General features: G+C 64.5%; 49 protein-coding genes and 1 tRNA gene (2 of these 50 running past the window's edge). 30 read left to right on the top strand and 20 right to left on the bottom strand.

Features of this window, described 5'->3' with window-relative positions; genetic code table 11:
* On the bottom strand, nt 1–793 hold the 5' portion of the coding sequence (miaA, locus tag AC0MRV_RS06995) for a tRNA (adenosine(37)-N6)-dimethylallyltransferase MiaA (RefSeq protein ID WP_472763725.1). The gene continues 131 nt to the left of window position 1, outside the view; only the first 793 of its 924 coding nucleotides appear in the window; the start codon lies at nt 791–793; the stop codon falls past the left edge of the window.
* A 111-nt stretch (nt 794–904) separates the two neighbouring features.
* On the opposite strand from miaA, the gene AC0MRV_RS06990 reads away from it, so the two are divergent.
* The 3 genes from AC0MRV_RS06990 (at nt 905) to AC0MRV_RS06980 (ending at nt 3,876) form a co-directional block, all read left to right on the top strand.
* Nucleotides 905–2,041 (top strand): glycosyltransferase family 4 protein, encoded by a 1,137-nt coding sequence (locus tag AC0MRV_RS06990; protein ID WP_472763724.1) that lies wholly within the window; start codon nt 905–907, stop codon nt 2,039–2,041.
* A 3-nt stretch (nt 2,042–2,044) separates the two neighbouring features.
* Nucleotides 2,045–2,953 carry a diacylglycerol/lipid kinase family protein gene (locus AC0MRV_RS06985; protein ID WP_472763723.1) on the top strand — a complete coding sequence of 303 codons (909 nt, stop codon included), beginning with the start codon at nt 2,045–2,047 and terminating at the stop codon, nt 2,951–2,953.
* A 98-nt stretch (nt 2,954–3,051) separates the two neighbouring features.
* Nucleotides 3,052–3,876 carry a UDP-2,3-diacylglucosamine diphosphatase gene (locus AC0MRV_RS06980; RefSeq protein WP_472763722.1) on the top strand — a complete coding sequence of 275 codons (825 nt, stop codon included), beginning with the start codon at nt 3,052–3,054 and terminating at the stop codon, nt 3,874–3,876.
* On the opposite strand, the gene AC0MRV_RS06975 is transcribed toward AC0MRV_RS06980, so the two are convergent.
* The 3 genes from AC0MRV_RS06975 to AC0MRV_RS06965 all read right to left on the bottom strand — a co-directional run bounded on the left by AC0MRV_RS06975 (nt 3,873) and on the right by AC0MRV_RS06965 (nt 6,473).
* A complete protein-coding gene (locus AC0MRV_RS06975) occupies nt 3,873–4,775 on the bottom strand; it encodes a GGDEF domain-containing response regulator (RefSeq protein ID WP_472763721.1) in 903 nt (300 codons plus the stop codon). The two genes, AC0MRV_RS06980 and AC0MRV_RS06975, sit on opposite strands and share 4 nt — an antisense overlap.
* A gap of 73 nt (nt 4,776–4,848) precedes the next feature.
* The gene (gene trpA, locus AC0MRV_RS06970; RefSeq protein ID WP_472763720.1) at nt 4,849–5,655 is read right to left on the bottom strand and encodes a tryptophan synthase subunit alpha; all 807 of its coding nucleotides are present in this window, start codon (nt 5,653–5,655) and stop codon (nt 4,849–4,851) included.
* Nucleotides 5,656–5,717: 62 nt separating this feature from the next.
* On the bottom strand, nt 5,718–6,473 hold the full coding sequence (locus AC0MRV_RS06965; protein WP_472763719.1) for an endonuclease/exonuclease/phosphatase family protein: 756 nt from the start codon (nt 6,471–6,473) through the stop codon (nt 5,718–5,720).
* A 116-nt stretch (nt 6,474–6,589) separates the two neighbouring features.
* Between AC0MRV_RS06965 and AC0MRV_RS06960 the strand changes: the two genes are divergently transcribed.
* From AC0MRV_RS06960 to AC0MRV_RS06945, 4 genes are read left to right on the top strand one after another with little or no spacing between them, the layout of a single operon-like run.
* A complete protein-coding gene (locus tag AC0MRV_RS06960; RefSeq protein ID WP_472763718.1) occupies nt 6,590–6,940 on the top strand; it encodes an ArsR/SmtB family transcription factor in 351 nt (116 codons plus the stop codon).
* A 20-nt stretch (nt 6,941–6,960) separates the two neighbouring features.
* Nucleotides 6,961–7,425, top strand: a complete 465-nt coding sequence (locus AC0MRV_RS06955) for a DUF6428 family protein (protein ID WP_472763717.1) — start codon at nt 6,961–6,963, stop codon at nt 7,423–7,425.
* Nucleotides 7,426–7,463: 38 nt separating this feature from the next.
* Nucleotides 7,464–8,519 (top strand): ACR3 family arsenite efflux transporter, encoded by a 1,056-nt coding sequence (arsB, locus tag AC0MRV_RS06950; RefSeq protein WP_472763716.1) that lies wholly within the window; start codon nt 7,464–7,466, stop codon nt 8,517–8,519.
* Between the two features lie 26 nt (nt 8,520–8,545).
* Entirely contained in the window at nt 8,546–8,983 is a 438-nt protein-coding gene (locus tag AC0MRV_RS06945; RefSeq protein ID WP_472763715.1) for an arsenate reductase ArsC, read from the top strand.
* 561 nt (nt 8,984–9,544) lie between these two features.
* On the opposite strand, the gene AC0MRV_RS06940 is transcribed toward AC0MRV_RS06945, so the two are convergent.
* The 12 genes from AC0MRV_RS06940 to AC0MRV_RS06885 form a co-directional block, all read right to left on the bottom strand.
* Nucleotides 9,545–9,621: transfer RNA gene (locus AC0MRV_RS06940), tRNA-His, on the bottom strand.
* Between the two features lie 92 nt (nt 9,622–9,713).
* A complete protein-coding gene (gene phoU, locus AC0MRV_RS06935; protein ID WP_472763714.1) occupies nt 9,714–10,391 on the bottom strand; it encodes a phosphate signaling complex protein PhoU in 678 nt (225 codons plus the stop codon).
* 34 nt (nt 10,392–10,425) lie between these two features.
* Nucleotides 10,426–11,283 carry a phosphate ABC transporter ATP-binding protein PstB gene (pstB, locus tag AC0MRV_RS06930; protein WP_472763713.1) on the bottom strand — a complete coding sequence of 286 codons (858 nt, stop codon included), beginning with the start codon at nt 11,281–11,283 and terminating at the stop codon, nt 10,426–10,428.
* 19 nt (nt 11,284–11,302) lie between these two features.
* Nucleotides 11,303–12,370 carry a phosphate ABC transporter permease PstA gene (gene pstA / locus AC0MRV_RS06925; RefSeq protein WP_472763712.1) on the bottom strand — a complete coding sequence of 356 codons (1,068 nt, stop codon included), beginning with the start codon at nt 12,368–12,370 and terminating at the stop codon, nt 11,303–11,305.
* A gap of 9 nt (nt 12,371–12,379) precedes the next feature.
* A complete protein-coding gene (pstC, locus tag AC0MRV_RS06920; RefSeq protein WP_472763711.1) occupies nt 12,380–13,981 on the bottom strand; it encodes a phosphate ABC transporter permease subunit PstC in 1,602 nt (533 codons plus the stop codon).
* A gap of 112 nt (nt 13,982–14,093) precedes the next feature.
* A complete protein-coding gene (locus AC0MRV_RS06915; RefSeq protein ID WP_472763710.1) occupies nt 14,094–14,903 on the bottom strand; it encodes a phosphate ABC transporter substrate-binding protein in 810 nt (269 codons plus the stop codon).
* Between the two features lie 33 nt (nt 14,904–14,936).
* Entirely contained in the window at nt 14,937–16,187 is a 1,251-nt protein-coding gene (locus AC0MRV_RS06910; RefSeq protein WP_472763709.1) for a porin, read from the bottom strand.
* Nucleotides 16,188–16,451: 264 nt separating this feature from the next.
* On the bottom strand, nt 16,452–17,276 hold the full coding sequence (locus tag AC0MRV_RS06905) for a phosphate ABC transporter substrate-binding protein (protein WP_472763708.1): 825 nt from the start codon (nt 17,274–17,276) through the stop codon (nt 16,452–16,454).
* Nucleotides 17,277–17,447: 171 nt separating this feature from the next.
* A complete protein-coding gene (locus tag AC0MRV_RS06900) occupies nt 17,448–19,283 on the bottom strand; it encodes a hypothetical protein (RefSeq protein WP_472763707.1) in 1,836 nt (611 codons plus the stop codon).
* 49 nt (nt 19,284–19,332) lie between these two features.
* On the bottom strand, nt 19,333–22,230 hold the full coding sequence (locus AC0MRV_RS06895) for a TonB-dependent receptor (RefSeq protein WP_472763706.1): 2,898 nt from the start codon (nt 22,228–22,230) through the stop codon (nt 19,333–19,335).
* 132 nt (nt 22,231–22,362) lie between these two features.
* Nucleotides 22,363–25,059 carry a DEAD/DEAH box helicase gene (locus AC0MRV_RS06890; protein WP_472763705.1) on the bottom strand — a complete coding sequence of 899 codons (2,697 nt, stop codon included), beginning with the start codon at nt 25,057–25,059 and terminating at the stop codon, nt 22,363–22,365.
* A 78-nt stretch (nt 25,060–25,137) separates the two neighbouring features.
* Nucleotides 25,138–26,469, bottom strand: coding sequence for a 3-deoxy-D-manno-octulosonic acid transferase (locus tag AC0MRV_RS06885; protein ID WP_472763704.1), 1,332 nt, complete (start codon nt 26,467–26,469; stop codon nt 25,138–25,140).
* 53 nt (nt 26,470–26,522) lie between these two features.
* Between AC0MRV_RS06885 and AC0MRV_RS06880 the strand changes: the two genes are divergently transcribed.
* Complete coding sequence (locus AC0MRV_RS06880) at nt 26,523–29,360, top strand: M16 family metallopeptidase (RefSeq protein WP_472763703.1); 2,838 nt, start codon at nt 26,523–26,525, stop codon at nt 29,358–29,360.
* A 55-nt stretch (nt 29,361–29,415) separates the two neighbouring features.
* Here the strand turns inward: AC0MRV_RS06880 and AC0MRV_RS06875 are convergent, their stop codons facing one another.
* A complete protein-coding gene (locus AC0MRV_RS06875) occupies nt 29,416–30,453 on the bottom strand; it encodes an exosortase/archaeosortase family protein (protein ID WP_472763702.1) in 1,038 nt (345 codons plus the stop codon).
* A gap of 113 nt (nt 30,454–30,566) precedes the next feature.
* Entirely contained in the window at nt 30,567–31,886 is a 1,320-nt protein-coding gene (gene fabF, locus AC0MRV_RS06870) for a beta-ketoacyl-ACP synthase II (protein WP_472763701.1), read from the bottom strand.
* Nucleotides 31,887–32,022: 136 nt separating this feature from the next.
* Here fabF and AC0MRV_RS06865 point away from each other — a divergent pair, with 136 nt between their 5' ends.
* From AC0MRV_RS06865 to tsaE, 22 genes are all read left to right on the top strand, one after another.
* Entirely contained in the window at nt 32,023–32,763 is a 741-nt protein-coding gene (locus AC0MRV_RS06865; protein WP_472763700.1) for a polyphosphate polymerase domain-containing protein, read from the top strand.
* 43 nt (nt 32,764–32,806) lie between these two features.
* Nucleotides 32,807–33,532 carry a DUF4956 domain-containing protein gene (locus AC0MRV_RS06860; protein ID WP_472763699.1) on the top strand — a complete coding sequence of 242 codons (726 nt, stop codon included), beginning with the start codon at nt 32,807–32,809 and terminating at the stop codon, nt 33,530–33,532.
* A complete protein-coding gene (locus tag AC0MRV_RS06855; RefSeq protein WP_472763698.1) occupies nt 33,529–34,773 on the top strand; it encodes a porin in 1,245 nt (414 codons plus the stop codon). The genes AC0MRV_RS06860 and AC0MRV_RS06855 overlap by 4 nt, the downstream gene beginning before the upstream one ends.
* 88 nt (nt 34,774–34,861) lie before the next feature.
* On the top strand, nt 34,862–35,368 hold the full coding sequence (locus AC0MRV_RS06850) for an HIT family protein (protein WP_472763697.1): 507 nt from the start codon (nt 34,862–34,864) through the stop codon (nt 35,366–35,368).
* Between the two features lie 50 nt (nt 35,369–35,418).
* A complete protein-coding gene (locus AC0MRV_RS06845; protein ID WP_472763696.1) occupies nt 35,419–36,399 on the top strand; it encodes a PhoH family protein in 981 nt (326 codons plus the stop codon).
* A gap of 37 nt (nt 36,400–36,436) precedes the next feature.
* Entirely contained in the window at nt 36,437–38,854 is a 2,418-nt protein-coding gene (locus AC0MRV_RS06840; RefSeq protein WP_472763695.1) for an HD family phosphohydrolase, read from the top strand.
* Between the two features lie 121 nt (nt 38,855–38,975).
* A complete protein-coding gene (gene ybeY, locus AC0MRV_RS06835) occupies nt 38,976–39,446 on the top strand; it encodes an rRNA maturation RNase YbeY (RefSeq protein WP_472763694.1) in 471 nt (156 codons plus the stop codon).
* A 53-nt stretch (nt 39,447–39,499) separates the two neighbouring features.
* Entirely contained in the window at nt 39,500–40,429 is a 930-nt protein-coding gene (locus AC0MRV_RS06830; RefSeq protein WP_472763693.1) for an immunoglobulin domain-containing protein, read from the top strand.
* A 101-nt stretch (nt 40,430–40,530) separates the two neighbouring features.
* Nucleotides 40,531–41,451, top strand: coding sequence for a hypothetical protein (locus tag AC0MRV_RS06825; RefSeq protein WP_472763692.1), 921 nt, complete (start codon nt 40,531–40,533; stop codon nt 41,449–41,451).
* A 96-nt stretch (nt 41,452–41,547) separates the two neighbouring features.
* Nucleotides 41,548–42,270, top strand: a complete 723-nt coding sequence (locus tag AC0MRV_RS06820; RefSeq protein WP_472763691.1) for a DUF502 domain-containing protein — start codon at nt 41,548–41,550, stop codon at nt 42,268–42,270.
* A gap of 5 nt (nt 42,271–42,275) precedes the next feature.
* Nucleotides 42,276–42,890 (top strand): hypothetical protein, encoded by a 615-nt coding sequence (locus tag AC0MRV_RS06815; protein WP_472763690.1) that lies wholly within the window; start codon nt 42,276–42,278, stop codon nt 42,888–42,890.
* Nucleotides 42,891–42,948: 58 nt separating this feature from the next.
* Entirely contained in the window at nt 42,949–45,342 is a 2,394-nt protein-coding gene (locus AC0MRV_RS06810; protein WP_472763689.1) for a helicase C-terminal domain-containing protein, read from the top strand.
* Between the two features lie 140 nt (nt 45,343–45,482).
* Entirely contained in the window at nt 45,483–48,131 is a 2,649-nt protein-coding gene (locus AC0MRV_RS06805; RefSeq protein WP_472763688.1) for a choice-of-anchor C family protein, read from the top strand.
* A 151-nt stretch (nt 48,132–48,282) separates the two neighbouring features.
* A complete protein-coding gene (locus AC0MRV_RS06800; RefSeq protein ID WP_472763687.1) occupies nt 48,283–49,446 on the top strand; it encodes an acyltransferase family protein in 1,164 nt (387 codons plus the stop codon).
* A gap of 49 nt (nt 49,447–49,495) precedes the next feature.
* A complete protein-coding gene (pyrR, locus tag AC0MRV_RS06795) occupies nt 49,496–50,026 on the top strand; it encodes a bifunctional pyr operon transcriptional regulator/uracil phosphoribosyltransferase PyrR (protein WP_472763686.1) in 531 nt (176 codons plus the stop codon).
* 28 nt (nt 50,027–50,054) lie between these two features.
* The gene (locus AC0MRV_RS06790) at nt 50,055–51,002 is read left to right on the top strand and encodes an aspartate carbamoyltransferase catalytic subunit (RefSeq protein WP_472763685.1); all 948 of its coding nucleotides are present in this window, start codon (nt 50,055–50,057) and stop codon (nt 51,000–51,002) included.
* Between the two features lie 178 nt (nt 51,003–51,180).
* Nucleotides 51,181–52,476, top strand: coding sequence for a dihydroorotase (locus tag AC0MRV_RS06785; protein ID WP_472763684.1), 1,296 nt, complete (start codon nt 51,181–51,183; stop codon nt 52,474–52,476).
* 76 nt (nt 52,477–52,552) lie between these two features.
* Entirely contained in the window at nt 52,553–53,506 is a 954-nt protein-coding gene (locus tag AC0MRV_RS06780; RefSeq protein WP_472763683.1) for a DUF2167 domain-containing protein, read from the top strand.
* An 18-nt stretch (nt 53,507–53,524) separates the two neighbouring features.
* A complete protein-coding gene (locus AC0MRV_RS06775; protein ID WP_472763682.1) occupies nt 53,525–54,658 on the top strand; it encodes a hypothetical protein in 1,134 nt (377 codons plus the stop codon).
* Between the two features lie 70 nt (nt 54,659–54,728).
* A complete protein-coding gene (locus AC0MRV_RS06770) occupies nt 54,729–55,592 on the top strand; it encodes a lysostaphin resistance A-like protein (RefSeq protein ID WP_472763681.1) in 864 nt (287 codons plus the stop codon).
* Between the two features lie 2 nt (nt 55,593–55,594).
* On the top strand, nt 55,595–56,554 hold the full coding sequence (locus tag AC0MRV_RS06765; RefSeq protein WP_472763680.1) for a thiamine-phosphate kinase: 960 nt from the start codon (nt 55,595–55,597) through the stop codon (nt 56,552–56,554).
* Nucleotides 56,532–56,969, top strand: coding sequence for a tRNA (adenosine(37)-N6)-threonylcarbamoyltransferase complex ATPase subunit type 1 TsaE (gene tsaE, locus AC0MRV_RS06760; protein WP_472763679.1), 438 nt, complete (start codon nt 56,532–56,534; stop codon nt 56,967–56,969). Before AC0MRV_RS06765 ends, tsaE begins: the two co-directional genes overlap by 23 nt.
* A gap of 53 nt (nt 56,970–57,022) precedes the next feature.
* Here tsaE and AC0MRV_RS06755 read toward each other — a convergent pair whose 3' ends face one another.
* A complete protein-coding gene (locus AC0MRV_RS06755) occupies nt 57,023–57,448 on the bottom strand; it encodes a YiiD C-terminal domain-containing protein (protein WP_472763678.1) in 426 nt (141 codons plus the stop codon).
* Between the two features lie 57 nt (nt 57,449–57,505).
* Nucleotides 57,506–57,671: the 3' end of a hypothetical protein gene (locus tag AC0MRV_RS06750; protein WP_472763677.1), read on the bottom strand. Its footprint extends 1,970 nt past the window's final position; 166 of the gene's 2,136 nt are visible here — the last part of the coding sequence; the start codon falls outside the window, past its right edge — the gene reads right to left on this strand; the stop codon is at nt 57,506–57,508.

Here is a 57,671-nt window from a genome sequence, read left to right as displayed (position 1 = left end):
AGTCATGCGCCGACAGATCACCGCGCAACATCGCCAGAGTTTCCCGATACCCGATGGAACCAGCCGCGCTGGGATTCTCTTCGATTCCGGCCTCCCGCAGGCGGGCAACCTCCTCCACCAGGCCGTCGGCCAACATCAGTTTGATCCGCAGCGCGATGCGCTCGTTGAGCGCCTCCGGCTCCCGCTCCAATCGCGTGCAACGCACGTCAAAATCCGCAAACGGCCCGGGTAGCGCGGCGAAGTCCGCCTGCACCTGCGCCAGGGTGCGCCCGCTCGTCCGGCAGCGTTCCAACGCCCGCAACACCCGACGCGGGTTGGCCGTATCCAAATTTCCGAGACCGTCGGGATTGAGTTCATGCAGCTCCGCCACCAGCGGCGCCAAACCCTCGCGCGCGTAGCGTCGCTCGATCTCTCCCCGCAGCTCCGGCGCCACCTCGATGGTATCGGTCACTGGACCAAAAAACGCCTTCAGGTAAAAGCCGCTGCCCCCGGTCACCAACACCGCCCGGCCCCGCGCGACGATCGCGTCGACCGCCGCGCGCGCGAGTTCGACGTAGCGCGCGATGTTCATCGGCTCGCGCGGTTCACAGATATCCACCAGGTGGTGCGGCACCCGTTCCAGTTCCTCCTGCGTCGGTTTCGCCGTGCCCAGATCCATGCCCCGATAGAACAGCAGCGAGTCGCAGGACACGATCTCCGCGCCGCGGGTTTCCGCCCACCGCAGCGCCAGCTCGGTCTTGCCGACGGCCGTGGGGCCGGTGAGCACATGGAGGCAATTGGGAGCGGCGTTCATCGCGCAGCAGTAGGGCGTGCCCAAACAATTGTTACAAGGGCGTGATATCGCGCGCTGTCGCTTCTTTTGACCTCGCCCTGCCCTGCGGCACCGGTTGCAACCAGCCCAGTTTTGCACCTCGCGCTCGTCACCGAAACTTTTCCCCCGGAGATCAACGGTGTCGCCATGACCCTCGGTCATGTCGCCGAAGGACTCACCGAACGTGGTCACGATGTCATCGTGCACCGACCGCGCCAACGCGATGAAGCAGCCGCCGCTCCCTCGCCGCACATCTATCCCGAAGTGCGTCATCCCAGCCTGCCGATTCCCGGCTACGCCTTCCTGCGTTTCGGCCTGCCCGTGCGCGGCCGCCTGCTGAAGGCTTGGCGGCTGAAGCGTCCCGACCTCGTGCACATCGCGACCGAGGGACCCTTGGGCTACGCCGCCCTGCTGGCCGCCAACAAGCTCCGCATTCCGGTCAGCTCCAGCTTCCACACCAACTTTCACCAATACAGCGCCCACTACGGTTTCGCGTGGTCGGCGCGACCGGTGCTCGGCTACTTGCGGCACTTTCACAACCGCACCCGCATCACCCTTTCGCCGTCACCCGATCTCAACGCCGAACTCACGCGTGACGGCTTCCGCGATGTTCGACTGCTCTCGCGCGGCGTGAACACCCGCGTGTTTTCACCGACCCATCGCTCAACTGAATTGCGGGCCACCTGGGGCGCGGCACCGGACGATCTGGTCGTGATCCATGTCAGCCGGCTTGCCGCCGAAAAGAACTACGACCTGCTCTTCACCTGCTACGAAGCGATCCGGCAACGCGATCCGCGCGCCAAGTTCATCATCGTCAGCGACGGCCCCGAGCGCGCCAAGCTCACGCGCCGCTATCCGTGGGCCCACTTCACCGGCTTCCTCCCGCGCGATGAGATGGCCGACCACTACGCCTCCGCCGACCTGTTTCTTTACCCCAGTCTCACCGAGACATTTGGCAACGTCGTGCTCGAAGCCATGGCCTCCGGCCTGCCCGTGGTGGCGTTTGATTACGCCGCCGCGGCGCGCTACATCGCCGATCAGCAGAACGGGCGCCTCGCGCGACTCGGCGACACGGATCATTTTCAACAAATCGCCCGTTCCATCGCCGTCGATCCGTCTGGCCGGGCTCGCCAAGGGATCGCCGCCCGCGCCACCGCGGAGACGATCCCGTGGGACGCGGTGATTGACGGACTCGAGAGGGACCTGCTGAGTGTGATCGCCTCCGCATAGGCCATGACGTCTCGGCTCGATCCCCGGCAAACCCGGACCCGCTTCATTTTCAACCCCCATTCGGGTCACAACCGCCGTGACCCCTACCTCCTGCAGCGCACCCGCGACTTCATCGCCGAGCACCAACTGAATGCACAGATCGCGCTCACCGAGCGCCCGCGCCACGCCACCGACCTCGCGCGTGCCGCCATCGCCGAGGGTTGCGAACTCGTGGTCGCGATCGGCGGCGACGGCACCCTCAACGAAGTCGCCGCCGCCCTGGTCGATTCGCCGGCCGCCCTGGGGCTCATCCCCTGCGGTTCGGGCAACGGCCTCGGCCGCCACCTCGGCATCCCCGATCCCGGTCGCGGCGCCTACCGCACCCTGCTGGACGGCCGTATTCGCACGATCGATACCGGCCGCGCCAACGGCCACGCCTTTTTCAACGCCATGGGCATCGGCTTCGATGCCGAGATCAGTTCCCGCTTCAACCACCTCACCCGTCGCGGCCTTCCTGCCTACGTGCGCACCGGCCTGAGCGCCTGGTTTGGCTACGAACCGCAGCCCTACACCATCGAGAACGGCACCGGTCGACTGGAAACCAGCGCCTTCATCGTGGCCGTGGCCAACTCCGACCAATACGGCAACGACTGCTTCATCGCGCCCGGCGCCCAGGTCGACGACGGCCAGCTCAACCTCACCGTGCTCAAGCACGTCTCGACGCTCAACGCGCTGCCGCTCGCCTGGCGCCTCTTCCGCGGGAAACTCGACGGCAGCCCGCAGGCCGCGCGCATGGCCGGCGCCCATTTCACCATCACCCGTCCGGCCGCCGGCCCCATTCACACCGACGGCGAAGTTCACGAAACCGGCGCGGTCATCGACGTGGAGGTCCGTCCGTCGAGCCTGCGCGTTTTGGTTCCCGCCGACAGGTAACGTTACCGTGACGAAAGCGCCGTGCCCCTAGGCAAGCCCCCCTCAAACCTGCTACGCTGCGCTCACCCATGACACCAAAACCGCTACGGGTGAGGACCGTGATCATCTCAGATGTGCACTTGGGCACACACGACTGCAAGGTGCGCGAGGTGAATCACTTCCTGAAACACACGCGCTGTGAGAAGCTCATCCTCAATGGTGACATCATCGATGGCTGGCGCCTGAAGAAAACCGGCCACTGGCCCAAGAGCCACACCCGCTTCATCCGGCTGGTGCTCAAAAAACTGGAGAAGAAGAACACCGAAGTCATCTACCTGCGCGGCAACCACGACGACGTGCTCGCCAAGTTCCTGCCCCTTGATTTTGAGAACCTGCAGATCGTGGAGGACTACGTGCACGAAACGCCCAAGGGGAACTACTTCGTGCTGCACGGCGATGTCTTCGACACGGTGACCAAGAACTTTGTGTTCCTCGCCTACCTGGGCGACTGGGGCTACCGGCTGCTCATGCGCATCAACCGCCTCTACAACCACTGGCGGGCTTGGCGCGGCAAGGAGTATTACTCCCTCTCCAAGGCGGTGAAGGCACGCGTAAAACAGGCCGTCAACCACGTGTCCAATTTCGAGGAACACATCGTCGAGCTCGCCCGCAGTCGCGACTGCATCGGCGTCATGTGCGGGCACATTCACACCGCCGCCGACAAGGTCTACGACGGGGTCCACTACCTCAACAGCGGCGACTGGGTGGAGTCCCTCACCGCCATCGTTGAACACGACGACGGCCGTTTCGAGATCATCGACTTCGCCGACTTCGTGCAAACCTACCCCATGCCGGAACAGGACGACCCGGACCGCGCCGACGCCAACGATCTGATCGAATCGGTGGAGCCCCGCGCCACACCGTCGACCTCCAGCGCGGCCTAACCCGCCACGACCACGCGATCGCGCCCGTCTGATTTCGCGCGATAGAGTGCCTTGTCGGCCGCCGCGATCACCGCTTTGGCGGTCGTCGCATGATCCGGCACCGTCGCGACGCCCGCGCTGGTCGTTACGGCGATTGCCTTTCCCTCTTCGTCGATTTCGTAGGGCTGCTTGCGCACCGCGCTGACCAACCGCTGGGCCGTGTCGGCGGCCTCTTCGGCGGTGAGCTCGATCAAAAGCACGGCGAGTTCCTCGCCCCCAAATCGCGCCAAGCGGTCGACTTTGCGCATCAAGCCGCTCAGGCGCCGGGCCGTCTCGCGCAGCACCGCGTCGCCCGCCGGGTGACCATGTTGGTCGTTGATCGACTTGAAGTGATCGAGGTCGAGCAGCACGAGGGAGAAACTGCGGCCAAAACGCTTCGCCCGCTCCGTCTCCTCGGCGAGCATACGGTTGAACTCACGACGGTTGAGCAGACCGGTGAGCGCATCGTGGGTGGCAAGACGTTTCAGCTCGGCCAGGGTCTCGCTGAGTTTCAGTGCATAGCGCAGAGAACGCTCCAACATCGAGGCCGAGATCTCGCCCTTCACCAGGTAATCGAGCGCGCCCGCGTTCATCGCTTCGATATCGATGTCCGATGAGGACTCGGCGGTCAGAAAAATGATCGGCACGTCGCAGCCATGGTCCTTGGCCTCGCGGATGAGTTCCAAGCCGTCGCGCGGCCCAAGCTGGAAATCCAGCAGGCACGCCGTGTGTTCGCCGCTGAGCAAACGCTCCAGTCCCTCCTCGTAGGTGGCCGCCCACTCAAAGTCGTAGGCCTCGCCCCGGAACGCCTTCAGCTGTTGCTGAACGATGCGTGCCTGCAGGCGATCGTCGTCGATGAGTAATAACTTGCGCGGCTCCATTCGAGAGGGTCCAAAAGGCCCGGTCGACCGGTTCGCTTCAAGCGTTATTCCGGAATTCAAACGCTCCGACTGGTCAACCGCGCCCCACCCCGGCCACCAGATCCGTCACCTTGGCCGCCATGGCCGGACCAATCTCAGCGCGCGCATCCACCCGGTCACGAATCACGTTCACCAAGGCACTGCCCACCACGACGCCATCGGCGTGCGCCGCGACTTCGGCGACGTGCTCGCGCTTTGAAATACCAAAACCCACCACGACCGGCAGCTCCGTGTGGCGTTTGATCGCGGCGACCGCATCCGGCACGTTGGCGGCCACCGTATCGCGCTCGCCCGTCACCCCTTCGCGCGACACGTAGTAAATGAATCCGCTCGTCGCCGCTGTGATGGTCGGCAGGCGCGCTTCCGGCGTCGTCGGCGCCACGATGAACACCGTCTTCATCTGGAGTTTAGCACAGGCGGCCGACAATTCGTCCGCTTCCTCCGGCGGCAGGTCGAGGGTGAGCAAACCATCGAGGCCAGCCTCCTTGGCCCGTTGCACGTAAGCTTCAACGCCGTTGGAGAAGACGAGGTTGTAATAGGTGTAGAACACGATCGGGGTCTCGGGAAACTCCTCCCGCAGCTTGGCCACGAGCGCGAACACCCGCTCCGCCGTCATGCCGCCTTCCAACGCCCGCTGGGCCGCGAGTTGGTTGGTGAGACCGTCGGCCAGTGGATCGGAGAACGGCACCCCCAGCTCGAGCACATCGACGCCGTTGCGCAACAGGGCGCGGCAAGCTTCGAGCGAGCTCTCAAAATCCGGATCCCCCGCACAGAGGTAGGCCACAAAGGCGGCGCGGTTTTGGGCCTGGGCACGGGCGAAAGCTTGGGCGATGCGATCCATGAGCCCTCCATCGCGGCAAATTCCCCTCCCGGGGGCAAAGCCTATTTCCGGTTGGGACCGGATCAGCTCAGCTCAAATTCGACCAATACGGGACGGTGATCGGAGAGCATCGAGCGCACGACGTGGCAATGGGGCTCGCGCGCCCGTGGCGGCACAAAGACAAAATCCAACAAACGCGCCGGCAAAGGCGATGGAAAGGTGCGACCGCGCCGCGGGTGCAGGGTGTAACGCCCCAGGTCCTGGAGGTGGCGATTGAGCGCCGCCGTCACATCGGAGGCGGTGCCCGGCGTGTTGAAGTCGCCGCAGACGATGGGCAGGGCCGGCCATTCGCCGCCGTGTGCCCGGCGCTTCTCCCGCAGAAAGTCCAAGAGCTGTTCCAATTGCCGAAAACGATGGTTCCGCGACCGATAGTGGAGGTGCAGGTTTACGATGGGCAGGCGCATGCCGTGCAGATCGACCTCGGCGAAAATGAAGCCCTTTTCGCCGATCTGTCGTTGGCCGAAACTCACCGTCTCCGACGCGATGATCGGGTAGCGCGAAAGCAGACCGTTGCCGTAAGCGAGATTGATCAAACCCTCGCGTTTGTTGTGCACGCCGAAAACCGAATACGGCAGCCCGGTGTGCTGACTGAGGTAATCGAGCTGATCGAAGTTGCCCGCCCAGCGCGAGCGCTGGTCGATCTCCTGCAGGGCCACAATATCGGCGTCCAAGCGAGCCAGCAAATCACCGATCTTGCGCAGATTGCGGCGTAGCTTTTCCGCCGACGTGATCCCCTGGATCGGGTTCAGACCCCGCCCATGGGCAATATTGAAAGTCACAATCCGCACCCGGTGCACGCCCTATCACTGTCCAGCTCCCCCACCGGATCAAGTTTCCAAGGCAGCACAATATATTCCGCTTGCGTTATATTCCATCATGGGAATGTTGCGGCGCCATGCAGCTCGTCGAAATCTACCAATGCCTCTGTGACCAGACCCGTCTGCGCATCCTGAACTTGTTGCTGCAGGGCCCGCTTTGCGTGTGCCACATTCAGGAGATTCTTGACGAGAAGCAGGTGAAAATCTCCAAGCACCTCGCCTACCTCAAAGAGCGTGGCCTGGTCACCGCCGAGCGCCGCGGCACCTGGATGGTTCACGCCATCCCGGCCGAGCGCAGTCCCGAGCTCGAACGAAACCTCGCCTGCCTGCAGGACTGCGCTCGTGAGAACCCCCTCTTCACCGCCGATCTCAAACGTCGTCGCAAGTTGGCCTGCGATGTCGACGCGATCACGTCCTGCTGCTCCTGAACCCTTCAACCATCATCTTTATGTCCTCCTCATCCCTCGAAACCACCTCCGCCGCCGTCACCATCCACGAGCTCAAGGCCGCCCTCGGCGCCGCCCCCGAGCTTCCTCTCACCGTCATCTGGACCGACGGTGAAGCCATCGAACCACACTTCCATGTGACCGAAGTGGGTCGCGTGCAGAAAGACTTTGTCGATTGCGGCGGCACCGTCCGTCGCGAGGTGACCTGCTTGCTCCAGACCTGGGTCGGGCCCGATGAGGATCACCGCATCACCGCAGACAAACTGCTCAAAGCCTTCGCCCACGCCGCGCCCATTCTCGGCGACGAAAACCTGCCGGTGGAACTCGAATACGAGGCCTGCAATGTGGTGCAGCTCAAGCTGGCTGAGATCCGCCAGGAAGCCGACCGCTTCGTCATCCAGCTCGGCCACAAACACACCGATTGCCTCGCCAAGGACGTGTGCCTGCCCGGCTCCGGTTGCTGCTGAGCGTTGTTCATCCGCCCCCTGTCTCCCTCACCCCCGCCATGTCCGACGCCGTCGCCAAGAACATGAGTTTCCTCGACCGCTATCTCACGGTCTGGATCTTCGCCGCCATGGCTGTGGGCGTGTTGCTCGGCCATTTTTTCATCACCGACGCCGAGGCGTTTTTCGCCCCGCTCACCCTCGGCACGACCAACGTGCCCATCGCGATCGGCCTCATCCTCATGATGTATCCGCCGCTGGCCAAGGTGCGTTACAGTCGCCTCCCGCAGGTGTTCGGCAACCCGCGGGTGCTCAGCCTCTCGCTCGTGCTCAACTGGTTTATCGGCCCGCTGCTCATGTGGGGTCTCGCCGTGGTCTTCCTGCGCGACCACCCCGGCTACATGGTGGGACTCATCCTCGTCGGCATCGCGCGCTGCATCGCCATGGTCCTGGTCTGGAATGACCTCGCCGACGGCAGCCGCGAATACGCCGCCGCCCTGGTCGCGCTCAACAGCGTCGCGCAAATCCTGACCTACGGCCTCTACGCGTGGTTCTTCCTCACGGTGCTCCCGCCCCTGGTCGGCTTGGAGAGCACGATCGTCGAGGTTTCGATGGGGCAGATTTTTCAGAGCGTCATGATCTACCTCGGCATTCCCTTCGCGGCCGGCGCGCTCAGTCGAGTGGTGCTGGTGCCGCTCAAGGGTGAGGCGTGGTATGAAAAGACCTTTCTACCGCGCATCTCCCCACTCACGCTCGGCGCCCTGCTCTTCACCATCGTGGTGATGTTCACCTTCAAGGGGGACACCATCGTGCAGCTGCCGCTCGACGTGCTGCGCATCGCGGTGCCGCTGCTGGTGTATTTTGCCACGATGTTCCTCGTGAGCTTCGTCCTCGCCGGACGGGTCGGCGCGACCTACGAGCAGGCCACCTCGGTCGCGTTCACTTCGGCGGGCAACAACTTCGAACTCGCCATCGCCGTCGCCATCGCGGTCTTCGGCGTCGACTCCGCGATCGCCTTGGCCGCCGTGGTCGGACCGCTCGTCGAAGTCCCCGCCCTCATTGCCCTTGTCCACGTGGCCTTCTGGTTCCGCCGCCGCTGGGCGGCGCGTGCCGCCTGAAACATTGCTTTGCCCACTTACGCTTCATGAAACCCAACATTCTGATTCTCTGCACCGGCAACTCCTGCCGTAGTCACATGGCCGAAGGCCTCTTGCGCGCCGCCGCCGGCGACCTCGTCGAGGTGCACAGTGCCGGCTCGAATCCGGCGGGCTACGTCCACCCCAAAGCCATTGCGGCGCTGGCTGAACTCGGCCTCGACATCTCGAGCCACAGCTCGAAGCACATGAATGAGTTCCTCGACCGCGACATCCACACCGTGATCACCGTCTGCGGCAACGCCGACCAAGCCTGCCCGACCTACCCGGGTCAGGTGGATCGGTATCACTGGGGCTTCGACGACCCGGCCCACGCCACCGGCACCGAGGAAGAAATCATGGCGGAATTCCGCCGCGTGCGGGACGAAATCAAACTGGTCTTCGAAGCCTACGCCGCCGGCTTGAAGGCGGGACGCACGCTCGCCTGAACCTACGGATCGATCGGGCGTAAAGCCCGCCCGACAATCCAGTTGCCGCGGAATCGTCGCTGCGCGACGCCCCTTCCGGGCAGCTTCGCCGCCCTCCACAAACCCGCTTCGCGGGTTCAAATCCCTCGGGTATCCTCCTGCCCCGACCTAGCCGAATTCGTGAATCGTCAATCCGGCTTCCAAAAAATGGGGCGACCAACGGGATTGGCGGCGCCTGCGGCTTGTTCCGCTGGCGCGGAATCGTCGCTGCGCGACGCCCCTTCCGGCCAGCTTCGCCGCCCTCCACAAACCCGCTTCGCGGGTTCAAATCCCTCGGGTATCCTCCTGCCCCGACCTGGCCGAATTCGTGAATCGTCAATCCGGCTTCCAAAAAATGGGGCGACCAACGGGATTGGCGGCGCCTGCGGCTTGTTCCGCTGGCGCGGAATCGTCGCTGCGCGACGCCCCTTCCGGGCAGCTTCGCCGCCCTCCACAAACCCGCTTCGCGGGTTCAAATCCCTCGGGTATCCTCCTGCCCCGACCTAGCCGAATTCGTGAATCGTCAATCCGGCTTCCAAAAAATGGGGCGACCAACGGGATTCGAACCCGCGACCCCTAGAATCACAATCTAGTGCTCTAACCAACTGAGCTATGGTCGCCGTAAAGGGGCCGGAAAACTCGACGCGCTTTGGGCCTCTGTCAATGCAGAGTTTTATCTCAAAATCGCGAGTTTCCCAAGGGGCCGGGCACCTCAGACTTCCGGGGTGTTCTTCGTCGCCTCGGTGTGGCGCACGTCCCGGCCCTTGGCCAGGTAGATCATCTCCTCGGCAATGTTGGAGGCGTGGTCGGCAATCCGTTCGATCGACTTGGAGATGAACATCAGGTCCAAGGCCCGGCTGGTGACCGTCGGGTCTTCGATCATGTAGCTGGTGAGCTCCCGATAGAGCTGCTTGTTGATCGCATCCACATCGGCATCGCGCTTGCAGACCCCCAAGGCCTTGGCCTCGTCCTCCTGCAGGAAACAGTCGAGCGCATCACGCAACATCTCCACCGCGATGCGACCCATGCGCGGCAGGTCGACGTAAGGCTTGATCGGCGGGTGCGCGGCGAGTTTGGCGACGCGGCGAGCAATGTTGGTGGCTTCATCCCCCACTCGCTCGAGGTCATGGCTGGCCTTCATGCCGACAATCACGAGGCGCAATTCGGTCGCGACCGGCGAGCGCAGGCTCATGTAGCGCACCGCCTCCTCGTCGATTTTGATCTCGAGTTGATCGAGCTCGTCGTCGGCGGCGGTGACCTGATCGGCCAGCGAGATATTGCCTTCCACAACGGCCTCGACCGCCTGACGCACTTGGCGCACAGCGATCTCGCCCATCAGGACGAGTTGGGAGCGGAAGGTCTCGAGCTCGGAATCAAAAAAGCGTTTCATAGGTGGAAGCGGGCGGAATCGGCCACGGGTTCAATCAACCAAAGCGACCAGAGACATAGGCTTCGGTCTGTGGGTTGCCCGGATTCATGAAAATTGTCTGCGTTTCCGCATATTCGATCAACTTGCCGAGGTAGAAAAACGCGGTGCGATCGGAGCAGCGCGCGGCCTGCTGCATGTTGTGGGTCACGATCACGATGGTGAATTTGGACTTCAGCTCGTGAATCAGTTCCTCGACCTTCGCGGTGGCGATCGGGTCGAGCGCCGAGCAGGGCTCGTCCATCAGGATAATCTCGGGCTCCACCGCGATGGCGCGGGCAATGCAAAGGCGCTGTTGCTGGCCGCCGGAAAGGCCGAGGCCGCTGGTGTGCAGGCGATCCTTCACCTCATCCCAGAGAGCGGCACCACGCAGGGAGCGCTCCACCACCTCATCGAGGTGGGCCTTGTTGTTCACGCCCTGGAGGCGCAGGCCATAGGTGATGTTCTCGTAGATCGATTTCGGAAACGGGTTGGATTTCTGGAAGACCATCCCCACGCGCTTGCGCAGCTCGATCACGTCGACGTCGGAGCGGTAGATGTCGATATCGTGGATCTTGATCTCCCCTTTCGCGACCCGGGCGCCGTCGATGAGATCGTTCATGCGGTTGAGGCAGCGCAGGAGGGTGGACTTGCCGCAGCCCGACGGGCCGATGAAAGCGGTGACCTTCTTCTCCGGCACTTTCAGCGAGATGTCGAAGAGGGCCTGCGACTCACCGTAGTAGAAATCAACGTTGTTGATATCGATGATCGTGCGATCGGCGGCTGCCGGCGGCTTCGTGGTCGCCTGAGCGGCGGCGGCCGGGGCGGAAGTCGGAGTGGACGACGGTGAATCCATGGTGGTGACGAGAGTGGGCATGACGTTGGCAGCACGTCCCTTACCAGCGGTAGCGGGAACGCAGTCGGTTGCGAAGAATAATCGAGGTCGTGGCGATGAGGGCGACGATGGCGAGGAAGACGAAGGCCGTGCCGTATTGCACCCGCTCGGAATACTCGTTTTGCGGGATCTTCGAGCTCACCACGTAGATGTGATACGGCAGCGCCATCACACCCTGGAAAAGGAAGTCCATCACCCGCTCCACCTCCCAGGGCAGCTTGTCACGGATGACGTAGGCGGCGGTGAACATGATGGGCGCCGTCTCGCCGGCCACACGGGCGATACCCAGAATCGAAGAGGTCAGGATGCCCGGCGTCGCATACGGCAGGACCGCCTTGCGAATGGTCTGCCACTTGGTCGCGCCGAGGGCGAGCGAGCCTTCCCGAAAGCCTTTGGGCACCGCCTTGAGCGACTCTTCGGAGGCCGTGATCACCACCGGCAGCACCATGAAGGCGAGCGTGAACCAACCGGCCATGAGGGAGACGTTCCAACCGAAGAAGATCACAAACATGCCGAACCCGAAGAGGCCAAACACGATCGAAGGCACGCCCGCCAGGTTCAGGATGGCGAGTCGAATGGCCCGCACCACCGGTCCCTGCTTGGCATACTCGTTCAGATAAATGGCACTGGCCACACCAAGCACCAGCGCGATGGTCATCGACCCGACAACGAGCAGGATCGTGCCGACGATGTTGGGGAAAATTCCGCCGGCCGAATACACGTAGGTTTTCGGATTCAGATCGGGCGCAGTCTCACCATTGGCCGCCGCCTGAGCTTCGAGGTTACCGCGAAACTCCCGATATTCGTCGTCGGCCAACTCATATTTCTGGCCCTGATACTCGAACACGTAGAGGGACTTCGGCGCCTCGGTGAGGAACGGCACGTTGATGAACGGAAACGACGTCTGGAAGACCGTCTTCGACCCCTTGATGATGATGTCGCCGAAGACGACCAGACCCGCCGCGAGGATCACGTAGGTGGCGAGGCGGAAGATCCAGTTGATCCCGGTCTCGGCCCGGCGGCGCGGGCTGGGACGGGCGGAAAAGAGGTGTTGATTTTCGTCGCTCATGCCAGGTCCTCAGCCGATGGAAATGCGGTAACGTTGCACGATCTTTTGCGCGATGTAGTTGATGAGCAGCGCGATAAAAAAGAGTAGCATGCCCACGACGAACAGCGCGCGGTAGTGAATGCCGCCCTGCACCACTTCGCCCATCTCCTGCGCGATGATGCCGGTCATGGTGTGCACCGGTTGGGTGAACGCGGCGAAGCCGGTCGAAAAGTCCGGTATGGCGATGCGGTTACCGGCGCACAGCAGCACGACCATGGTTTCGCCGATGACGCGGCCAAAACCCAGCAGCACCGCCGAAATGATACCGGAGAGCGCCGCCGGCAGGATGATGCGGATGATCGTCTGGAGACGTGTCGCGCCGAGGGCGAAAGAGGCCTCCTTGAAGGCGCGCGGCACGTTTTGCAGCGCGTCCTCGGCCAAGGTGAAAATCGTGGGCACGGCGATGAGCGCGAGCAGCACGCCGGCGGTCAGCGCGTTGAGGCGTTCGGCCACCGGGAAGCCCGGCACCCAGCTCAACCATTCCCAACCCGACATGACCCGCAGGGCTTCACCCAGCACCGCAATGCCGAAGAAGCCGAGCACGACCGAAGGAATCGCGGAGATGAACTCGATGCAGGGTTTGATGAAACGGGACTCCCGTTCGTGGGCCAATTGGTTGACGTAGATGGCCGCACCGACCCCGAGCGGCACCGCCAGCGCGAGCGCCACCATCGAGACCATGAGCGAACCGGTGAAAAGCGGCAGCACGCCATACCAATCCTGCCAGAAACTCGCGGTCAGCCAGCGGCTGCCCGTGAGGAAACTGGATACGGCTTTGGAGAACGGCACCGGTTCCGCGTAGTCCCAGGCCGCCATTTTCTCTTCAATGCGCGGGAAGTTCGCCATGTAGTCCCGCACGAGTTGCTTGAAGCGCTCCAAACGCGCCTCGAGTTCGGGCGTGGCCAGCTCGGGGTTCGGTTGGTCGAGCACCCGTTGCAGACTCGCGGCAAAGTCGGCGTTCAATTCCTGGTAAACCGGGAAAAAATCCAACAAGGGCTGCACCTCGGCGCCGTAGTCGATCTCGTCGGTCGTGACGGCGGCGGCTTCCTCCTTCAGCCCCTCGGCCAACAACTGACGGCGTTCCTCAAGACGGTCTTCGTTGATGAGTGCGCGCGTCTTGATCGCAGTGGCGAGGTCGCCGAGATCCATGACCGCTCCCCGCAGCGGTTCGACGGTATCGCCAAAGTCATAGGAATAGTCGTCCAGCGCCATGAGGCGACGGTTGGCCTCGGCCAACTCCAGCCCCTCCTCCTGCGTGTAGTGCTGGAAGGATTTGATGCGCAGATCGAAAAGGTAGCGCGTGAGCGCGGTATGGTCCTCCTCCTGCTGCCGCATGAAATCAACATACTCGAGCCCGGCCTTGCGGTAGAGTTCGAGGTTGGCCCGGTTCTGCGCAAAGAACCCGGCACCCTCCCTGAACAGGAAGATCGTGATGAGCCCCAGCACGACCACGGCCACGAAGGCGTTGCCGCCAAAAAACGCCTGGATGCACTCGTCGAGCGTAAGCCCGAGGAAACGCGTGCGCGTCTTGGTGATCGCAAAGGCTGGGCGGGAGGAGGAAGGGCTATCCATGCGGCGGCGTTGAAGCAATGGTCCGGGTGGGACAAAGCAGCAGAGGGGCCCGCCTGACGAGCGTCAAGGGGCCCCCGTGTGACAATCCTGCAAAGGGTCGCGTCAGCTGGGTTTATTTGACCGGCACGAAACCGATTTGACCCACCACGGCCTGACCCTCGTCGCTGAGCGTGAAGTCGATGAAGTCGGCGGCAATGCCTTCGGCCTCACCGTTGGTGTAATAGAAGGTCGGGCGGGCGTAGGGATAGTCCTTCGACTGCACGGCGGCCTTGCTGGGCTTGCTGCCTTCGATCGAGACGACCGCGGTGCCCGGGGTGTCGGCGTAGGCCAGGCCCACGTAACCGATCCCGTTCGGGTTGCCGGCGACCTCGGAAGCAATCTGTTCGTTGCCCGCCATCTTCTGGGACGAGGGCGCATAGTCGCGGCGCTTCATGGCGAGGTCCTTGAAGTCGGAGTAGGTGCCGGAGGCGGTGTTGCGGGTGTAGATCGAGATCGGGCCGGCGGGACCACCCACGGCGGACCAGTCGGTGATGTCGCCGGTGAAGATACGTTCCACCTGGCGCTTGCTCAGTTCCTTCACCGGGTTGTTGGCGTTCACGAGAATGGCGATGCCATCATAGGCCACGATGGTCGGCTTGAGGGTCACGCCCTTGGCGCGGCCGGCGGACATCTCGGTCGGCTTGGCGCGACGGGAGGACATGCCGATCTGCGCGGTGTTGTCGATGACCGCGGCGATGCCGGTCGAAGAACCCTCGGCCGCGATCTCAAAGGAGACACCGGGGTGCTTGGCGCGGTAGGATTCCGCGAGCATCGGCACGAGTTTCGCGCCCAGGGTATCGGAGCCCTTGATGACGAGTTTCTGGGCCGTGGCCGGAGCGACGAGCGCGGCGCTGAGGGCGAGCAGGGAGAGAAGCTTTTTCATGTGCTTGTAAGGAATTTGAGGAAAGGAAGGGCCTTAGAAGTTAACCTGCATCTGCGAACGGATGCCGTTGGCCGATTCGTCAACGCCGCCGCGTTCCGCCGTGCCGTGCACGTAGCCGAACTGCAGTTTCAGGTCCGAACCGACAATGTAGTAATTAAAGCCGAAGTAGTATTCGGTGAGGTTGTCGCCGGTGAGCGAAGCCGGTGCGGAGCGCACGCCGTCGGAAACCTTGATGCCACGACCATCGGAGTCGGTGTAGCTGTAGCGGGCGGCAAATTGAAACTGTTCGGTGATATCGTAGGTGCCCTGCACCCACACGCCCCACGGCGAGGCGTCGCGGCCGGCCCCGATGCCATCATCGACGCTGGCTTGGAGGTATTCACCCTGGAACGCCCACGGACCGTTACCGATGTTGGCGTAGAGATTGAAGAGCGAGATGTCGCTGCCTTCGGTCGGGTTCTTGCCGCCCTGATCGGGCAGCAGACCGGCGGCGGCACCGAGACGGTAGGAGGTCTCACCGGCGAGACCGGAGTAACCGGCGTCGGCCCAATAGGCGAAGACGTTGTTGCTGTCGTTGCCGGCGGTGGAGGCACCACCGGGACCTTCGGTGCGCTCCGGGTTGGTGAGCGCGGCACCCCAGTAAAAACCGGTGGACTTCTGTTTGCGGGCGTTGGGGTTGGCCTCGAAGAAGACGCCGGTGCGATAGGAACCGGCGCCGAGGCGGCGGCCATTGTTGCCCTCCACAAAATAACGGGTGGCGCCGGAACGCTCGATGGCGTCGAGGCTGCCGGAAGAGGTCCACTCCTCCATGCCGAAGTTCACCTTGCGCACGCCGATATCGACGGCGAAGGGCAACTGGTCGCCGAGGTAGCCGGCGTATTCGATGTAAGCCTTGTCGAAGTTTTCACCGGCGAAGTCGTAAACCAGGTTGGCGGACCAACCGGCGCCGAGCTTGGCAGCGGCGCCAAAGTAGAGGCGGCGGAGAAAGATGTGGCTCGTGTCCGCCACATTGGCATCGGAGCTGAGACCGGCATACTGGACTTGCAGGCGACCGCTGATCGAAAGCGAGTGGGTGGACTTGCCACCGGAAATCGAGCTGATGACCGCGGCGTGGGATTCCGCGGTCAGTTCGGCGCGAATGTCTTCGGCTTCCTGATCGGTAAGAACGCCCTTGCGAACAAGGACATTGAGCAGCGCACCGCTGTCTTGGGCGGCGGCAAAGGAGGCGATACCGCCGAGGAGGGCGCCGAGGAGCGCCACGCGTCTGAACAAGGAGTTAGTCATGGATGGTGTAGAGAAGCGCCGCACCGGCTCGGTGGCGACGGGGGCGGACTCTGCCCGACCTTTGTTACAGTTCCGTGACGGCCATGTTACGGTGCGGGAACTTTGCTCATTCTGTCACCGTTTTGCCGGCTTTCTGTAACATTGCCGCGAGTCTGTCACAAGAACCGCCGCTTTTGGCCTGCTGAGCGCCATCCGAATGTCACAAAAAGGCCGCCTCATGGTCGAGGCGGCCCAGGAAAAGAAATGGCGGTGTGCGACGCCGAATCAGTGCTGCAAGGGCACGAACCCAACCTGCTCGGCGATGCGTTGGCCGTCCTCGCTGAGAGTGAAGGCGATGAACTCAGCCACGATGCCCTCGGGCTCGCCGTTGGTGTAGTAGAAGGTCGGACGCGCGTAGGGATAGTCACCGGAGTTGACGGAAGCCGCCTCCGGCAGGTGGCCATCGATGGTGGCGATCTTGACGCCCGGAGCATGCGAATAGGCGAGGCCCACGTAACCGATGCCGTTGGGGTTGCCCGCGACTTCCGAGGCGATCTGTTCGTTGCCCGCCATCTTCTGCGAGGACGGCGCGTAGTCGCGCTTGCGCATGGCGAGGGCCTTGAAGTCCGAGTAGGTGCCGGAAGAGGTGTTGCGGGTGTAGACCGAGATCTCGCCCGGGTTGGAGCCAACGGCCGCCCAGTCGGTCACTGCACCGGTGAAGATCTGCTCCACCTGGCGCTTGCGCAGGTCGGTGATCGGGCTGTCGGCGTTCACAATCACGGCCAAGCCGTCAAAGGCGACCGTGTGCTCCGTCATTGCGACCCCCTTGGCCGAAGCAGCCGAAATCTCGGTCGGCTTGGCCGAGCGACTGGACATGCCGATGTCGGCCGTGCCGTCGATCACGGCGGCGATGCCGGTGGAGGAACCTTCGGCGGCGATCTCAAAGGAGACGCCGGGGTGGCGGGCTTTAAATTCCTCCGCGAGAATCGGGACCAGTTTCGCGCCGAGCGTATCGGAGCCCTTGATCACGATCTTTTGCGCCGAGGCCGAGCTGACGGCGGCCACGACGGCGAGGGTGCAGCCCAAAAGGAAACGGAGAGGAGTTTTCATCGCGACGAGCGTGAGCGGTGCCGTGGAAAACGCTCCAGCGTTTTCGGTGACAGCCGGGTAACGTTTGCGTGACGCCGTCACCTCGCCGTCACGCCCCTCCCCGTTCGCGCCCCAAAAAAAGCGGGCCACCGAAGTGGCCCGCTCGTTTCGCAAGAGACTCGAAAGAAGGTCTTAGTCGACCTCGTAAACCTCGACGATGGCGAGACCGGTCGCGCCGTCGACGCCGCTCACTTCGATCGAGTAGACGCCCGGAGCGAGGGTCGCGATCATGGAGCAGTCGCCGGTCTCGGTCAGCGGGAAGGCACCGACCGAGGAGCTCACGCCCACGGTCTGCGTGCGAACCACGCGGGAGACGTCGAGGGGCTCGGTGCTGCCCGCCTTGAAGAGGCGGACCTGGGTGGCAGTGATGGTGCCGGTGAGGCCGATGCCCGGGGTGGCGAGGGTCGGACCCGCGACGCGGATGAGGACCGTCTGCACCTGGGAACCGTTGATCACGAAACCAGCGTTGAGGGTCTGCAGGCCCGTGCCCACGAAACCGCGGGTGGAGATGTTGACCGGCTTGGAGGTGGAGTTCGGAACGATCGAGGTGGTGACGGCCGGATCGTCGGCGCGCGCAGTGCCTTCACCGCTGCCGGCATCTTCCAGGGGACCGGCGGCGGAAACGTAACCGGCGAGGGAGATGTTGGTCCAACCCTGGATCCAGAGGTCGTTGCCGAAGGCGCCAACGTAGTCGGTCACTTCCGCGCCAGCGGCGCTGGCGTCAAACACCGTGGTGTTCCAGATCGGGGAAGTCGCCTTGTCGGCGGAACGCGGGTCGAGAGCCTGGGAGAGCGCGGTGCGGGACACGCCGATCAGCATCGGGTCAGCGATCATGTTGTTGAGCGTGGCATCGGTGAAGTAGGAGACGGCGTCCAAGTCACCGGAGCTGCCGGAGGTGCCCCAGGCGGCGGTGGTGTTGGAGGCGGCGTCGTGGCTCCACCAGACGTTGCTCTTGAGCTCGGGCATGACATCGCCGATGTCCTTCTCGATCTCGATGCCGGCCTTGAAGTCGATGAACACGGAGTTCACGAGGTGCACGGTGGCGTTGTCACGCGGGTTGATCGGAGCGGCGGCGCTGGAGTCGCCGAGACCGATGGCGGTGAGGTTGGAAACCCACACGTTACCCTTGGGGGTGTCGGCAACCGAAGAGGTCTCGCCGTCCCACTCAATGGCCTTGTCGCCGAAGGGCTCTTCACCGGTGTTCACCTGAATGGTGAAGAGGTATTGCAGCGTGCCGCGGAAGCCGGTGTCGAAGTCGAAGGAGTCGTCACCGCAGAAAGCCGCCACAAGGTGGTCGGGGGATACGGTGCCGCCGAAAAACTCGTAACCGTCGTCGTAGTTGGCGAAGACCTCGATGTAGGAGAGCGTCGTGCCGGAACCGACACCACCGCAGGTGAGACCATTGATCTCATTGCCGGCGCCGAGGTCGGCACCACCGTGACGGATGGAGACGTAGGTCATCACGCCCGAGCTGTCCTCATCGTTGCTGCCGCCGAAGGTGATGAGCGGAATCTGGTCCGAAGTGACGGAAACGCCTTCGATCTGATCTTCGACCGGGCTGCTGGCCGTCGTGCCGTCGGCACGGGAGTTGATCTTGGCGTTGCCGAGGAGGATCACGCCACCCCACAGACCCTTGCGATTCGGTCCGAGGGAACCATCGAGCGGATCGAGCTCGGAGGTGAAGACGATGGGGGCCTCGGCAGTGCCTTCGGCCATGATCTTGGAGTTCTTGGTGATGATGAGAGCCGCGGCGCCAGCGCCGGAGCTGACTTCGCCCTTGATGACGGTGCCGGGGTCAATCGTCAGCGTCGCGCCGTTCGTCACGAAGACGTAGCCGCTGAGTTTATATTCGTTGTTCGCCGTCCAATGGGTGTCGGCGGTGATCGAGCCGCTCACGTTCACGGTCGCGGCGTGCAGTGAGGCCGCGGCGGCCATGAGCGCCACGGAGATCAGGGATTTCAGTTTCATTCTTTTTCTTGGGTTGTTGTGTATGGACACAGGGATCGGTTTGCCCGGCTCACTCGAAGAGGTAGCTGAGCGAAAGGGAGAAGCTGCGACCGGCGTGGTAGCGGCTGTAGACGAGGTCACGGTCGGGAAGCCCGATCAGTTTCTCCTTGGCGGAATCGAGGAGATTTTTGGCGCTGAACTTCAGCTTCCAGCGGGTGCCGAAACGCTGGCTCAACACAAAGTTGAGGTCGGGCGACGGCTGCTCATAAACGTCCGGCATCGGGCCGAAGACGACGAGGTCGAGGCGCTCGCCGACGACGTTGTAGGACAGGGTCGCGGAGGTGCCCCACTCTTCACGCGAGTAGTTGACGTCGGCGTTGAACACATAGGGCGACTGGCCCAGCAGCTCGCGCTTGTTCGAGGCGTTGGGATCGTAGCCGCGCAGGATGGACATCTCCGCCTCGGGAATCGTCACCTCGGACTCGATGAAGGTGAGGTTGCCCCCGACCGACCAGCGGCTGAACGCCTCGCCGAGGAAGCTGAGGTCGCGGCGGAATTCGAACTCGATGCCGTAGACCGTGCCCTGCTCCACGTTTTGCGGCTGAATCGAACCCACCGCCGGCTGGTAGAGCACCTCGATCGGGTTGCTCATGTCCTTGTAGAACGCGCTGACCGCGACGGTCTCGCCCTTGCCGGGGAACCACTCCCAGCGCAGGTCAAAGTTGTCGATGACCGTTAGTTGGAGGTCGGCGTTGCCGAGGTAAACGTCGCCGGTGAACACATCGGCGTAGCGAATATCGGAGAGCTCCTTGTAGGTCGGGCGAGCGATGGTGCGGCCGTAGGCGGCGCGCCAGTTCATGCGCTTGTTCTGCGCCCAGACGAAATTGATCGCCGGGAGCACGTTGGAATCATCGATGATGCCGGTCTTCGGCGTCAGGCCCGGCACCTCCACCGGTGTTGTCACGATCTCGGTGCTTTCGTAACGGGCGCCGAAGATGCTGCGCAGTTGATCGGTGATCTGGTAGTCGAGCATCGCATACACCGCGCTGATGTCCTGCTCGCCGGTGTATTTGTTGGGCTCCTGTTGGCGGGAGATCGTGTTGCCGAAGGTCACGCCATCAGCATCGCGATCGATGATGCCGACTTCGCCCGGGAAGGCTTCCACGGCGTCCCGGGTGCGGGCGGAACGGAAATACTGGAAACGTTGCTCGTCGTAGGTGCGCTCGTTGGTCGAGGCCATGCCACCGAACTTCACGCGGGATTCGCGACCACCGATGCGGACCGGCACCGTGATATCCAGGCCGCCCTCGGTGGCTTCCTCGGTCAACTCCCGGAAGTAGCGATCGGGCTGCACGCCGGTGGCGTTCACCGGGTTGCCGTCGAGGTCGTAAAGCGCGTTGAGCGTGCGATAGTCGGGCTGGTCCTGCGTGCTCTCCGACTGGGAGAGGCGCCACTCCACCTGAGTCTCGCCGAGGCCCATGAAGAGGCTCTTGCCGGCCAACTGCGCCGACGCGACGGAACGCTCGGTGCGGAGCAGATCGTAGATCTCGTAGATGGCGCCGCCGTAATTGAAGACCTCTTCACCGACGCCGCGCTTCACGGTGTCGTCGACGCTTTCGTTGTAAACCAGGTCGAGACTGAACTCATGGTCGATCGACGGACGCACCGCCAATTTGACGAGGCCGCCCTGCGAGTCGGAAATGGTGCTGGAGGACACGCCAAATTGGGGCGTGCCAGCCGGGGCCTGGGTCGGGTCGAAGGACAGCAGATCCGCGTCGGAGGTGAGCAGGTAACGCAGCACGACCGTATCCGGGGTGCCGGTAAAACGGCCGATCACGCCATCGTCGTAGTGGCTGTAGGAGCGGCTGCGGTTGAAGCTGCCGGTGATGCCAAAAAGACCGGAGTCGCCGAATTCAAAACTGTTGCCGGCGGCGACACTCAGGCTGGAGTTCAGCTCGCCGCGACGCTCATACGGGTAAAAGGGCGTCGTGAACAACTTGGTCGCGGCATCAAGCTGCTCGGCCGGCTCGAAGTTGCCGAACACGTCGGCCTGGATCTCGGCGGAAACGCGATTCGGGAAGGTCTCCGGCAGGCCGTCCGGCACGCGGCCCATGTTACCCGGCGAGGCCAGGATCTTTTCGTCGTAGGCGTTGCTGTTGCCGCCGGTTGCGATCGAGGCCGTGAGGAAGAAGTGATCCGGGAAGGACTTGGTCTTCAGGTTGACGCTGCCACCGGAGAAAGCGCCGGGCTGGTCCGGCGTGAACGACTTGGTGGTGACGACGCTCTCAATGATGTCGGTCGGGAACTGGTCCATCTGCACCGCGCGCTTGTCGGGGTCGGCACTCGGCACCGACACGCCGTTCATGAGGGTGTTGGAGTAGCGGTCGCCCAGGCCGCGGATGAGCACGTATTTGCCATCCACGACCGAGGCGCCGGTGACTTTGCTCAGAGCCTCGGCGGCGTCGCCGGCCCCGAGACGGGAAAATTGATCGCTGCCAATCGCATCGCTGATGGAGGACGCCTTCTGGCGCGCCACCAGCAGGCCGATGTCGGAGGACTGCACCACGTCGGCCGAGACCGTGAAGGCCTCCATCTTGACCACATCGCCACCGATCGGGCCGAGCGGGATGTCGAGCGACATGGTTTGCCCCGGCGTGACGACGACATTGGTGATGTTCGCGGGTTGATAACCGTCTTTGATCACCGAGAGCGTGTAGGAACCCGCCGAGAGGCCGCTGAGGGAATACGCGCCCGCCAAATCCGTGGTGGCGGATGCCCCCGTTTCCACGACGGTGACCTCGGTCCAGGAGACCCCGAAACCGGAGCCTTCGTCGATCACCCGACCGGACACCGCACCGGTCGCGCCCGACTGGGCATGCGCAACCGCAACCAAAACCAGCGCCCCGGTCAGGGCGAAAAACTTACGAACAATGGATCGAGCGCTCGAACGGCGCGGGATGCGTGACATGCGACCGACACCGCCACGACGCGAGCCCTCAGATCAAACCGAATGACGGGTCGCCACCAACATGTTACCCGGCCGACAAGCCTACGTAACATACGTGACAGTCAGGTCACGCCGACACCCGATTGTCGCCAATCAGTTACCATTCTCGGCACTGTCGCCATCCTCCTCCGCCGCCGCTTGCGTCAGCGTCACGAGGTCCTGGAGGGAGGTGAAGTGTTGGCTCAGGTCGAAGTCGCCACCGAGTCCGCCGACGATGCGGTCGAACAGTTCCTTCTTCGAGGCCTTCAGGTCCTGAATCCGCTCCTCGATGGTGCCGGCGGTGACCATCCGATAGACAAAAACCGTATTGGTCTGACCGATACGATGCACCCGGTCGACCGCCTGCGCCTCGACCGCCGGATTCCACCAGGGGTCGAGCAGGAACACGTAATCGGCCGCGTGCAGGGTGATGCCGGTGCCGGCCGCCTTCAGGGAAACGAGCATCGCCGCCGGGTCCGCACAGCTCTGGAAATCCTGCACCGGCTTCTGCCGATCCAGGGTCATGCCGGTGAGTTCAAACTGCGTCAGCGACGGGTAGTGCTGCGCCAGCGCTTCCTTCACGCGGTCGAGCAGCATCACAAACTGCGAAAAGATCACGACCTTGTGGCCACTCTCAATGATCTCGGCCAGTTTCTCGATGAGCAGGCCAATCTTACCCGAGTCCTCCAACGGAGACTTGCGCCAAGGCAACATGTCGGGATCGCAGCACACTTGGCGCAGGCGCGTGAGCAGCGCCAGGAAGCCGAAAGACTTTTCGCGCATCGCAGCACCCACGTCGTCGCCGAGGCGTTGCAGGCCCTCGGAGCAGATGCGGGCGTATTCGGCACGCTGCACGTCGCTCATCGGGCAATGCAGGTCCATCTCGACCTTCGGCGGCAACTCGGTCGCCACCTCGCTCTTGGTGCGTCGTAGAATAAACGGCGCGAGCTGGGCACGCAGACGGCCGATGGTGCCCTGACGGTCCGTGTTGAGCTGCGATTCAAAACTGGACCGCGAGCCCAGCAGCCCGGGCAGGAGGAAGCGGAAGATCGACCACAGATCGAGCTGGCGATTCTCCAACGGCGTGCCGGTGAGCACCACGCGATGCTGCGCGCGCACGGCAAAGGTCGTCTGCGTGACCTTGGCGTCGGGGTTCTTGATGAACTGCCCCTCATCGAGCACCGCGTAGCCGAACTCGACCTGCGGCAGCAACTCGCGGTGCTTGCGCAACTGCGTGTAACTGGCCAACCAGATCACCGGGTCGGTGCGGGCGACGAAGTCGTTACCCGTCTTCAAAATATCGGTCCGCAGATTCGGGAAAAACCGTTCGATCTCCTCGCGCCACACGGGCACGACGGAAGCCGGGCACACGATGAGGTGCGGTTTGCCGACCAGCGGCCGCGCCGCCAGCAGCGAGATCACCTGCAGGGTCTTACCCAGACCCATCTCGTCGGCCAAGAGACCGTGACAGCCGACGTCGGCGAGGTGATGCAGCCACTCGACGCCGCGCCGTTGGTAGGGGCGCAACAATTCCGGCAACTCGGCCTCGACCGGCTGCGGTTTGACCACGCTCTCCCGCCATGCTTCGAGCTCCGGCGAGATGGTGAGCTTGAAGCGGGAATCGTTGAACAGGGAAAACACCAGATAGGGCGACAGCGCCTCGGACTGGTGAGTGTCCGCCACGTTCTTGCGCCAGGATTCGATCGCCTCGAGTTGCTCGGTCGGCAGCTCGACGATGCCCACGCTGGGCAGGATCACCGGCGACGTGCCACGGCGCAGCAGGGAACGCACTTCCTGGTCGGTGAGCAGTTGCTCGCCCGCCTTGAAGATCCAACGCAGGTCGAGCGCGGGCGCGCCGTCCTCCGTCACGAGATCGCCACCCTCCCCGTTTGCACCGGACTTCTTCCGGTCCGCCACTGCCTCGATCTGGATGGTCTTCGTCCCTTTGATCAGGTTGGCCGCGTTGTTATCGAGCTCGATATTGAACAGGCGGCGCCACGACGAAAGCGTGCCTTTGAGGAAATTCGGGATCTCGAGCACGTTGGCCAGCAGGTAGACGCCGCTCTCATTGTCGTATTGAAAGTGCGCCTTGCGGGCGTAAGCCGCGAGGCCGATGAGCTTGGCGCGTTCACCCGACGTGACGTGGACATGCCCGTCCGCATGCGCCGCCGCACCTAGCGCCGGAGCGCGCTCCTTGTCGGGCGTCTGCCAGAATGCACGGAAACTGAGCCCACCGACCTTGGTCTTGAACACCAACACCAGGGTGCGCGACGCCTGCCGGGCGCCGGTGGCGCTGCCCGTGCGGTGCGAGGAGGTCTGCGTCGTCGCAGCCAAGGGAGAACGGGTATGCGGCCGAGCCGGGGTCGCGGCCACGCCGGTCCCGTTGCCATTCGCATGGCCATTGCGGTGCCCGTTGCTCAGGCCATTGGCGTGGCCATTCGATTCGTGTTCCGGTTCCGGATCTTCGCCCGGCAACGGGGATATCTCGTCGGCCACCAGCTCTTCGATCTCATGCAGACCGGCGACGGCGAGCGCGCGGGCGTTGTCGAGATCGGTGGAGGACGATCGCACTGAGAGTTTGCCCTCAGCCCATTCGATCACGGCGTATTCGTCTTTCTTATCAACCCGCCGGTGCACGATCGCGTCGTGATCGGTGAGTTCCAACTCCCGCACGTCCCCTTCGCGGTAGAGGCGATGACCGGCTTCAAGCTGGTTGGTGGAAAAGTGTGGTTCCCACTCGTCGGCGAGCTTCTCGAACCAGAATTCCAGGGACTGAGGGGTGTAGACGCGCTTGGGGCCGTGCGATTGCATCCAAAGAAAAAAGAAGACCGTAGGGGTCCGTCCCCCTCGGGCAACGCTAATCGGGCCACTCGCGCAACACCCTGGAGTTTAGAGACCTAGCTCTGATTTCAGCGCTTCGATCGTGCGATCCAGGGCGCCGCGATTGGCCTGATGCCATGCCCGACCGGCCTCCCCCATGCGGTTTCGGGCTGGTTCATCACCCAACAATTCGAGCACGGCGGCATCGAGTTCGAGCCCGTCCTCCACCCGGCGCGCGGCCCCGGCTTGCACCAGATCCTGCGCGATTGCCCGAAAGCTGCCCATACCAGGCCCAAAGAGGATCGCCCGTCCCAATCCGGCCGCCTCCACCGGCGTTTGGCCTTCCGTGTGCGGCGGCAGACTTTTGCCCACCACCACGAGGTCCGCCACCTGCGTGAGCCGTTGCAATTCACCCGTCGTGTCGGCGACCACCAAATCCATTGGCCCCGGCGCCGTTCCGCGCGAACGCAGGTGCCAGGGCACCCCCACGCTCGCGGCCACCTCCTCCAGCTCTGTCCGGCGCTCGGCATGCCGCGGCACCAGCAAGAGCCGCAGCGTCGCAAAGCCCTCGATCTGGCGGGCCAGGCGCCATGCTTGGATCAGCATCACTTCTTCACCGGGCCATGTCGAAGAGCCCAAAAGCACCAGGTCATCGGGCCCGAAACCCAACTCGCCGCGCAGCGCCTCGCGCGCCGTCGCATCGATCGGGGTGATCGCGTTGTCGACCTTGAGATTGCCCACCACGCTCACCGTTGGCGCCGGGAAACCCAATTCGACGAACCGGTGACCATCCTCGGGCGAGACCGCCAGCAGCCGGGTCACCCCACCCATCAGGGCCGGCACCAGCGCCTTCACCCGCCGCATCCGCGAAAAACTGCGATCGCTCATGCGGGCATTGATCGACAGAACCGGCACTCCGCGGCGCGCTGCCTGATGGATGTGCTCCGGCCAACGCTCCCCCTCCGTCAGCACGACGAGGTCCGCCGCCACTCCCCGCCACGCCCGGGCCGAGCAGGCCCAGAAATCCAGCGGGAAGTAACCCACCCCCACCGTCAGTTCGGCATAACGTTCCCGCGCCAAGCGATAACCCGTGCTCGTGGTGGTCGTGAGATAAACCTCCACCGCCTCGTCTTCGGCCAAGCGCCGCAACAGCGGACCGATCGCCAACAACTCGCCCACACTGACGGCCTGAATCCAGATCCGCTGCCGCCCGACTCCTTTCGGTGGCAAGCCCGCCGGCAAGGCCCCGAAACGTTGCCCGAACCCATCGCCATAACCGCCACGCCGCCGCATGCGCCACAGGTAATACGGCGCCAGCACACACATCAGCGGCAGAAAAACCAAGCGATAGAACCAAAGCGCCATCAACAGATCGGTGGAGGAATCGAAAAACGACCGCACTCACAAAACATTATTTGGCCTTTGTGGTCTCAGCCGCATCCTCTAGCCCCAACATGTCGTTCGTCCCCCCGCGTATGCACCGCTTCATCCTCCCCCTCCTCGCTCTCGTCCTGCCCCTGTTCGCCCCACTCGCTCGCGCCGCCGATTTTGTGCACGAGACCAGCGACCTGCCGGCCGACGAATCCGTTCGCTACGGCAAACTCTCCAACGGCGTGCGCTACGCCCTCATGGTCAACACCGAGCCCCGCGAACGCACCGCCCTGCGCCTGCTCGTCAAGACCGGCTCACTGCAGGAAACCGAAGAACAGCGCGGACTCGCCCACTTCCTCGAACACATGGCCTTCAACGGCAGTGAAAACTACGAGCCGGGCACGCTCATCGAATTCTTCCAACGCATGGGCATGAGCTTCGGCGCCGACACCAACGCCTTCACCAGCTTCGACCGCACGGTCTACATGATCGACCTGCCCGACTCCTCCGAGCAGCACCTCGTCGAGGGCATGCAAGTCTTCCGCGACTACGCCGGGGGTCTGCTCAACCTGCAGGAGGAAATCGACAAGGAGCGCGGCATCATCCTCTCCGAAAAACGCACCCGCGACTCCGTCGAGTGGCGCTCCTTCGTCGCCGAACTCGACTTCTTTTACGGCGACACCCGCCTCGCGCATCGCCTGCCCATCGGCACCGAGGAAGTGCTCAGCACCGCCAACCGCGACCAGTTCGTCGACTACTATGACACCTGGTATCGGCCCGAGCGCATGACCATCGTCGCGGTCGGCGACTTCGACATCGATCTGGTCGAGCGCACCATCCGCGACAGTTTCCGCGACCTCACCGCCCGCGCCCCGGCACGCCTCGACCCGCCGACCGATGAGACCGCCTTGGCCTCCGGCGTCCGCGTGCTTCACCACCACGAGCCCGAGGCCGGCACCGCCACCGTCGCGATCCAGACTTCGCAACCCTACACCGAGGAAGCAGACACCGCCGCCAACCGTCTGAAGGACCTGCCGCGCGACCTCGCCTTCGCCATGCTCAACCGTCGCCTGTCCGAGCTCGCCAAGCAGGAAGGCGCTCCCTTCTCGCGCGGCTCCGCCCACGCCGGTTCGTTCTACAAGGTTGCCGACACCACCGCCATCGAGCTCACCACCCAACCCGACCAGTGGCAGGCCGCGCTCACCGTCGCCGAAAACGAACTGCGCCGCGCCCTCCAACACGGCTTCCAAGGCCCCGAGCTACGCGAGGTCATCGCCGGTATGCGCAATGGTCTCGATCAGGCCGTGCGTCGCGCCCCCACCCGCCGTTCCTCCGGTCTCGCCATGGGCATCCTCTCCTCGATCGCCGACGAGAACGTATTCACCACCCCGCAGACCAACTACGACCTCTTCATGCCCGCACTCGACGAGGTCACTGTCGAGGCCTGCAACGCCGCCTTCCGCGCCGCTTGGGACGTCGACCACCGTTACGTCACCGTCATCGGCAACACCGGAGCCGACCAGCCCGCCGACCCCGAGGCGGCCATCGGCGAGCTCTACGCCGCCGCCCACGCCCAACCCGTCGAAGCGCCGCCCGAAATCGAGGAGGCCGCCTTCGCCTACACCGAATTCGGCCCGCCCGGCGAAGTCTACTCTCGCGAATACGTGGAGGATCTCGATCTCACCCTCGTCGAGTTCGCCAATCGCGTGCGCCTCAACATCAAAAAAACCGACTTCTCCGCCCAAAGCATCAGCATGAGCGTCCGCGTCGGCACCGGCCAACTCTCCGAGCCGATCGACCAACCCGGCCTCTCCGTCTACGCCTCCAACACCCTCACCCTCGGCGGCCTCGGCGCCCACTCCTCCGATGACCTCCGCCGCATCCTCGCCGGCAAAAACGTCGGTGTCGGCTTCAGCGTCGACAGCGATGCCTTCGTGCTGAGCGGCGGCACCACGCCCGATGACCTCGAGCTCCAGCTCCAGCTCGCCACCGCCTACCTCGTCGATCCCGGCTTCCGGCCCGAGGCCGACCGCCAGATGCGCAAAGCCATCACCCAATACTACGCCCGTCTGGCGCATATCCCGCAGGGTCCCCTGCAAACCGAGGTGCCCCGCCTGCTCGCCAACGGCGACCCGCGTTTCGGTCTGCCGCCACAGGACGTGCTCGATCAACGCACCCTCACCGAGGCTCGCGCCTGGCTCACCCCGGAGTTCCAATCCGGCCCGATTGAGATTGGCCTGGTCGGTGATCTCGACGTCGACGCCACCATCGCCGCCGTGGCCAAAACCTTCGGCGCCCTCCGCGTTCGCGGGGCCAAGGAACACCACGCCGACCGCCGCAAGGTATCCTTTCCCGCCGAAACCTTCACCCGCAACTACACCGTCCCGACCGAAATCCCGAAGGGCATCGTGTCGCTCACCTGGCCGACCACCGACGGCATGGATGTCCAGGTCGCCCGCCGCCTCAACGTGCTCGCCAGCATCCTCGATGATCGCCTGCGCCTCAAAGTGCGTGAGGAGCTCGGCGGTTCCTACAGCCCCAACGCCGGCAGCAGCACCAGCGACACCTACCCGGGTTACGGTTCCATCAATGCCTCGATCGTGGTGGACCCCGCCGAAGCCAAAAAATTGGCCGATGTGACCCGTGAGCTCGCCGATGACCTCGCCCGCGATGGCACCAACGTCGACGAACTCGAGCGCGCCGTGCGGCCGATCCTGACGAACCTCCGCGAAAGCGCCCGCACCAATGGCTACTGGCTCAGTGCCGTGCTCGCCAGTTGTCAGGAGTTCCCGCAACGCCTCGACTGGGCCCGCAGCCGTTACAGCGACAACGAGTCCATCACCGTGGAGGAAATCAACGCCCTCGCCGCCGACTACCTCGAGGACGACAAGGCCTTCGAAGTCATCGTCCTGCCGGAATAAGCCGCTTCACAACTTGGCGGTCACCAACTGTAGCCGGGGTCGTTGACCCCGGTTTTCAGTTTCCGGCGTCCACCTCGTCCTCGTCTTCGTCCTCCCCCACCGACCAGTGGAACTGGAAGAGCGGCAACAGGCACAAGAGCCCCACCACCGTCAGTCCCAGCACCGAATACCCGGCCACATCGTGCACCGTGCCTTCGATGGCACGGTGCCCGTAGCGGTAGGCCCAGCCGGTGAGAAAAAGCGAGCGCACCAGGTTGGTCAGAAACGCGAAACCCATCGCCGCCACCACCAGCGCGATCTTCTTCCACAACTTGTCGAGGAAGACGGCGGACAAAAACGATCCGGCAAACAGGCACGCCGTCAGCGATCGGATGCCCGAGCAGGCCTGCTCCACACCCACCCGGTTGGGTTCGCCGTCGGCCAGCGGCGGCAGCACCAGCACATTGCCCTCCTGCCGCAACGGCAGTCCCAGCAGGTCAAAAACGAAGAAGACAACCGTCGTGACTTTGCGCAGCAGGAACAGACTGAGCTGATTCTCGATCACCGACACCATCGGCGCCGACACCAGCCAAACCAGTGCGGGAAACAGAAACAACAGCGCCAGCCGCACCCGCGCATCCTCCCAGAATCCGGCCGGCCGCACTGACGCCGGCTCCGGCGCGTTGGTCCACAGCAAGGTCAGCACGATCGCGCCGCAACCCAACGAGAGCGCCAGCGAGCCCGGGTGCGACGGCCCCGCCCCCGCCCGATAAAACGCTCCGAGCAAAAACATGAGCGCGCCGCCGAGCATGCCGCCGACCACCAGTGTATTCATGATCCACTTACGCCACCCCGTTGCCCGCGGACTGGCTTCCGCTCCGCAGACCCTGACCGCCGCGCTGATCTTCACCCAGCGATCGTAAACCACAAACGCCACGAACGCCGGCACCAGCCAGCCGAAGCCATAGTCCTCGCGATTCGCCCACCAGTGCGAGTGATCCCACGCCACGAAAGCCATGAACCCCGCCGCCAGCAGCAGCGCCAGCAGGAAGGGCAGCGAAAGCAACTCAACCGCCTGTTTCCAATACGTCTTCACAAGAGCGAAAGCGCGCACGTTGGTGGCCCGCCCCAGAACCGGCCAGACCAAAACACCCAGGCGCCGCCCCATTGGCATGCGACCAACTGTCACGTATTGCGGGACAGTTGGTCGCGACGCGATCGCTGGAATCAGACCCCGAGGAAGACCAGGGAGGCGTTGGTGCCGCCGAAGCCGAAGCTGTTGGCGAGCGCGCCGCGCACCGCCTTTTGCACCGCCGTGTTCGGCGTCACGTTGAGGCCTGTCGCCTCCACCGCCGGGTCCAGGTTCTCGATGTTGATCGACGGAGAGATGGTGCCGGTTTCAATCGCCTTGATCGCGGTGAAAGCACCCATTGCGCCAGCCGCGCCGAGCAGGTGACCGGTCATGGACTTCACCGCGCTCACATGCAACTGCGGCACCTGCGCCGCGAAGACGCTGGCAATCGCCGCCGCCTCCTCTCCGTCGCCGCCCGGGGTGGAGGTCGCGTGCGCCGCGACAAAATCAATCGCCTCCGGTCCGACACCGGCCGAAGCCAACGCGGCGCGCATCGAGCGCTGCGAACCTTCGCCACCTGGCGCTAGCGAGGACAGGTGATAGGCATCGGCCGAAGCACCGTAACCCGCCACTTCGGCGTAGATGCGGGCGCCGCGCGCCTTGGCGTGCTCGTATTCCTCGAGCACAAAAACCACCGCGCCTTCCGACAGCACGAAACCGTCCCGATCGGCGTCATACGGCCGCGAGGCGCGCGTCGGATCGTCGTTGCGGGTGGACAGCGCCCGCATCTGCGCAAAAGCGCCCACCGCCAGCGGCGTGACCGTCGACTCCGCGCCTCCGGCGACCATCACATCGGCGTCGCCGCGGCTGATCGCGGCCGCCGCTTCGCCCACGGAGTGACCCGAGGTCGCACAGGCCGAGGCCACCGCCATGTTCGGGCCCTTGGCGTTGAGCAGGAGGCTCACCTGCCCGGCCAGCAGATTCGGCGCGATCTGAATGATGAAGAACGGAGAAATTTTGCGAAAACCGCCGGCCTTCCAGGTCTCCTGCGTGGCTTCGATTTCCGGCAGACCGCCCAAACCCACACCGAGGTTCACGCCAAAACGTTCCGCGTTGAGGGTCGCGCGGTGCGCGTCGAGCCCGGAGTCGGCGTAGGCCTCCACGGCGGCCGCCGCGCCGAGATGCGTGAAGCGACCGAACTTTTTGGCGTCCTTGGGGGTGAACACCGTCTCAAGCGCCGGTCGATCGTCGCCGTAGGGCTTCAACGGAGACGGCAGCGGCGCCGTCGTTTCGAAACCGTTCACCTCACCGGCGATCCGCGCCGCGCAAGCGTCCGCATCGAAGCGGGTGATCGGGCCGATACCCGACTTTCCGGCGGCCAAACCCGTCCATGTATCCGCGGCGGTGAGACCGAGCGGCGTGACCGCGCCCAGGCCGGTGATGACAACACGACGATGAGATTGAGCTACTTTCATAACTGGCAAAAAGACACCCGTGGGCGATGGCAGCGAATTTGTCACCTTTCGATTTGGCGGGTTTTTGACGGCAAATTGTCACAGAGAACTTGAACCGCCGCCCTATTCTCACAAGTTCCCAACTCGATCTACCCAAATGGACGCCTCGCAGAGCCGCGCAGAATACAAGTTTCTCCTGCCCCGCGACTTAGCTCACCAAGTGCGGAGCGCCATCGCCGTGCAAATTCCCGCCGACCGCAACCAGGTTGACGGCTATCATGTGCAGTCCGACTACTTCGACTCCGCAGATCGGGAAACCTACTGGCAGAAACGCTTCGGCCACCCCAATCGCCGTCGTATCCGCACCCGCATCTACCACGTCGGCACACTGGGCGAGACGCCGCACGGCTTCGTCGAGATCAAACACAAGCTCGTCGACACCACCGTCAAGCGCCGCATCCCGGTGCCGGTCGAATTCCTCTTGGAGCGCGATCCGACCACGCCGCTGCAATTGCCGGAATTCATCGCCCCGCAGCTCACCACCCGCGCGGAAGAGTTGGCGTGGCTGGAACTGCAAACGCTCCTGGCGCAAGGCTTCCGCCACCCGGTCACGCGGATGAGTTTCCATCGTCTGGCCTACGATGCCGGCTCGAACGGTCGCCTCCGTGTGACCTTTGACCACGACCTGACCTTCGCGCCCCTCGATTCGCCCGTTTCCGCGGGCTCGCCGGAACCGCTCTTCGCCAACGGCGAGTGGATCATGGAGGTCAAAACCATCGGCGCGGTGCCCTACTGGTTTCGCCAGCTGGTCGCTCGCCACCACCTGGTGCCGTGCGGCGTGAGCAAATACGTGCGCGCGCTCGACCACACGCTGGTTGCGCCCCTCGCCCTCGCCTGACCCGACGAACGTTTCCCGCCCTCCGATCCATCCGAGTTTCGCCATGGATACATCCACGCCCATCGCAGATCCCGATTCGTTGCTCCAGTTCATGCAACGCATCTTCGACCTGTCCCTGCCGGGCGCCGGCGAGGTGATCGGCGCCATGCTGCTAAGCCTAGCGCTCAACCTCTGCATCGCCCGCGTCTACCGCTCCACCTACCGGGGCACGCGCTACTCCCAGGACTTCGTGCAGGCCCTCGTCATCATCGGCATGGTCACGACCATCCTCATCATGGTGATCAGCGGCAACGGCGCCATCGCCTTTGGCATGTTCGCGGCCTTCTCGGTGATCCGCTTTCGCCGCGAACTGCCCCAGGCGCGCGACGTCGGGTTCGTCTTCTTTGCCATGGCGATCGGCATGGTGGTCGGCGCCCGCTTCTACGGCGCGGCCGTGCTCATCACCGCCGTCGTCGGCGCGGCCATTTGGGTGCTCACGCGCATCGATGCCTTTGCCCCGCAACGGGCCTCCCATCTCCTTAACGTGAGGGTGAACAGCGACACCGACTTCGCGGCCGACCTGAATCCGGTCCTCGAACGCTTCACCTTCAAGAACCAGCTCATCCGCGTCGCCAGTGTGCAGGCCGGCATGATGACCGAGCTGCGCTACGGCATTCAACTTCGTCAAGAAACCGAACTGCCCACGTTCCTCGAGGCGCTGCAGCAGGCCTGTGGCAACAACCGGGTCGTCATCGTGCCGACCGGTCACGAACTCGACTCCACGACATGACCCCGCGGCTCGCACTGTCATTGCTCAGTGCCTGCCTCCTCCCCGAACTGAGCGAACTCCGCGCTCAGGCGGCGGATCCAGCGGGCGAGTCCCCCGAGACCACCAAGACCTACTGGCAGGACCTCACCGACGGCACCATCGATCTCTACGAAAACGACGACAGCCCGTGGTTGCGGCGGATGCGTCTCACCGGCCGCGCTCACTACCAAGCGGCCCGGGTGGAAGGCTCCGATGCGCGCGGACGCGACTTCACCCGCGAGTTCGACGAATACCGGCGTCTGCGCCTCGGCGCCGAGATCGAGTTCAACGACTTCCTCTCCGCCGAGATCGACACCCACCTCGTCGAAGACAACCGCTTTCGAGGCACCTCCAATCACACCGGTTTTGGCTACCAGGAGCTCGCTGATGCCTGGCTCGCGATCGATCTCGAAGACGCCTTCGACTGGGAGTGGGTGGACGACCTCGACCTGAAACTCGGCCGGCAAAAAATCGGCGTCGGTTACGAGCGCCACCAATCCTCGACCGAGATTCTCACGATCGAACGCAGCGCCCTGGCCGACAAGCTCGGCGGCGACAGCGACCGGCCGACCGGCGTCTTGTTCACCGCCGAAAAGGGCGAAGCCCAAGTCTCCCTCGGCGTCTTCAGCACCTCGCCCGCCACCGGTCTGGCGCGCTTCGAGGGCGACGGTTTCCTCTACGCGAGTTTCGAAGTCGACCTCGGCAAACGCTGGGAACTGGTCGCCGACGCCATCCGCGCCACCAACGACGGTCCCGGCGACAGTCGCCTCGGTTACGCCTGGGCCGGTTCGCTCAGCCTCACCTACGAGCGCGGACGCGGCGGCGTGATGCTCAACCTCGTGCACGGCAACAACGGCGACGCGACCGACGGCAATCCCCGCGCACGCCGCCAGGGCGAGTTCTCCGGCTTCGTGGTCATGCCGTGGTTCTGGCTGAAAGCAGACGTGTTGCAGTTCGTCGTGCAGGCACAGTTTCAACGCGCCTCTGCCAGCGAAGGCCTGCGCATCGGCTCGCGCTACCTGCGGACGATCGACGATGTGCCCGGATTCGATGTCGAAAACGGCTACGGCGATCGCCACCAATCGCTCTACCTCGGACTCAACTGGCACCCGTGGGGCGGCCGCACCCGCCTCATGGGCGGGTTCCTCGCCGAGTCTCTGCAAACCGTCCGCCAACCTGTCGAGGCGACTTCCCAATATATCGCGGTTCGCACCGAGTTCTGACATTCGCTTGCGAAAAAACCGGTGGGCGGGCCCTTGACCGGGGCTTTGACATCCTTTGCGGCGCCACCTTTTTTGGCGTTTCGCAACTATGGACCAGCTTCACGCTTATTGGCGCATGGAATACATCGAAGCGCCGCGCTTTCCCAAGAGCGACCGGCCCTTCAGCGACATGCCCGCGCTCGGCGACGATCGCGCGGCGCTCATCGTGCATCGCGGCAAGTTGTCCTACTTGATGCTGAACCGCTTTCCCTACAACCCGGGTCACCTCCTCGCCATTCCCTACCGCGAGGTCGAGGACATCGAGGAACTCACCGCCGAGGAGTCAGCCGATCTCATGGCCCTCATCACCCTTGGCAAAACGATCGTCCGCCACGCCCTCAAACCCGACGGCTTCAACGTCGGTTTCAACCTCGGTTCCGCCGCCGGCGGCAGCATCCCGCACCTCCACGGCCACGTCGTGCCGCGTTGGAACGGCGACACCAATTTTATGCCGGTGCTCGGCCAAACCCGCACCCTGCCCCAGGCCCTCGAATCGACCTGGGAAAAACTCGCCGCCACCGCCGCCGAACTCACCCGCGCCGAGCCCGCCTCATAAGCCGCGACCTTGTTTGCGTTGCCCTTGCGTCCGTTCCTCGGCGCACCGCCATGGCCTCCAAGACCCTCTACTTTCCCAATCCGCGCCACCTGAACCAGCTCTATGCCGGTCGGGCCGACAACCTCGCCTACGCGGAGCGCATCCTCGGCGCCACCCTGACCACCCGCGAAGAGTGGCTCAAGGTCGAGGGCAGCGACGAGACGATCGCCCGCGTCGAGAAACTCTTCGCCTTCCTCAACCAGGCGCGCGCCCAGGGCGTGAGCATCCACGCGCCGGACTTCCAACGTTTCGTCGATCTGCTCGCCCGCGGCGAGGACGCGCAACTCGCGGCCCTCTTCGACGAACCGTTGGTGATCGCCACCCAGCGCAAATCGATCGTCCCCAAGACGCTCGGCCAGAAACTTTACCTGCAATCGATGCAGCATTGCCCGGTGGTTTTTGGCATCGGCCCCGCCGGCACCGGCAAGACCTACCTCGCCGTCGCCCACGCCGTGTCCGCCCTGCTGCGCAACGAGGTCGAAAAAATCATCCTCACCCGCCCGGCCGTTGAGGCCGGCGAGGCGCTCGGCTTCCTCCCCGGCGATCTGCGCGAGAAAATCCTGCCCTACCTGCGCCCGCTCTACGACGCCATGGCCGACATGTTGTCCGGCGACGATGTCAACAAGCTCACCGAGCGCGGCGTCATCGAGATCGCGCCCCTCGCCTACATGCGCGGCCGCACCCTTTCGCGCGCCTACATCATCCTCGACGAAGCCCAGAACACCACCTCCGAGCAGATGATGATGTTCCTCACCCGCCTCGGGGAAGGGTCGCGCATGATCGTCACCGGCGACACCACCCAGATCGACCTGCCGCGCTCGAAAGGCTCCGGGCTGCTCGAAGTGGAACGCATCCTGCAAAACGTCGACGGTATTGCCTTCCACCACTTCTCCGGCGCCGACGTCGTGCGCCACCCCATTGTGCAACGCATCATCGAGGCCTACGACCGATTCCAAAACCCGATGAACGCCAACGACGGTTCGCGCGTCTGACCCCTCGGGTCCCCGCTTCACCCACTTTCCCTTCACCTTGTCTCTTCTGCCCAAACTCAAGCTTCTGCGCGGTGGTTCCGCCCCGCGCCGCGTGCGCAAACGCGAGGCCCCTCCCGGCCTGGTGCAGTTCCTCGAACAGAGCCGCGTCATCGCCGCGCTCATCTTCATCGCCACGGTCGCCGCCATCGTGCTCATCAGCTTCGTGGGTGTGCGCACCAGCGATGTGCCGGTCCTGCCCAACCAGACGGCACCCGTTCGCATTGTGGCCAACGCGCCCTTCAGCTTCGAGAGCGCCGAACTCACCCGGCTGCAGCGGGAACAGATCCGCGACCGCATCCCGCCGGTCTACCGGCTCGAATTCGAACCCCTCACTCAGTTCGAAGCCCACATCAAAGACCTGCTCGTCGCCTTCGAACGCTTCCAACAGGCCTTCCCCGCCGACGCCGCGTCCACGCCGGCCGCGCATGAACAGCTCGAGGCCATCACCGCCGAGTTCAACGCCGCCGGCCCCTACCGCACCACCGTCGATGATATCCGCGCGTTGCTTTTCCTCGGCGACGCCGCCCAACGCTTCGCCGTCGTTGAAAACGCCCTGCTGGTGCTTCGCGAGATCTACGCCCAAGGCGTGCATGACGACTCCGCCCTCGCCGCCGACAGCGCCGCCGGTGGCGTGACCGTTTTTCAAATCACCAAGTCGGACCAGGTCTCCAATCAGGCGGTCGAGTCGATGGAGGACGCCCTCACCCTCCTCCGCATCAACCTCGCTGCCGAGGGCATCGGCCGTCCGACCACCCTCGCCCTCTTCCGCATCTTCCGCAACGGCGTCACCCCCAACCTCGTCTACGACCAGGACGCCACCCGCGCGCTGCAGCAACAGGCCATCGACGAACTCAAACCCGTCATCGTCGATGTCCAGCGGGGCCAAACCATCATCGAGCCCGGCACCCGCGTGACCGCCGAACAATACGAGATGCTCGTCGCCCACCGCGAAAACGTGCTCCAGTCCGGCGAGGCCATCATGGACGAGGGCCTGCAACTCTTCGGTCGCGTGCTTCTCGTGCTCGCCATGGTGCTGGCCTGCTCGATCTACATCCGCCTGGAGGACCTTGAGACCCTGCGCTCCAACAGCCGCCTCGGCCTGCTCGCGCTGGTCGTGATGATCAACCTCACCGCCGTGCGCCTGAGCTACGAGATGGGCTCGCTACCCTTCTTTGTGGAGCACTCCGGCGCCGCCGCGTTGTTGCCCTACATCGCGCCCACCGCACTCGCTCCGGTCATCGTGGCCCTGCTCATCGACGCCGGCTCCGCCGTGTTCATGGCGCTGCTCATTTCGATTTTCACCGGCGTCATCTACGGCAATCGCCTCGACCTGCTGGTGCTCACCTTCCTCGCCTCCATGGTCGCGATCTTCTCCGCCCGGGCCACCCGCAAGCGTGGCGCCATCGTGCGCGCCACCACCCTCGGTGGCGTCGTGGTCGCGACCTTTGCCTTGCTCATCGGCGTGGTCGATCGCCTGCCTCCGCTCGCGGTCCTGCAACAAATGGGCGCCGGTCTCGCCACCGGCATCCTGACCGGTGTCGTCGTGGTCGGTATCCTGCCGCTGCTCGAGGCGCTCTTCAAACGCACGACCGACATCACCCTGCTCGAACTCACCGACTTCAATCACCCGCTGCTGCGTCGCATGCAGATGGAGGCGCCCGGCACCTATCACCACTCGCTGGTCGTCGCGCAACTCGCCGAGAATGCCGCCGACGCCATCGGGGCCAACGCCCTGCGCGCCCGCGTCTGCGCCCTCTTCCACGACATCGGCAAAATGGTGAAGCCGGAATACTTCACCGAAAACCAACGCGAGGGCATCAACCCGCACGACGCCAACAACCCTTCGCTCTCGGCCCTCATCATCAAGAGCCACGTCAAGGAAGGCGTCGACCTCGCCATCCAACACCGCCTGCCCCGCACCGTCATCAACGTCATCCGTCAGCACCACGGCACCTCGCTCATCCGCTACTTCTTTTACCGCGCGATGGGCGCCATCAAAGGTCCCGGCCAGACCCACTCTCCTTTCGCCCGCGGCGACGACAGCAATCCACCCCTGCGCGACCCCGGCACCCCCGCCCTGCCCGGACTTGAACCCGTGCCCGTGAGCGAGACCACCTACCGCTACGACGGCCCGCGCCCGCAGTTCAAAGAGTCGGCGATCATCCTGCTCGCCGACAGTTGCGAAGCCGCTTCGCGTTCCCTCGCCAAGGTCACCCCGCAAGGTCTCGGCGAACTCATCGACAAGATCGTCCACGATCACATCGCCGACGGTCAACTCGACGAGTCTCCGCTCACTTTCTCGGAAGTCACCCGCATCAAGAGCAGCTTCAACTTCACCCTGCTCAACATGCTCCATTCCCGCGTGGCCTACCCCAGCGGCGAGAAACCGAAAGCGGCTGAGAAAGCGGGCAACTGAGGCTCCGCCCATCATTATTCTTTCTCTTTACCTTTCTCCCCGAAGACCGGAATCCGTTCGCTCCGTGGGGAGAAAGATAAAGCGAAAGAATAAAGAGACAGATCCCGCCCCCCCTTCAGACATGCCCCGCCCGGTCTCCATCCACAACGCCCACCCGCGCCTGCGGCTTGATCGCAAGGCGGTCACCCGCCTGATCCACATTCTGGATACACACGCGGATCGCTTTCTCGGCGGCCCGCCCGACGGCGAACTCTCGCTCGCTTTTTTCACCGATGCCGTCCTCGCCGACCTGCACGGCCAGTTCCTCGACGACCCCACGACCACCGACGTCATCACCTTTGAAGGGGAACCGGCCTTCGGCACCGCCGGCGAAGTCTGCGTCTCCGCCGACACCGCCGCCGCCTTCGCCCAGGCCAACGGCAAAGTCTTCGCCGAGGAACTCGCCCTCTACGTCGTCCACGGCTGGCTCCACCTCGCCGGCTACGACGACCTCGAACCGGCCAAAAAACGCCGCATGCGCGCCGCCGAGGCCCGCGCGATGAAACTCCTGCGCGAAGCCGACGCGTTGCCCGATTTTCGTTGGAAAACATAGCGCCCGCCGGCAGCGTCGGTCCCGCTGGCCGGCACCTTCAACCCTCGCTCCCGATGAAAACACCTCCTGCCGGGTGGTTAAAATTACTGCCGCTCTTCGCCCTCCTCGCCAGCGCCCAGGTTCCACCCGACAACGTGCCTGGGGTGATTGATGATCCGGGCGACGTTGTTGTTCCGATCCCCATCGCCATTCCCGTCGGCGTATCGAATCGCGCCACCTACTCCCTCGAACTGGGCGCGTGGGTGGGCGACTTCATCCCGATCGTCCCGGTCGAGCCCGCACCGGCCACCTATCTCGCTCCGGACACCCAGGTGATCCTGCGCTTGTCCGCCGAACTGGGCGAACTCTCCAACGTCCAGTGGTCCCGCAACGGCCAGCCGCTCGCTACCGGCGCCGAGCTCGTGCTCCCCGCCATGTCCAGCGCCGACAACGGTTACTACTCCGCGTCGTTCGCCGACCACGTCGTGTTCAGCCGCAGCAACACCGTGCAGCTCCATTGCGGCATCGCCGACCGGCATCGGATCGCCAACCAGTCGACGCGGGTCATGCTGTCGCCGACCGTTCCCGCGGCGACCTTTGGTTTCGTGATCGAACCACCGGTCGCCGGTTCCTTCCACGGCATGAAACTCCTAATCCGCGTGATTGGCCCCGCCTTGGCCGAATTCGACTCTTCCTCCCCGCTGGCCGATCCCGTTTACACCCTGCAGGACATTCACGGCAACGATCGCTCCCCGAGCTTTGAAGAGATCGGAGCCCCCCAGGTTTACCGCGACTTGGTCAACGAAACGGCTGCACGCGTCGGTGCGTTCCCGATCGACTCGGACTTCCAGACAGGTGGGGTTCCGCGCAATCTGGTCGACGTTATCAACCTGGACGGCGGCGCCTACACCCTGACCGTGCGCTCGCAGTCCGCCGGCACTGGAGAGGTTCTGGTCGAAATCTACGCGGTGCCGACCACTAACGACCTCGTGATCGACCTCTAGATCGCGAAAGGTCGACACCTCGACGTTGTTCCGTCGGAAACAACCGCCAGAGGTCGGAGTCGTATCACAGCGTCCCTCCCCTGCGGGTCGACCCAGTCGCCATGAAAACCCTACCCCTCCTTTTCGCCACGGTCTGCTACGCCGGACTGCTCCCGACGCATGCCCAGGTTGCTGATTCCTACGTCGTCGGCCATCGGGTTCACGCCCCGTTGCAGGTTGTTGAAATCGGCGCTCAGCTTTACACTTACACTATTCCGCCGCAGGGATGGAACCGGGTGGACACCAGGCCAGGCACCACCATTCGACTGCAACTCGCCGACCAGATCGAGGATCCGAGCAACATCGAGTGGCTGCGGAACTATCAGCCCCTCGCCACCACCGGCGATCAGCGCTATCTCGATCTGCCAAACGTTTCGGCCGATGACAACGCGACCTACTCCGCTCGATTCAGGGCCAACAGTCAGACCGGTTACTCATCCTCGATCGAACTTCGGGTTGGCAGCGATCAACCCGCCGCCCTCAAAAACATTTCCACCCTCGCCCACCTGTCCGCTGGGACCCCGGCGATCTCTGCGGGCTTTGTGCTGGGAACGGGCAACGCCGGTGAATCTCCCAATCACTATGTGCTGATTCGCGCCGCCGGTCCTTCGCTCAGCGAATTCGGCGTCGCCACGCCGGTGCCCGATCCGTCCTTGTCCGTGTTCAACCACGTGACCGGCGATGAAATCGCCCTCGCCTTCATTCAGATCGCCTACCCCGACGGCAGCACGCCGGAGTCGCTCTACTACAACTGGGTTCGGGCGGTGTCCACAGCCATCGGGGCCTTCCCATTGGACCTTAACCGACCAGGCCACGCGGGAGCGGAACGAGCCATGTTGCTCGAATTGCCCCCGGGCAACTACAGCGTGACCGCCAGATCCCATTCCGGCGCGACGGGCGAGATGCTGCTCGAGGTCTACACCGTGCCAGCCTCCGTCGCTCTTGCGCTCCAAATTGATCCGCCTGCGCTCACGACACCGTAGCTGCCCCCCCGCAACGCGGCGATTGACCTCATCTTCCGATCCGATTGCGCCTTGCGCTTGCGGCGCTCGCGCAGGACCGCACGCTGAGCGGTTCACATGTCCGCGGCCACGCCTTCCAGCTCCAATCCTAAACCCAAGTCCGGTCTGCTCACCGCGCGCAACGCGTTCCTGTCCGGCTTGTTGCTGCTCGCGCCGCTGGCGGTCACCTGGTTGGTCTTCTCGTGGTTGATCGACAAGGTCGGGGGCACCTTCCGCCCCGTCTTCCAGGTCTTCGCCCCGGAATCCTTCAAACGCGAAAACCTCGAGCTCATTTGGAACGTGCTCACGACCATCATTGTGGTCGGACTCGTGACGCTGCTCGGCTACTTCTCGCGCTACGTTTTCACCGCCTATTTCGGGCGCACCGCCGAGCGTTTCATCGACAACATTCCCGGCGTCGGCTCGGTCTACCGCTGGGTCAAACAGATCGTCGACACCTTCTCCGCCCAGAAGCGCAACATCTTCGAAAAGGTCGTGCTGGTCGAATACCCTTCGCCCGGTTCTTGGGTCGTTGGCTTTCTCACCAACCGCGCCGCGGGCGAGATCCAGGAACGCACCGCCTCCGAGCTCGTCACCGTCTTCATTCCGACCACGCCCAACCCCACCTCTGGTTTCCTGCTCTTTTATCCGGAGAACCGCGTGAAACCCCTCGACATGACCGTGAGTGAAGCGATGAAGCTCATCATCTCCGGCGGCACCGTCGTGCCACCTTGGCCGCCTCCCGCAACCACGCCCCAAATCGCGGAAACTTCGACCGCGGCACCACCACCCGAAGCCTGAGTCCCGTGGCCGGCCCGTCGCTCCAAACCGAGGCCCACATTCTGCAGAAAGCTCCGCCCAAGGAAGCCTTTCAGCCCGCCACCGCCTACTCGGCCGAGCACGGCACGCTACGCATCCTGCAACGCGTCCCGCGCAAACCCAAACCCGACTATATCGCGCTCGATCTCTTCGATCATGTCGCGCTCATGCTCGACGCCGGGGCCGCCGGCACTTGGTTCGTGAAGGAAGTCCGCCTCCTCCATCGCCACACCGGCATCGGCACCAACTATCGGCGCCTGCAGCACGCCTCGGCCTTCGCCGCCCTCATCGCCCGCAACCCCGTGCATGAGGAAAGCCGCGAAGCGGTCGACGCCCTGCTGCACACCGCCTTCCACGCTTTCGCCTCCGTCGATCGCCCCGACATCGTCGGCTTGAAGAGCCTCTACTGTTTTGCCCGCGACGAAGGTTACCCCCTCAAACAGCATTGGTTTCCCACCCTGCCCCGCGACGACCGCACCGACCTCGTCGCCCTGCTCAACCAACCCGTCGCCGCTCTCGACACCCCGACCGATCGGGTCGCCCATCTCCACCGCCGCCTCGAGGATTACCTCCGCGGCCACACTGATATTTTGGTGGATTGAGCCCCGGTAGGGGCTTGGCTCGCCAAGCCCGCGTCATCCGCTTTTTCGTCTCCCCTGCATGGACTTCGACCTCGCCGCCAAAACCGCCCGCCTTTCCGTGGGAGAACTCGCGGATTTTGCGGTCGGCCCCCGCGACGGTGGCGACGGTCCCACCGGGATCTGGCGCGCCCAACTCGGCTCCTACTGGCATCGCGAGATGCAGGCCCAAACCACCAGCGACCACCCCGACGCCCACTTCGAAGTGGCGATCGATGGCGAGGTGTTTCATCGCGGCTGGCGCCTGCAGATCACCGGCCGCATCGATCAGTTGCTCGTCGAGCGCGGCACCACCGTCCTCCGCGAAATCAAGACTGTCACGCGCGCAGTCCCCCTTCCTGAGACTGAACTGCGGGCCGACTACCCCGCCTACTTTGCTCAGCTCGCCACCTACCTCGCGCTGCGCCGCATCAACGTTCCCGCCAACGTCGAAACCGAACCTCTGCGCGGTGAGCTCGTTTTCGTCGAGACCTCCAGCGGCCTGTCCCAAACTGTCACGCTCAGCCGTGACGACGAGGTGCTCTTCGACCAACGGCTCGAACGCGTCACCCAGTTTCTCGACCTGAACCTCCGCGCCCTGGCGCGTCGCCGCGGCCTGCAATTCTCCCCGCCCTTCGCGACGCTACGCGAGGGGCAGGAAGACACCCGCGAGTTGCTCGAAACCGCGCTGACCGATCGCCACATCGTCGCCTTCGAAGCCCCCACCGGCTTCGGCAAGACCGGCGTGATGCTCGAGGTCGCCCTGCACGCGCTGCGCGATGCCACCGTCGACCGCATCCTCTACCTCACCAGCAAATCCACCGGCCAACTCCAGGTCGCCGACACCCTCCGCCGCATGACCGCCGCCCCCGAGTCCACTTGTCACGTGGGACGTGACAAACACCCGGCCGAGGGCTCGGCGCTGGCCGTATGGCATGTGCGCAACAAGGCGGAGCATTGTGTGAATCACACCTTCCATTGCGTGCGGGACGAATGCCGGTTTTTGCAGGACCTCGAAGCGCGCTGGCCCCAGAGCGGCCTCGATCGGTTTCACCTTTTCGAGGATCAGCCGCGCGATCTGCCCACCCTGCGCGGCGCCGGCAACGAGGCCGGCATCTGCCCCTACGAGATCACCCGCACCGCACTCGCCTTTCAGGACGTCTGGATCGGTGACTACAACTACGTCTTCGCGCCCCGCAACCGCGGTCTCTTTGAAAACCAGCCCGGTTGGAACCCCGCGCGCACCCTGCTCATCATCGACGAAGCGCACAACCTGCCGGCCCGCGTCGCCGACGCGCACTCGCATGTGCTGAGCGCCGCCGATTGCCGCGCCGCGCTAGCCGAGCTCGACCACCAACGCGTGCCCCCCCCGCTTTTGCGCGCCTGGGAGTCCCTCACCCTGCTCGCCGCCGGCCAACGCGCCTGCGACGCGCTCGATCTCCCGACCGAAGACGACCTGCTCGAAATCCTGCAACGCATCGCCGACCAGCTCCTGCACGTGCCGCTCGACTACGCCGCGCTCGGCCCCGAGCTCGCCGATACGCTCTGGCGCTGCGCCGATCTCGTGGAGTGGCTGCAAAGCCCCACTCTCACCCGCCTGCTCTGGGCCCCGCGCGACGGCGAACTTCATTTCACCTGCCTCGACGCCGCACCCGTCATCGGCGGCATCCTCCGCGGCTTCGGTCGGGTGGTCCTCGCCAGCGCGACGCTGGGGCCGCCCGATGCCTTCGTCGCCTCGCTTGGTCTCGCCGGCGACGAACTCGCCACCGTCAACGCGCTCACCCCGTGGCGCGATCACAGTTACGACGTGGCGGTCGATGCCCGGGTCGACACGCGCTACCAGCAGCGCGCGCAACACCACCGCACCACCGCCGCGACGATTGCGCGTCTTCACACCGCGGCCACCAGCGCGGTGGTCGTCTTCTTTCCCAGCTACGCCTACGCCGAGGCCATCGAGCGCCAACTAGCCAACGACGGCCACCCGCTGCGCGTGGCGCTGCAACCGCGCCTCCCCGATCTCGCCGCGCAATCCGCGTGGATGGAGCAAAACCTCGCCCTCGCCGACGTGCTGTTTCTCGTGCTCGGCAGCAGTTTTGCCGAAGGCATCGACCTGCTCGGCGGCCGCGTCTCCCACGCCATGGTCGTCGGGCCGGCCCTGCCCGAGGTCAACGCCCGCCAGCGCACGCGACTCACCGAGCTCGAGCGCGCCGGCGCCTCACGCGACGAAGCCTTCGATCGGGTTTATCGCATCCCCGGCCTGCAAAAGGTCAACCAGGGCCTCGGTCGCCTCGTGCGCGCCCCCGGGCAACAAACCCGCGTCCTGCTCCACTGTCGAAGATTCTTGGATACGTCGTTCGCCCGCCTGCTCGCGCGCGATTATCAGTTTGGCGTTCACCTCCCCGACGACGAGGCCCTCGAGGACTGGCTGAAGCGGTAAATCGGCGGCCCGGACAGGGCAATTCGCGTGCTCCCCAACCGGCCGGCAACCGGTGCTACGCAAGTGTGCGTATGGTGGGTTTCCCTCACCTGAAATACGATGGCGGCGGCTCAACCCTCGCCCTCAACCCGCATACCATCATGCCTATTCACCTCCTTCGAACCGGATCACTCCGACGGCTGGCCCACGCCGTTGTTGCGTCCCTCGCGCTCCCCTTGGCGGTCAGCGCTCAATCTCAATATGCCGGCACCTACTTCGGCACGGTCAACACCAAGGTCACCGCCGGTCCCATCAGCACCGAGTCCGCCCTTGGCGTTTACCAAGCCGTGGTGTCTTCCTCCGGTGCCATCGACGTCAACGGCCAGATCACCGGCACGGTCGATGCCTCCGGCAATATCACCTTTGACCCCAGCGACATTCTCTCGCTCACGACCGGCACGATCAGCGGTGGTGTGCTCAGCACTCCCTACGGCAACCTTCTCGGCAACGGCACCTCCCGCTACCGCTTGAACGCATCGACGAGCTTCACCCCCGCCGGATCCGCCGGCTCGGGCACCGATTCCGGCAACAATGGGGGCACCAGTGGCGAGTTCCAAAACGGCTCCTTCGAAGTCGGCCCCAATCCCGGCGTTTCCTGGATCACGATGTCCAACGGCGCCTCGAACGTCACCGGTTGGACCGTCACCAGCGGCACTGTCGACTATATCGGCACCGCCTGGCAGGCCTCTGACGGCTCACGCTCCTTCGACATGAGCGGTCTCGGTGCCGGTGGCATCGCGCAGACCTTCAACACCACTGCGGGACAGGTCTATACCGTCGAATTCGACTACGCCGGCAACCCCGGTTACGGCACCGGCACCGGTGTCAAGAACCTGCGCGTTTCAGTCAACAACTCGGGCAGCACGAGCGAGGAATACTCCTTCGACACCACCGGCCAGACGCTCGGCAACATGGGTTGGGTGAAGAAGACTTTCACCTTCACCGCCAGCGCGTCCACCACGACCCTCACCTTCACCTCCCTCACTGAGGGGGTTTACGGTCCGGCGATCGACAACGTCCGCGTCAACGGTTCCACCGGCGCGACCGTCGACACCGGCAACTCCACCACGACGACGATTCTCGGCGGCACCGCCGCGACCGCGCCCACCAACCTCACGACCTACCGCAACAAGCAGGGACAGACCTTCGAATTCATCGTCACGGGTGCGACCTCCGGCGCCGTCTGGGGCACCGACATCTACACCGACGACTCCAACGTCGCCGCCGCCGCCGTTCACGCCGGCGTGCTGGAGCCTGGTGAGACCAAAACCGTCACCATCTCCATCCTGCCCGGCCAATCCTCCTACGCTGCGTCCACTCGTCACGGCGTGACCACCCGTGCTTGGGGCTCTTGGAGCGGCAGCTACTCCTTCGGCGAAGGCACCGGCTCGACCGGCACCGCCGTGTCGGTCCCCGCCCTCAGCGTAAGCGCTGCCACCGTCAACGTGGTGCGCACCTACGCTTACGGCGCTCCCTTCATCCTGAGCGTGCCCCTCACTGGCGTCGGTCCCTTCACCTACCAATGGTATCTCAACGGCGTCGCCATCTCTGGTGCCACCAGCGGCACCTATTCCCTCCCGCGCCTCACCTCCGCCAACGCCGGTTCCTACTCGGTGCGCGTGAGCAACTCGGCCGGCAGCAGCACGATCGCCATGGGATCGGTCACCGTATCCGGCACGACCGTCGGCGTGCCGCAGATCACCCTGCAGCCACTCAACAAGGTGGTGGCCCCCGGCGACACCTTCTCCCTCGCCACCTCGGCCACCGGCGCCGGTCTCTCCTTCCAGTGGTATCGCAACGGCGTCGCGCTCACCAATGAAACCGGCCCGATCATGCTGCGCACCAACGTCTCGGCGAGCCACGCCGGCACCTACACCGTGCGAGTCAGCAATAGCGCCGGCAGCATCACCTCCGATCCCGCGACGGTTTCCCTCAGCCAGACCGCCAGTGTTCTGCGCAACGTCTCGGTCCGGGCCAGTGTCGGCGCCGGCGGAATCATCACCCCTGGCTTCGTCATCAAGGGCACCGGCACCAAGCGCGTGGTCATCCGCGCCGTCGGTCCCGGCCTTTCCCCGCACGGCGTCGACGGCTTCATGAGCAACCCCAAGCTCACGCTGTTCAGCAACGGCACCCAGATCGCCACCAACGACGACTGGGACGCCGCGCTCGCTCCGGTGTTCAACCAGCTCGGCGCCTTTCCGATCACGGCCGGCTCCCAGGACGCCGCCATCATGGTCGACCTGCCGGCCACTCCCGGTGGTTCGCTCTACTCGGTCCAGGTCACCGGCGTGAACAACTCCTCTGGCGTGGTGCTCGTCGAAGCCTACGACGCCGACACCGCCCCCACCTCGAAACTCGTGAACGTGTCGCTCCTCGGTCGCACCGCCCCGGGTGCCGATGTGCTGACCCTCGGCTTCGTGGTCGAAGGCAGCGGCCAACGCACCTTCCTCATGCGCGGCATCGGCCCGACCCTCAGCGGTTATGGCGTGACCGACTACGTGAGCGATCCTTCCCTCGGCGTGTTCGACGGCAACGACCGCAAGATCCTCGAAAACACCGACTGGAACCGCGCCAGCTACCTCAGCGAAATGGTCATCGCGACCAACTTCGTCGGCGCCTTCGAGCTCGGCGACCAAAGCTCCGACGCCGCCACCCTTAGCCTGATCGAACCGGGTCGCTACTCGGTGCAAGTCACCGGCGCCGGTGGCACGTCCGGCACCGCGCTCGCTGAGATCTACGAGGTCCCGTAAGCGTCGCTGCACCTGCGATTGTAGACCACACATCACTCCACGCCCCGCCGTATCCCGGCGGGGCGTTTTTGTGTTCCCCACAATCCGCTTGCTCGCCCCGGGCGCGCTTCGCTTGCTCGGGATCGTCCGTCGCGCTCCGCTTGCCGCCTTCATGTCCACGCCCGTTGCCACCCCTTCATCCCGCATCGTCGGACTCGATATCCTCCGCACCTGCGCGATCATGGGCGTCGTCGTCGCGCACGGCCTGTCCTTCCTCTATCCGCACCTCACGCCAGTGCGGCTGAACCAACACATCGAGCTCAACCTCGGCTACCTCGGCCACGGCGGCTTCTACGGCGTGGAACTCTTCTTCGCCCTGAGTGGCTTCCTCATCGGCCGCATCCTGTGGCGGGCCGGCGAGTCCCTCGGCCAACCGCGCGAAATGTTGCGCTTCTGGTCGCGCCGTTGGTTTCGCACCCTGCCAGCCTACTTCCTGTTCCTGCTCATCAACATGGCGGTGTTTTCCTGGGTGCTGCCGCAGCCGATGGAGTGGGCGAAACTGGCGCGTTACCCGTTCTTTTTGCAGATCTTTACGGAGAACAATGCCTTCTTTTTCTCTGAGACCTGGAGCCTCGCGATCGAGGAATGGTTCTACTTTCTCTTTCCCATTGGGCTCTTCCTCCTTCTGCGGGCCCGCCTGAGTTGGCCGACCGCCTTCCTCGCCGCCGGCGCCGCGTTTTACCTGTTCTCCACGTTCTTCCGCTGGCACATCGCCGGCATCGGCGGCGTGGTGTGGTCGGCCGATCCGCGCACCATCACGCTTGCCCGCTTCGACGCCATCATGGTCGGCATTTTCGCCGCCTGGGCCTCCGTGCGTTTTCCAAATGCGTTTCGCAAAGTGCGCATCCCCCTGGCCTGGATCGGCTGCGGCGTGCTGCTCTACGCCTACGTCACGCTCTTTCGCCCGCCGGAGCAACAGGACCGCCTCTTCGCCGGCACCCTGCGCTTCAACCTCGTGTCCGCCGGCTTCGCCTGCCTCCTGCCCTGGGGCTACCATTTTAAAGCCTCCCGCTGGAACTGGATCGACACCGTCTTCAACCGCCTCGCCTGCTGGTCCTACGCGATGTATCTGTGCAACATGCTGTTCTGGCATCTGCTGATCCGCAAATTCCTGCCCGACACGCAGACGTCCGCCCTGCAGGGCATCGGCGGCTGGTTCCTCTTCATGGGCCTCACGATCGGTTTCAGCGCCCTCACCTACCACGTTTTTGAGCTCCCCTGCACCCGCCTGCGCGACCGCTTCCGCTTCAGTCAGGCGGCGGAGAAAGCTGTCTGACGACTTTCCCGCTTTACCCTTCCGGAGGCTCCCGGCAAAACCGGCACCCGTGCCTGCGCCGCTGACTTTCGACGCCCCCGAAATCCACTCCGCGATCGAGCGGATCATCTCCGCCGTCCGCGAACGCCACGGCGATCGCCCGCCGCTTGCCGTCATCGGCATCGCCAATGGCGGCACCGAGCTCGCCCGTCGGCTCCACGCCGCCTGCGGCATCGCCGAACGCCTGGGCGAGATCGACATCTCGTTTTACCGCGACGATATCGGCCGCAACCCGATCCCCAAGGAATCGCGCCCGACCATCATCCCCTTCGACGTCACCGGCCGCGACATCCTCCTCGTCGACGACGTGCTGCACTCCGGTCGCACCCTCAACGCCGCCCTCAACGAACTCTTCGACCATGGCCGTCCCGCGTCCGTCGAACTCGCCGTCCTCATCGACCGCGGCGGCCGCAAGCTACCCTTCGCCGCCAACTACACCGGCCTCACCGTCGAAACCACCGCCGCCCAAAAAGTCGCGGTCAACCTCGACCCCGACGATCCCTCCCAGGACACCGTGACCATCGCTTCGGCCCAATCGTAAATCGTCCTTCGTAAATCGTAAATTTTCCATGTCCTGGAACCGCCGCCACCTCCTCACCCTCGAAGAGCTCTCCCTCGATGAGCTCAACCAGATCCACAGCACCGCCACCGCGTTCAAGAAGATCCTCACGCGCAGCGTGAAGAAGGTCCCCGCCCTCCGCGGCAAGACCATCGTCAACCTCTTCATGGAGCCGAGCACGCGCACCCGCATGGCCTTCGACATGGCCGCCAAGCGCCTTTCCGCCGACACCCTTTCGCTCGACGCCAAAACCTCCTCGACCACCAAGGGCGAATCCCTCCGCGACACCGCCCAGAACATCGAAGCCCTCCAGGCCGACATGCTCGTCGTGCGCCATTCCGCCCCCGGCGCCCCGCTCTACCTTTCCAAGATCCTCGGCATCCCGGTCATCAACGCCGGTGACGGGGCCCACGAACACCCGACCCAAGGTCTGCTCGACACCTTCACCATGCGCGAACGCCTCGGTGACCTGAAGGGCCGCCGCGTCGTCATCCTCGGTGACATCCTCTACAGCCGCGTCGCCCGCTCCAACATTCAGGCGCTCATCAAATTCGGCGCCGACGTCACGGTCTGCGGTCCCTCCACCCTCGTGCCGCGCCGCTTCGAGTCGCTCGGCGTCACCGTGTCGCACAAACTCCGCGACGCCCTGCACGACGCCGAGGTCGTCATGCTGCTCCGGATACAGCACGAGCGCCAGAACGCCGGCATGTTCCCGTCCATCGGCGAATACACCTCGATGTTCGGGCTGAACCAGGAACGCGCCGCCTGGCTCCACCCCAACGCCATCATCATGCACCCCGGGCCCATCAACCGCGGCGTCGAGATCGACAGCGAACTCGCCGACGGTCCCCGCAGCGTGATCCTCGACCAAGTCACCAACGGCATCGCCGTCCGCATGGCCGTGCTCTATCTCTGCTCCGGCGGCCAACCCGAATACGTCACCAGCAGCGCGGCGTAAGCTGCGCTGCATCTTAATCTTTATTTTTCTCTTTATCCCCGCCGACCGAACCCCATCCGCCTCCCAAATCGGCCCCCATCCGCCCCGTGGGGAGAAAGATAACGAGAAAGAATAAAGACCACGTTCCCGTCTTCGCCTTCTCCCTTTTTCAGATTTTCAGCCTTTCAGCTTTTCCACCATGCCCAGTCTCTGGATCAAAAACGCCCGCGTCATCGACCCCGCCAACAAGCGCGACGCCGCCGGTGAGCTCTTCGTCAAAAACGGTGTCCTCGTCGACAGCCTCTCCGCCGCCGAGAAGAAACGCGCCAAAGTCATCGACGCCGCCGGTCTCGTCGCCTGCCCCGGTCTGGTCGACGTGCACGTGCATTTCCGCGAGCCCGGCCAGACCCACAAGGAGAACATTGCCACCGGCTCGCATGCCGCCGCCGCCGGTGGATTCACCACCGTGGTCTGCATGCCCAACACCTCGCCGCCCGCGAGCAACACCGGCACCATCCAGTTCATCAAGGATGCGATCAAGCGCGACGCGGTCATCAAGGTCCTGCCCACTGGCTGCATCACCGTCGACATGAAGGGCGAAAAACTCGCCCCCATCGGTTCCCTCGCCCGCGCCGGCGTCGTGGCCATCACCGACGACGGCGACTGCGTGCAGAGCAACGAACTCATGCGCCGCGCCTGCGAATACGCCAAGATGTTCGACCTGCCGCTCATGGATCACTGCCAGGACCATTCCATGACCGTCGGCGCCGTCATGAACGAGGGCGAGGTCTCCGCCCGCCTCGGCCTGCGCGGGTGGCCCAACGCCGCCGAGGACCTCATCGTCGCGCGCAACATCATCCTCGCCACCTACACCGGCGCGCACATCCACCTGCAGCACATTTCCTCGGCCAACTCGGTCGAACTCATCCGCCGCGCCAAGTCGCGCGGAGTTTCGGTCTCCGCCGAAGCCACGCCGCACCACATCGCGCTGACCGATGCCTGCCTCGAGACCTACGATCCGAAGTTCAAAATGAACCCGCCGCTGCGCACGGCCGAAGACCGCGACGCCATCATCGAGGGCTTGCGCGATGGTTCGATCGACATTGTCGCCACCGATCACGCGCCGCACACCGACTACGAGAAAGATCAGGAATTCGACTATGCGCCCAACGGCATCCTCGGCCTCGAAACCTCCCTGCCCGTCACCCTCGATGTGCTCGTGCGCCAACACCGCTTCCGCCTACCCAAGGTCATCGATCTGATGACCCGCAAACCGGCCGAACTCTTCAAACTCAACGCCGGCACGCTCAGCGTCGGCGCCGCCGCCGACATCTGCCTCTTCGACCCGAAGCAGACCTGGACCTACGATGCGAAGGCCGGCTTCTCCAAGTCGTCCAACAGCCCGTGGCACGGCGAGCAAATGCGCGGCCGCATCAAGGCCACCATCGTCGACGGCAAGGTCGTCTACGATGGCAAGACCGTGAAGCGACGCTAGGTCGGTCGCCTCTCCCTTTCCCCTGGCCGCCCTCACCCACCCGCAGCCTGACTCGCTGCAACCCTCCAGCCCCACCATGTCGCTATCCACCCTCCTTCGTCTCGGCCTGTTCTGCAGCGCCGCGATCTTTGTCAGCGCCCAGGAAGAACCCGCCCCGGCCGAAACGCTCACGCCCGAACAGGAAGCCGCCCTCGCCGAGGCGATGGCGCAGATGTCCTTTCCCGAGCAACTGCAGGCCATGGGCGTGCCCCTCACCGTGGGTCCGGCCACCGCCCCGCTCGGAAATGTGGCCGAGGTCGAGTTGCCGGAGAACTTCCACTTTGTGGGCGCCGACGGACTCGAGCTCTTCTACGACATCACCCAAAACATGATGGGCGGCAACGAGGTTGGCGTCGTCATCTCGCCCGATGGCTGGATGTTGTTCTTCGACTTTGAAGACATCGGTTACGTGAAGGATGACGAGAAGGATTCGCTCGATGCCGATGAGCTCATGGAGTCGATGACCGAGGGTCAGGAAAGCGCCAACGCCGCGCGCCGCGATCGCGGTTGGGACGAGATGCAGCTACGCGGCTGGGTCCAGCAACCCCACTACGACGCCGCCTCAAACAACCTCAAGTGGGCCTTTAACCTCTCCTCCTCCGCCGACAATCACCAGGAAGTGTGGATCAACCAAAACATCCGCCTGCTCGGCCGCTCCGGCGTCATGAACGTCACCATGGTCGGCGACCCGGAGAACTTCACCGCCGAGGAAGCCGCCGCCGATCAACTGCTCGCCTCCGGCTTCCACTACGTCGCCGGCGAGCGCTACGCCGAGTTCAAGGAGGGTGACAAGATCGCCAAATACGGCCTCGCTGCGCTCGTGCTTGGTGGCGCCGGCGCCATCGCCACCAAAACCGGCCTGCTGGCCAAGTTCTGGAAATTCATCGTCGTCGGCATCCTCGCCATCGGCGGTTTCCTGAAGAACCTCTGGAACCGCATCACCGGCAGCCGCCCCGTCGAAGCCAGCGACAGCTCCGACAAGGCGGAGTAAGCCCCGGCGACCGCTCGCATGTCGTCGGAATGGGCGAGCCTCCTCTTGGTCGTGTGGGCGCTTTACGCGCTGCATGGCCTCGTCTGGCGGCGCGCCCCCCGCTTCCACTTCAGCTCGTGGTGGGGCAGCCGGCGGGCAGCCGCGACGCTCAAAACGTGGAGCACCTTCGGCCCCCTGCCAAACGCTTGGCGCCTGCGCACCGATGATATCCCGTTCGCGCTTTCCAGCGAGGGCCTGACCAACCTGCCCGTCGGGTCACTCGCCCGCCCCTCGCCCTTGCCGCGCACGCTCGAGGCTTGGCGTTGGGCGGAGATCCAAAAGGTCGAAACCCGGCGCGGCCGACTCTGGATCAACGGACGTCCCTTCGCACCCGCCACCGGCCATCTCACGGCCGACCAGCTCAGGGCCTTGGCCGCCGCCGCCCCCGCGCAACGCGCGGCCCGGATCGATCAGCTCCTGCGCGACGGGTTGCGCCCCCAACACCTGCGGCGACTGCAGCGTCTGCTCCTGCTTTCGACCAGCACCGCCGTCTCCTGCAACCTCACCGCGCTCTTCATCTGCCTGCTCGGTTCCCTCTACCTCGGTCTCGGCCTGCCCGCGCTGCTCGATAGCCGCTGGAGCGACGCCATTGCCCGCGGCGCGCCGTGGGTCCTCGGTTACGCGGCGCTGCTGCAAATCGTCGCCTTCGTCTCCGCCTGGTCGGCCGGACGCAGGCTCGCACGCCACAGCGGCGCGGCCCCCGGCAAGGTGCTCGGCGCGGTGCTCTTCATGCCGCCGCAGAGTTTTCACCTGCGCGCGCTGCTGGGCGAAAGCCTCTGGCCTGTCGCCCATCCGCTGGCGGCCGCACTCGCCTTTGGCTCAGCCGCCTCGCGCCGTGAGGCGGCCTTCAATGTGCTGGCCGACCTCGACTGGCCCCTTCCCGCCGCGGCCGCCGGTGACGACCTGCCCCGCCAGATCGCGCGCGATCACCGCGCCCGACTGCGCCCCCTCGTCGTGCAAGCACTGCGCGGATTCGGCATCGACGCGGCCGAACTGCTCGCTCCCCCACAACCCGACAGCCCCGGCGTCTGCGCCTACTGCCCCCGCTGTGGCGACCAGTTTGTGAAGGCCGATGGACAGTGCCCGCACCGTATTCCGCTGCGCCCATTGTAACACCGGTCACCCGTTTCAACGTTGGCATTCCCTCCCGGGCTGCTCTCATCGCTGGTCTTTCGCGCAGTTCATGGAGTCCGTCGAGTTCAGCCCCCCCGTCCTCATCGCCCTCGCCGGGCAGAGTCTGCTCCTGCTCGCGGGTCTGGCCGTATTGGTGCGTATCTTCCTCACCAAAGCAGGACGCTCCGTGTGGCGCCAACCCAGTCCCCTGACGCCCCTGCACTGGACCTGGTTTGAATTTGGCGTCGCGACCTTTGTCGTCATCGCCGGCGCGGTAGCCGGGCAAGTCGTGGGCAGCCTGGTCGTCGATGGGCTGCCGTTGGATGACGAACAACAGCTCACCGTCCTCGGGGCCGGCTTCCAACTCGGCATGCTCGCCGGCGCCGCCTTCGCGCGCATGGCCGTGGCCAAGACCCGCACCCTCGACGCCGCCGACGAAGACGCGCCCGCTCCTGTCCCACCGCCCATGCCCAAAGCCACGCCATGGTTCGCGGGTCCCATCACCTTGCTCGCCGCGCTGCCCCTGCTTTCGGCAGCCAACCTCGGTTGGGTCGCGCTGCTCGAACACTTCGGCTTCGACACCGGCAAACAGCCCATGGTCGACATTTTCGCCGACACCCAATCGCCCTTCGTGCTGATCGGCATGAGCTTCCTCGCTGTCGTCATCGCGCCGGTGACCGAAGAGGTGATCTTCCGCGCCGGCCTGTTTCGCTTCCTCCGCGGCCGCCTGCCTCGTCCCGTTGCGCTGCTGCTGCCCGCGATCATTTTCGGCACCCTGCACGGCAACCTCGTGGCCTTCCTGCCGCTGGTCATGCTCGGCGTGTTCTTTGCTCTCGCCTACGAGCGCACTGGCCGCATCAGCGTGCCTATCATCGCCCACGGGCTGTTCAACCTGAACACGATCCTGATGCTGCTCGCCGGCGTGGAGTTTTAAGCATGTCGCCCTTCACCCGCCAACGTCGTCTCTCCGTCGCTGCGCTCGGCGAATCGCAGCTCATCCGCGAGATGCGCCGTTGGCTCGGCACCGCCTCCCCCCGCGCGCCCGGCGGCATCGGCGACGACTGCGCGGTCCTGTCCGGTTCGCCGCGCGACCAACTCATCACGGTCGACCCGGTCATCTACGGCGAACACTTCAACGACTCCATTCCGGCGCGCGGGGTCGGCGCCAAACTCTTCAATCGCAACCTCAGCGACATCGCCTCGATGGGGGGACGTCCCCGCGCCGCCGTCGTGGCCCTCGCCCTCAACGACAAGGTGAAGACCGCGTGGCTGCGCGAGTTCTACGGCAGCCTCGCCACCATCGCCCGCAAGCACCGCGTGCCAATCATCGGCGGCGACATCGCCCACCACGCCGAGGGTCTCATCGCCACCATGACCATCGTTGGCGAAGCCGCGGACAATCGCTGCCTCACCCGCCAGGGCGCGGCCGCCGGCGACTGGATCTTTGTCACCGGCACGCTCGGCGGCAGCATTCTGGGCTGGCACTATAAATTCGCGCCGCGTCTCGCCGAGGGCCAATGGCTCGCCCAACACCCGCACGTGCGCTCGATGTTGGATGTGAGCGACGGCATCGCCAAGGACGTGCGCTCGCTCACGCCCGCCAACTGCCGGCCCGCCCTGCGCGAAGGCGCGATTCCGATTAGTCGGTCCGCCCGTCTGCTCGCCAAACAATCCGGGCGCAGCGCCCTCGACCATGCGCTCAATGACGGCGAGGACTACGAGCTGCTCTTCACCCTCAGCGGCAACGCCGATCCGGAAGCCTTTGTCGCGGAATGGCGCCGCCACTTCCGTCGTCGGGTCACCTGTCTCGGTCGTTTCGTCAAACGCCGCGCACGATCCGGCTTCGCCGACGAGCTCAACCTCACGCCGCACCATGGCTTCGAACATCTGCGCTGAGCTCCGCGCCGGCGTCACCACGTCCAGCGCCGGCGAAACGCGCGAGCTCGCCGCCGCGTTGGCGACCGCCCTGCCCGACGACACGGTGCTCGCGCTGCACGGCGATCTCGGTGCCGGCAAAACGACTTTTGTGCAAGGCCTGGCGGCCGGCCTCGGTATCCACGGACCGGTGACAAGCCCCACCTTCAACCTCTACACCCTCTACGAAGGTGACCGTCGGCTGCTGCACCTCGACGCCTACCGGCTCGACCGCGAGGACCAGGTGGAGGCGCTCATGCTGGAGGACTTTCTGGTCAGTCCCTGGATCGCCGCGATCGAGTGGCCCGAGAACATCGCGGGGTGGTTCCCGGCCAACACCTGGCACCTCGATCTCGGCATCGTGGACGGCGTGCGTCACACGGTGACGTTGCGCTGAAGCGCTGGCCCGCCACCCCGCCCAACGTGGGCGACGCGTGCGGCGAACGCGCCCTACCGCAAGGCCACGAACTCCCCGCTAAAGGTGGCGCCAAGGGTTTCACCACACCGCACCGTGCCGTCGAGCCGCAGTCGCGCCCGGCCATGCCGGTCAAACATCCGGCCAAACTTGGCGAAGGCGGCGGCGTCCACCCCTGCACACCGCGCCGTGAAAGCCCCGGTGACCGGTTCCAGGTAATCGATCTGATTACTCTGAATCACCAAACGGCCCGAGCGACCGCTTTCACGCATCACAAAGTGCAGCCATGACCACGCCGACAGGATCGCCACCGCCGACAAACTGCCGCCAAAGGCCGTGGCCCGATGGTTGATGTTGGGTTCGAGTGGCGCGGTGAGCTCCACCGCCGCGACGGAGCAGGAGCTCACCCGCACCCCCATCGCCGCAGAGAGTGGGATGTGGGCATGGAGATAGCGCTCCATTACTGCGGCTGCTTGCGCATCGTGCTCAGCCACCGGTCGAAACTGCGGACAACGCGACTACGCGTCGCTCTTCTTCGGCTCGTCGCCTTCGGACTCCTCCAACTCCGGAGCGGCCGGGGCCTCCGTCGAGGCTTCGGGTTCCGGCTCTTCGGTGGCGGCAGGCTCGGACGTCGGCTCGGTGGCAGCGGGTTCGGCCGGAGCTTCAGCGCTGGCGGTCGGCTCG

It is taken from the genome of Actomonas spartinae, from assembly GCF_051209155.1.
Taxonomy (GTDB): domain Bacteria; phylum Verrucomicrobiota; class Verrucomicrobiia; order Opitutales; family Opitutaceae; genus Actomonas.
Note: the sequence above shows the minus strand (reverse complement) of the source record. Positions and strands in the feature narration are given on the sequence as shown.

Bases quoted from the DNA above. Each gene is read 5' to 3' on its own strand.
- AC0MRV_RS06985 (WP_472763723.1), top strand. From the start codon at position 2,045: ATGACGTCTCGGCTCGATCCCCGGCAAACCCGGACCCGCTTCATTTTC.
- AC0MRV_RS06975 (WP_472763721.1), bottom strand. From the start codon at position 4,775: ATGGAGCCGCGCAAGTTATTACTCATCGACGACGATCGCCTGCAGGCA.
- trpA (WP_472763720.1), bottom strand. From the start codon at position 5,655: ATGGATCGCATCGCCCAAGCTTTCGCCCGTGCCCAGGCCCAAAACCGC.
- AC0MRV_RS06960 (WP_472763718.1), top strand. From the start codon at position 6,590: ATGCAGCTCGTCGAAATCTACCAATGCCTCTGTGACCAGACCCGTCTG.
- AC0MRV_RS06955 (WP_472763717.1), top strand. From the start codon at position 6,961: ATGTCCTCCTCATCCCTCGAAACCACCTCCGCCGCCGTCACCATCCAC.
- arsB (WP_472763716.1), top strand. From the start codon at position 7,464: ATGTCCGACGCCGTCGCCAAGAACATGAGTTTCCTCGACCGCTATCTC.
- AC0MRV_RS06945 (WP_472763715.1), top strand. From the start codon at position 8,546: ATGAAACCCAACATTCTGATTCTCTGCACCGGCAACTCCTGCCGTAGT.
- phoU (WP_472763714.1), bottom strand. From the start codon at position 10,391: ATGAAACGCTTTTTTGATTCCGAGCTCGAGACCTTCCGCTCCCAACTC.
- pstB (WP_472763713.1), bottom strand. From the start codon at position 11,283: ATGCCCACTCTCGTCACCACCATGGATTCACCGTCGTCCACTCCGACT.
- pstA (WP_472763712.1), bottom strand. From the start codon at position 12,370: ATGAGCGACGAAAATCAACACCTCTTTTCCGCCCGTCCCAGCCCGCGC.
- pstC (WP_472763711.1), bottom strand. From the start codon at position 13,981: ATGGATAGCCCTTCCTCCTCCCGCCCAGCCTTTGCGATCACCAAGACG.
- AC0MRV_RS06915 (WP_472763710.1), bottom strand. From the start codon at position 14,903: ATGAAAAAGCTTCTCTCCCTGCTCGCCCTCAGCGCCGCGCTCGTCGCT.
- AC0MRV_RS06910 (WP_472763709.1), bottom strand. From the start codon at position 16,187: ATGACTAACTCCTTGTTCAGACGCGTGGCGCTCCTCGGCGCCCTCCTC.
- AC0MRV_RS06905 (WP_472763708.1), bottom strand. From the start codon at position 17,276: ATGAAAACTCCTCTCCGTTTCCTTTTGGGCTGCACCCTCGCCGTCGTG.
- AC0MRV_RS06900 (WP_472763707.1), bottom strand. From the start codon at position 19,283: ATGAAACTGAAATCCCTGATCTCCGTGGCGCTCATGGCCGCCGCGGCC.
- AC0MRV_RS06895 (WP_472763706.1), bottom strand. From the start codon at position 22,230: ATGTCACGCATCCCGCGCCGTTCGAGCGCTCGATCCATTGTTCGTAAG.
- AC0MRV_RS06890 (WP_472763705.1), bottom strand. From the start codon at position 25,059: ATGCAATCGCACGGCCCCAAGCGCGTCTACACCCCTCAGTCCCTGGAA.
- AC0MRV_RS06880 (WP_472763703.1), top strand. From the start codon at position 26,523: ATGTCGTTCGTCCCCCCGCGTATGCACCGCTTCATCCTCCCCCTCCTC.
- fabF (WP_472763701.1), bottom strand. From the start codon at position 31,886: ATGAAAGTAGCTCAATCTCATCGTCGTGTTGTCATCACCGGCCTGGGC.
- AC0MRV_RS06865 (WP_472763700.1), top strand. From the start codon at position 32,023: ATGGACGCCTCGCAGAGCCGCGCAGAATACAAGTTTCTCCTGCCCCGC.
- AC0MRV_RS06860 (WP_472763699.1), top strand. From the start codon at position 32,807: ATGGATACATCCACGCCCATCGCAGATCCCGATTCGTTGCTCCAGTTC.
- AC0MRV_RS06855 (WP_472763698.1), top strand. From the start codon at position 33,529: ATGACCCCGCGGCTCGCACTGTCATTGCTCAGTGCCTGCCTCCTCCCC.
- AC0MRV_RS06850 (WP_472763697.1), top strand. From the start codon at position 34,862: ATGGACCAGCTTCACGCTTATTGGCGCATGGAATACATCGAAGCGCCG.
- AC0MRV_RS06845 (WP_472763696.1), top strand. From the start codon at position 35,419: ATGGCCTCCAAGACCCTCTACTTTCCCAATCCGCGCCACCTGAACCAG.
- ybeY (WP_472763694.1), top strand. From the start codon at position 38,976: ATGCCCCGCCCGGTCTCCATCCACAACGCCCACCCGCGCCTGCGGCTT.
- AC0MRV_RS06830 (WP_472763693.1), top strand. From the start codon at position 39,500: ATGAAAACACCTCCTGCCGGGTGGTTAAAATTACTGCCGCTCTTCGCC.
- AC0MRV_RS06825 (WP_472763692.1), top strand. From the start codon at position 40,531: ATGAAAACCCTACCCCTCCTTTTCGCCACGGTCTGCTACGCCGGACTG.
- AC0MRV_RS06820 (WP_472763691.1), top strand. From the start codon at position 41,548: ATGTCCGCGGCCACGCCTTCCAGCTCCAATCCTAAACCCAAGTCCGGT.
- AC0MRV_RS06810 (WP_472763689.1), top strand. From the start codon at position 42,949: ATGGACTTCGACCTCGCCGCCAAAACCGCCCGCCTTTCCGTGGGAGAA.
- AC0MRV_RS06805 (WP_472763688.1), top strand. From the start codon at position 45,483: ATGCCTATTCACCTCCTTCGAACCGGATCACTCCGACGGCTGGCCCAC.
- AC0MRV_RS06800 (WP_472763687.1), top strand. From the start codon at position 48,283: ATGTCCACGCCCGTTGCCACCCCTTCATCCCGCATCGTCGGACTCGAT.
- AC0MRV_RS06790 (WP_472763685.1), top strand. From the start codon at position 50,055: ATGTCCTGGAACCGCCGCCACCTCCTCACCCTCGAAGAGCTCTCCCTC.
- AC0MRV_RS06785 (WP_472763684.1), top strand. From the start codon at position 51,181: ATGCCCAGTCTCTGGATCAAAAACGCCCGCGTCATCGACCCCGCCAAC.
- AC0MRV_RS06780 (WP_472763683.1), top strand. From the start codon at position 52,553: ATGTCGCTATCCACCCTCCTTCGTCTCGGCCTGTTCTGCAGCGCCGCG.
- AC0MRV_RS06775 (WP_472763682.1), top strand. From the start codon at position 53,525: ATGTCGTCGGAATGGGCGAGCCTCCTCTTGGTCGTGTGGGCGCTTTAC.
- AC0MRV_RS06770 (WP_472763681.1), top strand. From the start codon at position 54,729: ATGGAGTCCGTCGAGTTCAGCCCCCCCGTCCTCATCGCCCTCGCCGGG.
- AC0MRV_RS06765 (WP_472763680.1), top strand. From the start codon at position 55,595: ATGTCGCCCTTCACCCGCCAACGTCGTCTCTCCGTCGCTGCGCTCGGC.
- tsaE (WP_472763679.1), top strand. From the start codon at position 56,532: ATGGCTTCGAACATCTGCGCTGAGCTCCGCGCCGGCGTCACCACGTCC.
- AC0MRV_RS06755 (WP_472763678.1), bottom strand. From the start codon at position 57,448: ATGGAGCGCTATCTCCATGCCCACATCCCACTCTCTGCGGCGATGGGG.